At 67.0% G+C, this 57,671-nt stretch carries 44 protein-coding genes and 1 pseudogene (2 of these 45 cut by a window edge); 22 read left to right on the forward strand and 23 right to left on the reverse strand.

Going from position 1 to position 57,671, the window contains the following annotated elements:
* On the reverse strand, positions 1-1,985 hold the 5' portion of the coding sequence (locus AC57BR_RS10810; RefSeq protein ID WP_496360343.1) for a bifunctional acetate--CoA ligase family protein/GNAT family N-acetyltransferase. It extends 706 nt beyond the left edge of the window; 1,985 of the gene's 2,691 nt are visible here — the first part of the coding sequence; the start codon lies at positions 1,983-1,985; the stop codon falls past the left edge of the window.
* A gap of 56 nt (positions 1,986-2,041) precedes the next feature.
* On the opposite strand from AC57BR_RS10810, the gene AC57BR_RS10815 reads away from it, so the two are divergent.
* The gene (locus AC57BR_RS10815) at positions 2,042-4,558 is read left to right on the forward strand and encodes a DNA gyrase/topoisomerase IV subunit A (RefSeq protein WP_496360345.1); all 2,517 of its coding nucleotides are present in this window, start codon (positions 2,042-2,044) and stop codon (positions 4,556-4,558) included.
* Between the two features lie 9 nt (positions 4,559-4,567).
* A complete protein-coding gene (locus AC57BR_RS10820) occupies positions 4,568-5,086 on the forward strand; it encodes a DinB family protein (protein ID WP_496360347.1) in 519 nt (172 codons plus the stop codon).
* 10 nt (positions 5,087-5,096) lie between these two features.
* Here AC57BR_RS10820 and AC57BR_RS10825 read toward each other — a convergent pair whose 3' ends face one another.
* Positions 5,097-6,170 carry a GNAT family N-acetyltransferase gene (locus tag AC57BR_RS10825; RefSeq protein ID WP_496360349.1) on the reverse strand — a complete coding sequence of 358 codons (1,074 nt, stop codon included), beginning with the start codon at positions 6,168-6,170 and terminating at the stop codon, positions 5,097-5,099.
* A 162-nt stretch (positions 6,171-6,332) separates the two neighbouring features.
* Here AC57BR_RS10825 and AC57BR_RS10830 point away from each other — a divergent pair, with 162 nt between their 5' ends.
* Entirely contained in the window at positions 6,333-6,563 is a 231-nt protein-coding gene (locus tag AC57BR_RS10830) for a zinc-ribbon domain-containing protein (protein ID WP_496360351.1), read from the forward strand.
* Here the strand turns inward: AC57BR_RS10830 and cydD are convergent.
* The 3 genes from cydD to AC57BR_RS10845 are packed head-to-tail and all read right to left on the reverse strand — an operon-like array spanning position 6,560 to position 12,793.
* Positions 6,560-10,117 (reverse strand): thiol reductant ABC exporter subunit CydD, encoded by a 3,558-nt coding sequence (gene cydD / locus AC57BR_RS10835; RefSeq protein WP_496360353.1) that lies wholly within the window; start codon positions 10,115-10,117, stop codon positions 6,560-6,562. The two genes, AC57BR_RS10830 and cydD, sit on opposite strands and share 4 nt — an antisense overlap.
* 6 nt (positions 10,118-10,123) lie before the next feature.
* Positions 10,124-11,173 (reverse strand): cytochrome d ubiquinol oxidase subunit II, encoded by a 1,050-nt coding sequence (gene cydB, locus AC57BR_RS10840; protein WP_496360355.1) that lies wholly within the window; start codon positions 11,171-11,173, stop codon positions 10,124-10,126.
* An 18-nt stretch (positions 11,174-11,191) separates the two neighbouring features.
* Positions 11,192-12,793, reverse strand: coding sequence for a cytochrome ubiquinol oxidase subunit I (locus AC57BR_RS10845; RefSeq protein ID WP_496360357.1), 1,602 nt, complete (start codon positions 12,791-12,793; stop codon positions 11,192-11,194).
* A 273-nt stretch (positions 12,794-13,066) separates the two neighbouring features.
* Between AC57BR_RS10845 and AC57BR_RS10850 the strand changes: the two genes are divergently transcribed.
* Together AC57BR_RS10850 and AC57BR_RS10855 are read left to right on the forward strand one after the other, a co-directional pair.
* Positions 13,067-13,453, forward strand: coding sequence for a BlaI/MecI/CopY family transcriptional regulator (locus AC57BR_RS10850; protein ID WP_190603345.1), 387 nt, complete (start codon positions 13,067-13,069; stop codon positions 13,451-13,453).
* Positions 13,454-13,459: 6 nt separating this feature from the next.
* Complete coding sequence (locus AC57BR_RS10855) at positions 13,460-14,446, forward strand: M56 family metallopeptidase (RefSeq protein WP_496360359.1); 987 nt, start codon at positions 13,460-13,462, stop codon at positions 14,444-14,446.
* 113 nt (positions 14,447-14,559) lie between these two features.
* Here the strand turns inward: AC57BR_RS10855 and AC57BR_RS10860 are convergent, their stop codons facing one another.
* On the reverse strand, positions 14,560-16,665 hold the full coding sequence (locus AC57BR_RS10860; protein WP_496360361.1) for a DNA gyrase/topoisomerase IV subunit B: 2,106 nt from the start codon (positions 16,663-16,665) through the stop codon (positions 14,560-14,562).
* Positions 16,666-16,890: 225 nt separating this feature from the next.
* Here AC57BR_RS10860 and AC57BR_RS10865 point away from each other — a divergent pair, with 225 nt between their 5' ends.
* Together AC57BR_RS10865 and AC57BR_RS10870 are read left to right on the forward strand one after the other, a co-directional pair.
* Positions 16,891-17,112: a DUF7455 domain-containing protein gene (locus AC57BR_RS10865; RefSeq protein WP_306922368.1), complete on the forward strand. Its 222-nt coding sequence runs from the start codon at positions 16,891-16,893 to the stop codon at positions 17,110-17,112.
* Between the two features lie 105 nt (positions 17,113-17,217).
* Entirely contained in the window at positions 17,218-18,816 is a 1,599-nt protein-coding gene (locus tag AC57BR_RS10870; RefSeq protein ID WP_496360363.1) for an HNH endonuclease, read from the forward strand.
* Positions 18,817-19,183: 367 nt separating this feature from the next.
* Here AC57BR_RS10870 and AC57BR_RS10875 read toward each other — a convergent pair whose 3' ends face one another.
* From AC57BR_RS10875 to AC57BR_RS10890, 4 genes are all read right to left on the reverse strand, one after another.
* Complete coding sequence (locus AC57BR_RS10875; RefSeq protein ID WP_496360365.1) at positions 19,184-20,455, reverse strand: RNA polymerase sigma factor; 1,272 nt, start codon at positions 20,453-20,455, stop codon at positions 19,184-19,186.
* A 314-nt stretch (positions 20,456-20,769) separates the two neighbouring features.
* Positions 20,770-22,527 carry a DUF4192 family protein gene (locus tag AC57BR_RS10880; protein ID WP_496360367.1) on the reverse strand — a complete coding sequence of 586 codons (1,758 nt, stop codon included), beginning with the start codon at positions 22,525-22,527 and terminating at the stop codon, positions 20,770-20,772.
* A gap of 142 nt (positions 22,528-22,669) precedes the next feature.
* Complete coding sequence (locus tag AC57BR_RS10885) at positions 22,670-24,010, reverse strand: MFS transporter (RefSeq protein ID WP_496360369.1); 1,341 nt, start codon at positions 24,008-24,010, stop codon at positions 22,670-22,672.
* Positions 24,011-24,102: 92 nt separating this feature from the next.
* Positions 24,103-25,041 carry a proteasome assembly chaperone family protein gene (locus AC57BR_RS10890; protein ID WP_496360371.1) on the reverse strand — a complete coding sequence of 313 codons (939 nt, stop codon included), beginning with the start codon at positions 25,039-25,041 and terminating at the stop codon, positions 24,103-24,105.
* 261 nt (positions 25,042-25,302) lie between these two features.
* Between AC57BR_RS10890 and AC57BR_RS10895 the strand changes: the two genes are divergently transcribed.
* From AC57BR_RS10895 to AC57BR_RS10915, 5 genes are all read left to right on the forward strand, one after another.
* Entirely contained in the window at positions 25,303-26,820 is a 1,518-nt protein-coding gene (locus AC57BR_RS10895) for a leucyl aminopeptidase (RefSeq protein ID WP_496360373.1), read from the forward strand.
* Between the two features lie 242 nt (positions 26,821-27,062).
* The gene (gene lpdA / locus AC57BR_RS10900) at positions 27,063-28,445 is read left to right on the forward strand and encodes a dihydrolipoyl dehydrogenase (protein WP_496360375.1); all 1,383 of its coding nucleotides are present in this window, start codon (positions 27,063-27,065) and stop codon (positions 28,443-28,445) included.
* 116 nt (positions 28,446-28,561) lie between these two features.
* Positions 28,562-30,340: a 2-oxoglutarate dehydrogenase, E2 component, dihydrolipoamide succinyltransferase gene (gene sucB / locus AC57BR_RS10905; protein ID WP_496360377.1), complete on the forward strand. Its 1,779-nt coding sequence runs from the start codon at positions 28,562-28,564 to the stop codon at positions 30,338-30,340.
* 185 nt (positions 30,341-30,525) lie between these two features.
* A complete protein-coding gene (locus AC57BR_RS10910; protein WP_496360379.1) occupies positions 30,526-30,879 on the forward strand; it encodes a hypothetical protein in 354 nt (117 codons plus the stop codon).
* Positions 30,880-31,018: 139 nt separating this feature from the next.
* Positions 31,019-31,447: an OsmC family protein gene (locus AC57BR_RS10915; RefSeq protein WP_496360381.1), complete on the forward strand. Its 429-nt coding sequence runs from the start codon at positions 31,019-31,021 to the stop codon at positions 31,445-31,447.
* 134 nt (positions 31,448-31,581) lie between these two features.
* On the opposite strand, the gene AC57BR_RS10920 is transcribed toward AC57BR_RS10915, so the two are convergent.
* Positions 31,582-35,142, reverse strand: a complete 3,561-nt coding sequence (locus AC57BR_RS10920; RefSeq protein WP_496360383.1) for a S41 family peptidase — start codon at positions 35,140-35,142, stop codon at positions 31,582-31,584.
* 73 nt (positions 35,143-35,215) lie between these two features.
* Between AC57BR_RS10920 and AC57BR_RS10925 the strand changes: the two genes are divergently transcribed.
* The gene (locus AC57BR_RS10925) at positions 35,216-36,109 is read left to right on the forward strand and encodes a TIGR01777 family oxidoreductase (RefSeq protein ID WP_496360553.1); all 894 of its coding nucleotides are present in this window, start codon (positions 35,216-35,218) and stop codon (positions 36,107-36,109) included.
* A gap of 4 nt (positions 36,110-36,113) precedes the next feature.
* On the opposite strand, the gene AC57BR_RS10930 is transcribed toward AC57BR_RS10925, so the two are convergent.
* Positions 36,114-37,853: a protein kinase domain-containing protein gene (locus tag AC57BR_RS10930; RefSeq protein WP_496360385.1), complete on the reverse strand. Its 1,740-nt coding sequence runs from the start codon at positions 37,851-37,853 to the stop codon at positions 36,114-36,116.
* A gap of 240 nt (positions 37,854-38,093) precedes the next feature.
* Between AC57BR_RS10930 and lipB the strand changes: the two genes are divergently transcribed.
* The 4 genes and pseudogenes from lipB to AC57BR_RS10950 form a co-directional block, all read left to right on the forward strand.
* Entirely contained in the window at positions 38,094-38,762 is a 669-nt protein-coding gene (gene lipB, locus AC57BR_RS10935; protein WP_496360387.1) for a lipoyl(octanoyl) transferase LipB, read from the forward strand.
* The gene (gene lipA, locus AC57BR_RS10940; protein ID WP_496360389.1) at positions 38,759-39,766 is read left to right on the forward strand and encodes a lipoyl synthase; all 1,008 of its coding nucleotides are present in this window, start codon (positions 38,759-38,761) and stop codon (positions 39,764-39,766) included. Before lipB ends, lipA begins: the two co-directional genes overlap by 4 nt.
* An 88-nt stretch (positions 39,767-39,854) precedes the next feature.
* Positions 39,855-40,607 carry a DUF4191 domain-containing protein gene (locus tag AC57BR_RS10945; protein WP_496360391.1) on the forward strand — a complete coding sequence of 251 codons (753 nt, stop codon included), beginning with the start codon at positions 39,855-39,857 and terminating at the stop codon, positions 40,605-40,607.
* Positions 40,608-40,737: 130 nt separating this feature from the next.
* Positions 40,738-41,049, forward strand: a pseudogene (locus AC57BR_RS10950) (DUF3817 domain-containing protein); the annotation flags it as partial.
* Positions 41,050-41,055: 6 nt separating this feature from the next.
* Here the strand turns inward: AC57BR_RS10950 and AC57BR_RS10955 are convergent.
* Complete coding sequence (locus AC57BR_RS10955) at positions 41,056-41,493, reverse strand: RDD family protein (RefSeq protein WP_496360392.1); 438 nt, start codon at positions 41,491-41,493, stop codon at positions 41,056-41,058.
* Between the two features lie 270 nt (positions 41,494-41,763).
* Between AC57BR_RS10955 and glnA (AC57BR_RS10960) the strand changes: the two genes are divergently transcribed.
* Positions 41,764-43,188 (forward strand): type I glutamate--ammonia ligase, encoded by a 1,425-nt coding sequence (gene glnA / locus AC57BR_RS10960; protein ID WP_496360393.1) that lies wholly within the window; start codon positions 41,764-41,766, stop codon positions 43,186-43,188.
* Positions 43,189-43,553: 365 nt separating this feature from the next.
* On the opposite strand, the gene AC57BR_RS10965 is transcribed toward glnA (AC57BR_RS10960), so the two are convergent.
* The 5 genes from AC57BR_RS10965 to glnA (AC57BR_RS10985) form a co-directional block, all read right to left on the reverse strand.
* Positions 43,554-44,180 (reverse strand): hypothetical protein, encoded by a 627-nt coding sequence (locus AC57BR_RS10965; protein ID WP_496360394.1) that lies wholly within the window; start codon positions 44,178-44,180, stop codon positions 43,554-43,556.
* 103 nt (positions 44,181-44,283) lie between these two features.
* Complete coding sequence (locus AC57BR_RS10970) at positions 44,284-44,799, reverse strand: GNAT family N-acetyltransferase (protein WP_496360395.1); 516 nt, start codon at positions 44,797-44,799, stop codon at positions 44,284-44,286.
* A 6-nt stretch (positions 44,800-44,805) separates the two neighbouring features.
* Positions 44,806-45,231: a VOC family protein gene (locus AC57BR_RS10975; RefSeq protein WP_496360396.1), complete on the reverse strand. Its 426-nt coding sequence runs from the start codon at positions 45,229-45,231 to the stop codon at positions 44,806-44,808.
* Positions 45,232-45,252: 21 nt separating this feature from the next.
* On the reverse strand, positions 45,253-48,264 hold the full coding sequence (locus tag AC57BR_RS10980; protein WP_496360397.1) for a bifunctional [glutamine synthetase] adenylyltransferase/[glutamine synthetase]-adenylyl-L-tyrosine phosphorylase: 3,012 nt from the start codon (positions 48,262-48,264) through the stop codon (positions 45,253-45,255).
* A 9-nt stretch (positions 48,265-48,273) separates the two neighbouring features.
* Complete coding sequence (gene glnA / locus AC57BR_RS10985; protein WP_003801714.1) at positions 48,274-49,614, reverse strand: type I glutamate--ammonia ligase; 1,341 nt, start codon at positions 49,612-49,614, stop codon at positions 48,274-48,276.
* A gap of 243 nt (positions 49,615-49,857) precedes the next feature.
* On the opposite strand from glnA (AC57BR_RS10985), the gene panB reads away from it, so the two are divergent.
* Complete coding sequence (panB, locus tag AC57BR_RS10990) at positions 49,858-50,763, forward strand: 3-methyl-2-oxobutanoate hydroxymethyltransferase (RefSeq protein WP_496360400.1); 906 nt, start codon at positions 49,858-49,860, stop codon at positions 50,761-50,763.
* 48 nt (positions 50,764-50,811) lie between these two features.
* Here panB and AC57BR_RS10995 read toward each other — a convergent pair whose 3' ends face one another.
* Positions 50,812-50,976: an SPOR domain-containing protein gene (locus AC57BR_RS10995; protein WP_190603389.1), complete on the reverse strand. Its 165-nt coding sequence runs from the start codon at positions 50,974-50,976 to the stop codon at positions 50,812-50,814.
* A gap of 124 nt (positions 50,977-51,100) precedes the next feature.
* Here AC57BR_RS10995 and map point away from each other — a divergent pair, with 124 nt between their 5' ends.
* Both map and ppgK read left to right on the forward strand, forming a co-directional pair.
* A complete protein-coding gene (gene map, locus AC57BR_RS11000) occupies positions 51,101-51,979 on the forward strand; it encodes a type I methionyl aminopeptidase (protein WP_496360403.1) in 879 nt (292 codons plus the stop codon).
* An 80-nt stretch (positions 51,980-52,059) separates the two neighbouring features.
* Positions 52,060-52,863, forward strand: coding sequence for a polyphosphate--glucose phosphotransferase (ppgK, locus tag AC57BR_RS11005; RefSeq protein ID WP_496360405.1), 804 nt, complete (start codon positions 52,060-52,062; stop codon positions 52,861-52,863).
* A gap of 124 nt (positions 52,864-52,987) precedes the next feature.
* On the opposite strand, the gene nrdR is transcribed toward ppgK, so the two are convergent.
* The 3 genes from nrdR to AC57BR_RS11020 all read right to left on the reverse strand — a co-directional run bounded on the left by nrdR (position 52,988) and on the right by AC57BR_RS11020 (position 55,674).
* A complete protein-coding gene (nrdR, locus tag AC57BR_RS11010) occupies positions 52,988-53,557 on the reverse strand; it encodes a transcriptional regulator NrdR (protein ID WP_496360407.1) in 570 nt (189 codons plus the stop codon).
* A gap of 119 nt (positions 53,558-53,676) precedes the next feature.
* Entirely contained in the window at positions 53,677-55,035 is a 1,359-nt protein-coding gene (gene hisD / locus AC57BR_RS11015) for a histidinol dehydrogenase (protein ID WP_496360409.1), read from the reverse strand.
* A 54-nt stretch (positions 55,036-55,089) separates the two neighbouring features.
* Positions 55,090-55,674 carry a hypothetical protein gene (locus AC57BR_RS11020; RefSeq protein WP_496360411.1) on the reverse strand — a complete coding sequence of 195 codons (585 nt, stop codon included), beginning with the start codon at positions 55,672-55,674 and terminating at the stop codon, positions 55,090-55,092.
* A 180-nt stretch (positions 55,675-55,854) separates the two neighbouring features.
* On the opposite strand from AC57BR_RS11020, the gene AC57BR_RS11025 reads away from it, so the two are divergent.
* Positions 55,855-56,313: a flavin reductase family protein gene (locus AC57BR_RS11025; RefSeq protein WP_190243070.1), complete on the forward strand. Its 459-nt coding sequence runs from the start codon at positions 55,855-55,857 to the stop codon at positions 56,311-56,313.
* Here AC57BR_RS11025 and dnaE read toward each other — a convergent pair.
* Positions 56,310-57,671, reverse strand: the end of a protein-coding gene (gene dnaE, locus AC57BR_RS11030; protein ID WP_496360413.1) for a DNA polymerase III subunit alpha. The gene runs 2,196 nt beyond the window's last position; 1,362 of the gene's 3,558 nt are visible here — the last part of the coding sequence; its start codon lies beyond the right edge, outside the window; its stop codon occupies positions 56,310-56,312. The two genes, AC57BR_RS11025 and dnaE, sit on opposite strands and share 4 nt — an antisense overlap.

Here is a 57,671-nt window from a genome sequence, read left to right on the forward strand (position 1 = left end):
AGCAGCTGCTCGAGGTCGGCGTGCGCGGCCTCCGGATCGCACCCGTCAGGATCCACAAAGAGGCCCTGGTCCCGTTCCGCCCATTCGGCGTAGCGCACGACGGCGGAGAGGGCTGCCACGGCCGCCCCGGGGTTCGAGTAGCACGGCACCGGTGCTGCGCCGGCGCCCTCCCCCACCATGCCTTCCACGTACACCGATGGATCGAGGATGCCGGTGAAAGCAGCCACTACCGGTTTTCCGGCCTCGGCGGAGGCTTCTGCGAGCGCCCCCGCAATCTTCTCCACGGTCAGCCCGCGCGCCGGAAGGAAGGCAACCACGGCCGCGTGGACCGCCTCCTTGGCCAGCACCACGCGGAGCTCCGCACGCAGGGCCGGCAGGGCACGGGACATGCCGGCGTCCAGGTCCAGCTCCGTCACGAGTTCTTCAACGCCCAGGCCGAGGGACACCGCGCTGTCCGCCACCACTTTCCCCAGCGCCCCGGAGTTGCTGAAAACCGCCACGCCGGCACCCGTGGGGAGCGGCTGGGCGGACACGATCTGTGCCACGTCCATGAGCTGTTCGATGGTCTCCACCCGGATCACGCCGGACTGGCGCATCATCGAATCCAGCGCATCAGCGGGGGCCTGCGTGGTGCGCACCGCATGGCCGGGCGGCAGCTGCAGCCCCATGGACGTGGACTTGGCGACGATCACCGGCTTGGTCCGCGCGAGCCGCCTGGCGATGCGGGAGAATTTGCGCGGGTTGCCGATCGACTCCAAATACAGGCCCACCGCGGTGGTGTCGGCGTCGTCCTCCCAGAACTGCATCATGTCGTTGCCGGACACGTCGGCCCGGTTTCCGGCGGACAGGAAGGTAGAGATGCCGGCGCGGCGCCGGCTGGACGCTGCATAGAGTGCCACCCCGATCGCCGCGGACTGGCTGAACAGCCCCAGGCCGCCGCCGCGGGCCAGGCTTGGTGCCATGGAGGCGTTCAGCGACACCGCGGAGTTGGTATTCACGATGCCGAGCGAGGCCGGTCCGATGACGCGCATCCCGTTGGCCCGCGCCTGCCGCACCAGCTCCCGCTGCCGGGCGAGGCCACGTTCCCCGTCCTCGGTAAATCCCGAGGAGGCCACCAGGACCCCCTTCACGCCGGCCGCCGCGCACTCATCCACCACCTTGGGGACTTCCTCGTAAGGCACCGCTACTATGGCCAACTGCACCGGCCCGGGCACCTCGGAGAGATTGCCGAAGGACAGCATGCCGGCCAGTTCAAAAGCTTCGGGGTTAATGGCGTAGACGGGGCCGGTAAAACCGCCTTCGATGATGTGCTCAAGGAGCTGGTATCCCACCGTCCCCCACCTGCGGCTCGCACCGATCACCGCTACCGATGACGGCGCCAGCAGGTCCTGCACGCTTCTCGCCTCCGCGCGGTGCTCCCGGGCTTCCATCACGGCGCGCGATTTATCGGTGGGGTCGATGTTGAACTCGAGGCTCACCACGCCGTCGTCGAAATGGCGTTTGACGTCGTACCCGGCGTCGGAGAAGACCATAAGCATCTTGCGGTTCTCGGGCAGGACTTCGGCACTGAACCGGCGGATCCCGTTTTCGCGGGCCGCCGCCGCGAGGTGCTCCAGCAGGATCGAGCCGATGCCCCGGCCCTGGTGCGCGTCGGCGATGTTGAAGGCCACCTCGGCCTCTGCGGGGTCGTCCAGCCGGTCGTACCGGCCGATGCCGATGATGTCCCCGCCGATGGTGATCACGAAGGCCACCCGGTCCCGGTAATCCACCTCGGTGAAACGCTTGAGCTCGCGGCTGGAGAGCCGCTCCTTGAAGGCGAAGAACCGCATGTAGATGGAGTTCTGCGACTGCCGTGTGTGGAAGGTCTGCACGGCGTCCGCGTCGGTGGGATGGATGGGGCGCAAATGCGCTGTGCCGCCGTCCCTCAGAACGACATCGGCCTCCCAATATTCTGGATATTCGCCGTCCCCGGGCTGATCCACCATAGGCTTAGCCTAGCTAAACCTCCCGAAGTGCACCCCAAAAAGGATCCACCAGCCCCATGGCACGCCGCCAAACACGCACCCCCGCAGGGGAAACAGTCCAGGACTACACCGAAAACATCGTTGACATCGACGTGACTTCCGAGATGGAAGGCTCCTTCCTGGAGTACGCGTACTCGGTCATCTATTCCCGGGCCCTGCCCGACGCCCGGGACGGCCTTAAACCCGTCCAGCGGCGCATCCTCTACATGATGAGCGACATGGGCCTCCGTCCTGACCGGGGCCATGTCAAGAGCGCCCGCGTCGTGGGTGAGGTCATGGGCAAGCTCCACCCGCACGGCGACACCGCCATCTACGACGCCATGGTGCGCATGGCCCAGGATTTCTCGCTCCGGCTCCCCCTGATCGACGGCCACGGAAACTTCGGCTCGCTCGACGACGGCCCCGCGGCACCGCGGTACACCGAGGCCCGCCTGGCGGCGGCAGCACTCACCATGACGGACCACCTCGACGAAAACGTGGTGGACTTCGTCCCCAACTACGACAACCAGCTCACCCAGCCGGAGGTCCTGCCCGCAGCGTTCCCCAACCTGCTGGTCAACGGCACCACCGGCATCGCCGTCGGCATGGCCACGAACATGGCGCCGCACAACCTCGTGGAGGTCATCTCCGCGGCCCGGCACCTCATCGCCAACCCGGACGCCACGCTGGAAGACATCATGCGGTTCGTCCCCGGCCCCGACCTGCCCACGGGCGGGCGCATCGTGGGCCTGGACGGCATCCGGGACGCCTATGCCACCGGCCGCGGCTCCTTCAAGACCCGCGCCAAGGTGGAGGTCGAGCAACTCTCGGCCCGCCGGACGGGCCTCGTGGTCACTGAACTGCCCTACATGGTGGGTCCGGAAAAGGTGATCGAGAAGATCAAGGACGCTGTCAACGGCAAGAAGCTGACGGGCATCAGCGACGTCGTGGACCTGACCGACCGCAAGCACGGCCTGCGGCTGGTCATCGAGCTGAAGAACGGATTCAACCCCAACGCCGTTCTGCAGCAGCTCTACCGCTACTCGCCGATGGAGGACTCCTTCGGCATCAACAACGTCACCCTCGTGGAGGGGCAGCCGCAGACGCTTGGCCTGCTGCAGCTGCTCACCGTGTACGTGGACCACCGCATCTCGGTGGTGCGGCGCCGGACGGTGTTCCGGCTGGGCAAGAAGAAGGACCGCCTCCACCTGGTGGAGGGCCTGCTCATCGCCATCGTGGACATCGACGAGGTCATCCAGATCATCCGGTCCTCGGACGAGGCCTCCGCGGCCCGCGAACGGCTGATGTCCATCTACGACCTCTCCGAGATCCAGGCCAACTACATCCTTGAGCTCCGGCTCCGCCAGCTGACCAAGTACAGCAGGATCGAACTGGAGAAGGAGCAGGACGAGCTTCGCAAGGAGATCGCCGAACTGGAGGCCATCCTCGAGTCCGACCAGCTGCTGCGTGAACTGGTGTCCGGCGAGCTCGCTGAGATCGCCGAAAAGTACGGAACGCCGCGGCGTACCGTGCTCCTGGAATCCGAGGCCGTGTCCCCCACGGTGGCCAGCGCCGCCGGCGCCGAGGGCAAGGCAGGCGTCAAGGGCAAGCCCGCTCCCCTGGCCCTCGAGATTGCGGACGACCCGTGCTGGGCCATCCTCACGGCCTCCGGCCAGATCGCGCGGACCGCCAACCAGGACAGCCTGGCCGAGACCGGCCCCCGCTCCAGGCACGACGTGTTCCGCTCGGTGATCAAGACGTCGGCCCGGGGCGAGATCGCCGCAATCACCTCCCAGGGGCGCATGCTCCGGATCCAGGTGATGGATATGCCCGTCCTCCCGCCGGTCTCCGGCCTGCCGAACCTGGCCGGCGGCGTTCCGGCCAAGGACTTCATCACCCTCCTGAAGGGTGAGTCACTCGTGGCGTTCGCTCCGCTCGATGAGGTGCTGGCACTCGGCACCGCGCAGGGCATCGTGAAGCGGGTGCAGCCGGATTACCCCCTGAACCGCGAGGACTGGGAAGTAATCACGCTCAAGGACAACGACACCGTGGTGGGCGTGGCACCGGCTGGGTCCGACGACACTGACCTGGTGTTCCTGACGCGGCAGGCACAGCTGCTGCGGTTCAGCGCCTCCGTCGTCCGCCCGCAGGGCAGGACGGCCGGGGGCATGGCCGGCATCAAACTCGCCGCCGGCGACCAGGTGGTGTTCTTCGGTGCGGTCGCCCCCGGCGACGAGGCCGCCGTCGTCGTTACCATTTCCGGCACGGAAGGTGCCCTGCCGGGCACCGCCCCCGGGGCCGCCAAGGTGACGGCCTTTGCCGAATACCCGGCCAAGGGCCGCGCTACCGCCGGCGTCCGGGCGCACCGGTTCCTGAAGGGCGAGGACACGCTGCTGCTGGCGTGGGCCGGCCACGGCCCGGCCAAGGCGTCGTCGTCGGCAGGGGTGGCCCGCTCGCTGCCCCAGGAGCACGGCCGGCGCGACGGTTCGGGCATTCCGCTCTCGCAGGCGGTGGACGTGATCGGCCCGAGCATGGCCTGGCCGGAATCCGCCTAGACTACTGCCATGCCTATCGTCCCGGATGAAAAGGACTGGACCTGGGTCCTGTCCCGCCCCTGCACGCAATGCGGCTTCGATGCGTCCACCGTCACGCCGTCCACGGTTCCCGGCAGCGTCGAAAACATGCTGCCGCGCTGGCGGGCCGTGCTCCGGCGGCCGGACGCCACCGAGCGGCCGGACGACAGCACCTGGTCCGCGCTGGAGTACGCCTGCCATGTCAGGGATGTGTTTAACCTCTTCGACCGCCGCCTCAACCTGATGCTCACCGAGGACAACGCCCGGTTTGCGAACTGGGACCAGGACCAGACGGCGGTGGAGAGCGACTACGCGAACGCCGACCCCGCCGTGGTGAGCGCCGAGCTCACCGCGGAGGGCGAGCAGGTCGCGGCCTCCTTCGCCCGCGTCGAGGAGTCGCAGTGGGGCCGGACCGGCCTGCGCAGCAACGGCTCGGAGTTCACCGTCCTGACGCTCGGGCAGTATTTCCTGCACGACGTCGTCCATCACCTTGCGGACGTGGACGGCTGAGCGGTTTCCGTCAGAGCTGGAGGGCCTTGTCCCAGGCCAGGCTGGTGTTAACCGGGGCATAGCCCATCTTGCGGTACAGCGCCATGGCACCCGTGGGGTTCGCGGAATCCACATCCAGCGACGCCTTGTCCATGCCTGCGGCGGCGAAGCGCCGCATGGCATCGGCCAGGAGTGCCTGTGCGACGCCGCGCCCGCGGAATTCCCGGCGGACACCGAGCAGGTCCGTATAGCCCTCGGTGAATCCGCGCGTCACCGCGGTATCCGGGTCGTGGCTGGCCAGCTGGTACCCGACGACCTCACCCGTGCTGCTCGCCAGGACGACGGCGCTGAGATCGGGGCGGGCCAGGGGGTCGTTGACCACGAAGCCCCATGATTCCTCGTCCCGCGGTTCGCTTCCCCAGTGATCGGCGAAGACCTGGTTGTGCGCCAAGCGCACGGCTTCGCTCAGCCCGGGTTCCATCGGCACCAGCTCCAAGCCGTGGTCCAGTGGCGCTTCGGGCAGCGGAGCCGAGAGCGGACGGTGCATCTCGTTGTAGTAGCGGACCACCCCATACCCGGACTCCGCCAGGAGCGCGCACTGGTGCTGCTGCTTTTGTTCGACGAAAATCCGCAGCCGGGGTACTGGCCCTCCGCTGCCTAACCCTGCGCCGGCATCCGATGGACTGGCATCCCCTGCGCCGGCATCCTCCGCGAACCGCTGCCTGGTCCGCGCTTCCAGCCAGGACAGGAGGGCTGAACCGACGCCGCGGCGCTGCCAGTGCGGATCCACGGCACAAAATCCGTGGGCTTTCGCACCGTCCGTGTTTTTGGTCAGGCGGGCGTAGGCTCTGGGAACACCATCGGAGTCCAGGCCAAGGACCGTGTTTGGCCCCACCGGGTTGTTTTTGGACTCCATGATTTGCTCCAGGTCCGCCCGCCGTTCAAACCACACCGGCTGCTCGGCAGCCGCGGTCCGGGCGATCAGCGCAGCCCACGAGTCCAGATCGGCGGGGCCGGCGCTGCGCCAGTGCAGTTCCGGGAAGTCGACGGCGGGCAGGTCCCCGGAACCGGCAGCGGGCAGGCCGGAGGCGTCGTTGTGCGTCATGGAAAACAGGCTAGCCGCCGGGAACTGGCCGCGCCATCATGCCGAGGCTGCGCTTGCTGTTTCTGGCGCTTCAGTGGTGCTGCGCGGCGGGGCGGCAACCCGTAGGCTGGGGCAATGACCGTGCTGGGGCAATAGCGGCCAGCTTCCCGTGAAAGGCGCAGGATGCTTCTACTCTTCGGATTCAAGACTGTTCAGAAGCTGCTCCCGGGCCGGTCGGCGTCCTGCCAGTACTGCCGCGTGTTCGCCCACCAGCACCTTGAGGAGCGCGCCACCAAGTTCACGCTGTTCTTCATTCCGGTCTTCACGACCTCCCGCTCCTACCGGATCACGTGCTCCAACTGCGGCGCCACCTCGGTGGTCAACGGCCGACAGAAACAGGCGCTGGTGGGCTAACCCCGGCCGGACGCCATCGCGGCGGCGGAGAGCCGGTTTTCGGCGCGAAGGTCCAGGAGCGCGTCGTCGGTGCTGATGTCGGCAGGGTTGTGGGTCACCAGCACCACGGTGCGCGACGCAAGTCCGGCACGAAGGTCCGCGATCAGGGCCCGGCCGGATTCGGCGTCGAGGTGCGCCGTGGGCTCGTCCAAAAGGATCACGTCGGCCTGCGTCATCAGGGTACGCGCCACCGCCAGCCGCTGCCGTTCGCCACCGCTGAGGAACGCTCCGCCCGGGCCGATCCGGGTATCCAGGCCATCGTCCAGGCGCGCCAGCAGGGGCGCCAGTCCAACCGCCGCCAGCGCTTCCCGCATCGCCTGCTCGGTCTCCTCCGCAGACCCCACGCCGGAGTCCTGCCGCGGGCTGCCGAGCATCAGGTTCCCGCGCACGGTGGAGTCGAAGAGGTGCGCCTCCTGCGGGCACCACGCCGCGGTGCCAGTCACTCGGATGCTGCCTGCCCGTGCAGGGAGGAAGCCCAGCATCACCGCCAGCAGCGTGGACTTGCCGGCGCCGGACGGGCCGGTCACCGCCAGCCAGCGGCCGGGCTCGGCCACGGCAGACAGGCCAGTGAAGACAGCACCACCCCCTGGCCACGCGGCCGACAACCGGTCCAGCTCGACGCCTGGCTGCCCGTGCTCGCGGGAAACCGGCTTGGAGGGCTGTCTGGAAGCCGGCCCGGCGTCCTTCCGATTAACGCCGTCGTTGCGATCAACTCTGGGTTCTCCCGGCTGCAGGACGCCCGACCCACCGATGCGGCGCAGCACCGCACGCAGCGCCGGAAACTGCCGGACCGCCGTCGTCATGGCCCCAAACGGTTCGGCGAGCGCCAACTGCAGAAGGACCACGACGCCGACCGTTGTCGCCGCAACGGAACCGGCCAGGACCTGCGGCGCCGCGAGCACGGCGCTGTAGAGGGCCGCCGCGCCGCACGCGGCCACGGTAAGGGCTTGGCCGAGTCCTTCAGCCCATGCCGAACGCCGTGCCGCGCCGGTGGCGTCCCGGTCCAGGGCACGGATGCCGTCCAGAACCGGCTGCTTCGCGCCATTCGCGTGCAGTTCCGCCCTGGCGTCCAGTGCGGCGGCGACCCGCCGGAGGACCCCGGAGCGCAGCCGCTGCTCGGCCCGTGCCGACATCCGGTCGGCGAGCAGCGCCGCGGCGGGCGCGGCCACGAGGCTCACCAGTGCGGCGGCGAGCACTGCCGGCAGGGCCGCCGGAAGCAGCCACGCCACTGTACCGGCTCCAGCTGCCGCCACCGCCACGGCGGTAACCGGCGGCAGCACCACCCGCGGGAGCAGGTCCCGGACGGTGTCGACGTCCTCGATGACAGCACCCAGCACGTTGCCGCCCTGCAGCAGCCGGCGCAGGGACAGTGCCCGCTGGCTGAGCGACGCCCAGAGGCCGCCGCGCAGCTTCGTCAGGGAGGCGAATACGGCTTCGTGCAGGAGGAGCCGCTCGCAGTAGCGCAGAACGGCCCGGCCGATGCCGAAGAAGCGGACACCCACAATGGCGGTCAGGAGGTACATGATGGGCGGCTGCTCACTGGCGCGCAGAATGAGCCATCCGGACAGTCCGGAAAGCGCGACGGCGAAAAGGGCGGCCAGCGCCCCGACAATCCCGGATGCGGCGAACCGTCCACGGACGGGCGCGAGCAGCCGGGCGAGCATGCCGGCGGTGCGGGCGGAACTGACGTGCGCCCCGGTGACTGGGACGCCGGCCGCCGCGCTACCCACCGCAGAGGCTGCGTCCCCGCCATGGACTGCCGACGCGCCGGAAACGGCAGCGCTGGCCGGAACCTGCACAGTGGCCTCAGCCGGAGCCGCGGACGACGTTTCAAAAGTGGCCGCAGCTCCGTGGCCGGACAGCGGAACGATCCGGTCGGCGAGCTCCCTCGTCTGGCGGTCATGGGCAACCAGGATGACGGTGGCTCGGCCGCGCACGGCACGGATAGATTCATGGACCCGGTTCGCCGATTCCCGGTCGAGGTGCGCGGTGGGCTCGTCCAGGAGCAATACCGTGGCGCCTGCTTCGATGCGGGCCAGGCCGCGGGCAAGGGCAACGCGGCGCAGCTCGCCGGGGCTCAGTTCGGCCGGATGCTTGTCCGCCAGGTGGTCCGCCCCGACGGCGGCCAGGCACCGCAGCACTCCCCCGGAGTGTGCGGCGTCGCCGACAGTTGAATCGGTGACGGCTGAAGCGGTGCCAGCTGAAGCGGTGCCAGCCGTCAGGTACAGCAGCACCTCACCGCGCACGGTGTCCGCGACCATCACCGGATGCTGCGGCACCCAGGCTACCCCGCCCGCCGCGAATCCTTTGATGGTTCCGGACACTGCTGTGCCGCCGCCGCTTCCGACCGTGCCGGCCAAAACACCCAGCACGGTGCTCTTGCCCGCACCGCTGGGACCGTCGAGCGCGGTGACCAGTCCGGCAGGCGCCGAAAAACTGAGGGGCCCGACGGCGGGACCCCGCCTTCCCGGATAGCTGACCGTGAGATCCCGGACGGTCAGGCCGCCCGGCCCATCCGCACCGGCGGTCTCCACGCCGGTAGGCTCGCCCGCCACGGCCTGAGCCGGCACGAGCCGCCGGAGCTCCGGGGCCTCAAGCACCGCCGTAGTCTCGGCAAGTGCTGCCCGGCCGTCGTCGCTCGCGTGGTGGGCGGTCCCCAGCTCACGGAGCGGCAGATAGCAGTCGGGGGCGAGGATGAGCGCCAGCAGCCCGGCTTCCAGCGCCATGTCGCCGTGCACCAGCCGGACGCCGATGAACACCGCCACCACCGCTACGGAGATAGTGGCGATCAGTTCGAGGGCGAGCGCTGAGAGGAAGGCAGTCCGCAGGGTGCCCATGGTCCGGGACCGGTAGTCCTCGGAAATGTCCTCCAGGGCGCGGCGCTGGGCGGCGGCCCGGCCGAGCCCCACCAGCACCGGCAGCCCCTTGGCGAGTTCGAGCATGTGCCCGGACAGCCGCGACAGGGCAGCCTGGGCGTCCCGCACCTTCTCCTCGGTGTAGCGGCCAATCAGCACCATGAACACAGGAACCAGGGGCACAGTCAGCACGATCACCACTGCACTGACCCAGTCGGCGAAAAGGATCCGGGCGCCGAGCAGCAGCGGGATGGCGGCGCAGTTCACCAGCGCGGGGAGGTACTGCGTGTAGTAGTTGTCCAGGGCATCCAGGCCGCGCGTCGCAAGCACGGCCAGGCCGCCGTCGGAAGGGCCGGTTACCCGGACTCCGTTGCGCAGTGCCGTCTCCAGGAGTTGCGCCCGCAGCTCCTCCTTGACGCCCAGGGCGGCGCGCCTCGCGGCGACGCCCTGCGCCCAGACCGTGACGGACCGCAGCACCACTCCGGCTGCACCCCAGCCCAGCTGGTCACCCCACAGGGGGTCTTGGGCCATAAGGCCTGCAAGCACGGATGCGACGGCCTGCCCCATCAGCACCAGGGACAGGGCCTTCAGCGCAGCCAGCAGGCCAAGTCCGTAAAGGGCGCGGCGGGTGGAGGGTCCGGACGGGAACTGAGGTTTCAAGGCGGGTCAGTCTTTCCTGATGAGTGCTTTCGCAGCGACCGCGGGCAGGAAGCTGTGCGCCTCCGGGATGTGGGCGGCGCTGACGCGGCGGCGGAACACCCAGTAAGTCCAGGCCTGGTAGGCGATCACCAGCGGCAGTCCGATGCACGCCACGATGCTCATCAGGCCGAGGGTGTAGTCGGAGGATGAGGCGTTGGCGATGGTGAGGTTGTAGGCGGGGTCGATGGTGGACGGCAGGACCACCGGGAAGACTGCGCCGAAGATGGAGGCGGAGCCGCCCAGCAGGAACACGCCGGTTGCCAGGAACGCCCGGCCTTCGTTTCCCTTCCGGGCCTGGGCCCAGGCCACCCCCGCGGCGACCACGGCCACCGCGAGAACAGCCAGCGTCCAGGCTTCACCGCTGAGGACCTGCACACCGATGGCCCAGCCGGCCATTGGGAGGAGCAGGACGGGAAGCAGCCGAACGAACCACTGCCGCGCACCGTGCCGGACGTCGCCGTCGGTCTTCAGTGCCAGGAATGCCAGGGCGTGCAGCAGGGCGAAGCAAACGACCGCCAGGCCTCCCAGCACGGCGTACCAGCTGAACCAGGCGAACGGCCCGCCGTCGCGGTCGCCGTTGGCGTCCAGCGGCAGTCCGGTGGTGGTCAGTCCCAGGGCGGCACCCACCCCGAAGGCGGCCAGGAAGGAGCCGACGGCGATCGCCCAGTCCCAGGTGTTCCGCCAGCGGTCCGTGTCTACCTTGCCGCGGTATTCGAACGCCACTGCCCGGAAGATCAGCGCGACGAGGACCAGCAGCAGCGGCAGGTACAGGGCGGAGAACAGGGAGGCGTACCAGAACGGGAAGGCGGCGAAGGTGGCGCCGGCGGCGGTCAGGAGCCAGACTTCGTTTCCGTCCCAAACCGGCCCGATGGTGTTCAGGAGCACGCGGCGTTCGGTGTTGTTCCGGGCGAAGATCTTCATCAGCATCCCGACACCCAGGTCGAATCCCTCCAGGAAGAGGTAGCCGGTCCACAGGACGGCGATGGCAATGAACCAGATGGTTGGCAGCAGTTCCATGCTTTGTATCCTCGGGTCTTAGTAGGCGAAGGCCAGGACGTCGTCGGATGTTCCGGGCTTGTCCGGTCCGCCGTCGCGGGGTGTGGCGTCCTCGTTCTCGTCGACCGGCACGTGGGCCAGTTCGGGCATGGCCGAGACGACGCCGCCCCGCACGTACTTCACGAGGAGCTTCACTTCCACCACGAGGAGCACTGCGTATATCAGAGTGAGGACAACCAGGGAGGTCAGGATCTCACCGGCGGAGACTCCGGGCGAGACGGCCGCGGCCGTGAACATGAAGACCTGGTCGATGCCGTTGAGGTCCGGGTTGGGGGCCACGACGAACGGCTGCCGGCCCATCTCCGTGAAGATCCAGCCCGCGGCGTTGGCACCGAACGGTGCCAGGATGCCGAACACGGCCAGCCGCATCAGCCAGCGCGACTCGGGCACCGTCCCCTTGCGGGTCAGCCAGAGCGCCACCAGGGCGGCGAGTGCCGCGAGTCCGCCGAATCCGATCATGGCGCGGAAGCCCCAGTAGGTGACCTCCATGACCGGAACGTACTGGATCTCCTGGCCGGCGCGGTCGCCGTAGATGGGGTTGTTCGGGACGTGCGTGCCGTAGTCCGCCTTGTACTGGTCAATCAGGCTGTTGACGCCCTTCACCTCGGTGGTGAAGTCGCCCTTGGCAAGGAAGGAGAGAATGCCGGGCACCTCGATCACGGCCTTGATGTCATCACAGTTGCGCGAGCCGACGTTGCCCACGCTCAGGACAGAGAAGCCCGTTCCGTCGTGGCAGGCGGCCTCGGCGGCAGCCATCTTCATGGGCTGCTGCTGGAACATCAGCTTGCCCTGCAGGTCACCGGTGATCGCGGTTCCGGCGAAAGAGATCATGGCGACGACGGCGCCGATCCGCAGGGATTTGATCCAGACTGAGTAGTCGGTGCGGTCGCGGCCCGGGATCTCGGCTTCCCCGGCAACCACCTTTCCGTCAGCACCGATGGTGTCGATGCCGTCGCGGCGCCTGCGCCAGAGGTGGTACCAGGCGATGCCCAGCAGGAACCCGCCGGCCACGGCAAGGGCGCCGAAGAGCGTGTGCGGCACGGCCACGAGGGCGGTGTTGTTGGTGAAGACGGCCCAGGCATCGGTCATGACCGGGCGCCCGTCAATCATCGTGACGCCGACGGGGTGCTGCATCCAGCTGTTGGCCACGATGATGAAGTACGCGGAGAAGAACGAGCCGACCACGGCGATCCAGAGGCACGCGAGATGCACGCCCCTTTTGAGCTGCTTCCAGCCGAAGATCCACAGTCCCAGGAAGGTTGACTCGACGAAGAACGCCAGCAGTGCCTCGAGGGCCAGCGGAGCGCCGAAAACGTCACCCACGAAGCGGCTGTATTCGCTCCAGGCCATGCCGAACTGGAACTCCTGGACGATGCCGGTGGCCACGCCCATGATGAAGTTGATGAGGAAGAGCTTTCCCCAGAACTTGGTCATCCGCAGATAGGCGGGATTCGCCGTGCGGTACCAGACGGTCTGCATCACCGCGACGACCAGGCCCAGGCCGATTGTCAGCGGAACCATCATGAAGTGGTAGACGGTGGTGATTCCGAATTGCCAGCGTGCGATTTCCAAGGCGTCCAAGGCGGTCCCTACTTACGGTTGGGTCTAGCTCTCCAGCGCTGATTTCTACACAACGTAGAACTTCAACTTCTACAGAGTGTAGAACACAGGTCGAACACTGTAAACACGGTTGCATGCACATCGGAGGAACGCAATCACCCGGCGACGCGCCGAACGTTCTACCTCATGTAGAAACAAGCGGCCAAACGCGATAGATTTGAAGTTGCAGTATTGGAATCACGGCACGGGCCGGGCGATCGGCTCCTGGCAGTGCGTTGTCAAAAGGATGTACAGATGGCAAGTCTTGGGGAACTGGAACGCGCAGTCATGGACCTGCTCTGGGCGGGCCACGAAGCAGCCACGGCCAACACGCTGCGGGACCTGCTCGCGCAGAGCACGGCAGCGCATGGCGGAGCAGCAGGGCATGAGGGCAAGGACCTGGCGGTGACCACCGTCCTGACGGTCCTTTCGCGTCTCGAAAAGAAGGGCCTCGTGGAACGCGAACGCGGCACCCGGCCGCACCGCTACCAGGCTGTATCCAGCCGCGAAGACCACACCGCCGAACTCATGCACGAAGTGCTGGGATCCGCTCCCGACCGCGAGGCTGTGCTGGCCCGGTTCATCGGTTCGGTGACGGAAAGTGAAGCCGAGACGCTGCGCAAACTGCTTGGCCACAGCTAGCACCTGATGTTCTGGACCTCATATTTCCTGGCGGTCCTGGCGATAGTACTGGCCTGGCCGGTACCTATCCTTCTCTCGCGCGCCGACTGGCCGGCCCGCGACCCCTTTACGGCCATGGTGCTGTGGCAGGCGATCGCTCTCGCCGGTGGCCTGTCAATGATCGGCGCCATGCTGGTCTACGGCCTCGAACCCGTCGGCGACAACCTGATAGCCGGCCTGCGTGCGCTTGCCGGAATGGTACTGTTTGCGGCGCCCACAACAGCGCTGGGTTTCTGGCATCTCTTCGCGCTCTCCGCGGCCGCTCTGCTGACAGCGCACCTCGTCTTCACGCTGCTGCTGACCTATTACAGGATTGAGCGCCAGCGCAGGCGCCATCGTGAACTCCTGGCCCTCCTGGCCTCGCCGTCCGACGACGGGCCCGGCACTGTGGTCATCAACCACGATTCGCCGGTGGCGTACTGCCTGCCCGGCGGCGCCCGCTCCGTCACTGTCCTCTCCGACGGCCTCATGGCCGCCCTCGAACCGGCAGAGCTGCGCGCTGTCCTGATTCACGAAAACGCGCACCTCACCCAGCGCCACCACCTGCTGCTGTGGGCCTTCGCCGCCTGGCGCCAGGCACTGCCGTGGCTGCCCACTACTCGCCTGGCCCAGGAGGCCGTGAACTCCCTCATTGAGATGCTGGCGGACGATGTCGCCCTCAAGACGGAGAGCAAGGTAACGCTGATCAAGGCGATAGCCATCGTGGCCAGTGGCTCGGCGGCACCCCAAGGTGCCGCCGTCGTCGAACCGGCAGGCCTGGCCGGAGCTGGGCTGCAGCTGCCGGACGGTGCCGGCGGCGCCGGTCCGGCGAGCACGACGGCGTCACGCGTCAGCCGCCTTCTCTCACCCCGGCCACCACTCGCCAGCGGCCTCCGGGCAGCCGTCCTCGCCGTGTGCACGCTGCTGCTGGCGATGCCTACTGCGCTGCTGATCGTTCCCGGACTGCTGGGCTGAGCCGGGCCGCCGGCTGAGGCCGGCTCCCAGGCGTCGATGCGTTCGGCGTCGGCCCTTAGGCGTCGATGCGTTCGGCGTCGGCCCTTAGGCGTCGATGCGTTCGGCGTCGGCCCTTAGGCGTCGATGCGTTCGCGGTCCAGGCTGGAGGCACCGGCGATGATGAAGTCCTTGCGCGGCGCGACGTCCGATCCCATCAGCAGGTCGAACGTGGCTTCCGCCTGCTGGGCGTTCTCGATGTTCACCTTGCGGAGCATGCGGTGCCGGGGGTCCATGGTGGTCTCGGCCAGCTGCTCAGCGTCCATCTCACCCAGGCCCTTGTAGCGCTGAATGGGTTCCTTGTACTTCCTGCCTTCGGCTGCGAGCTTCGCCAGCAGGGCGTGCAGCTCGGCCTCGGAGTACGTGTAGATCATCTCGTTGGCCTTCTGGCCGGGGTTGATGACTTCCACCCGGTGCAGCGGCGGCACGGCAGCGAAGACCCGGCCTTCCTCCACCATCGGCCGCATGTAGCGGAAGAAGAGGGTGAGCAGCAGCGTACGGATGTGGGCGCCGTCGACGTCGGCGTCGGTCATGAGGATGACCTTCCCGTAGCGGGCGGCCTCGATCGCGAAGCTGCGTCCGGAGCCGGCGCCGACCACCTGGATGAGGGCCGCGCACTCGGCGTTCGAGAGCATGTCGCCCACGGAGGCCTTCTGGACGTTGAGAATCTTGCCGCGGATCGGCAGCAAAGCCTGGAAGTCGGAGGAGCGCGCCAGCTTCGCCGTGCCGAGGGCCGAGTCGCCCTCCACGATGAACAGTTCGGAGCGGGCGACGTCGTCGGTGCGGCAGTCAGCGAGCTTGGTGGGCATGGAGGACGACTCGAGCGCGGTCTTGCGGCGCTGCGTCTCCTTGTGGACGCGCGCCGAGATGCGCGACTTCATCTCGCTGACGATTTTTTCCAGCAGCAACGCAGACTGTGCCTTGTCATTGCGGTTGGAGGAGTTGAGCTTTGCCGCTATCTCCTTCTCCACCACCCGGGCCACGATGGCCTTGACGGCTGAGGTGCCGAGGATTTCCTTCGTCTGGCCCTCGAACTGCGGTTCGGCGAGGCGCACTGTCAGGACGGCGGTGAGCCCGGCGAAGATGTCGTCTTTCTCGATCTTGTCGTTGCCGGCCTTGAGCTTCCGGGCGTTGGCTTCCACGGTCTTCCGGAACGTCTTCACCAGGGCTTGCTCGAAACCGGCCTGGTGGGTGCCGCCCTTCGGGGTGGCGATTATGTTCACGAAGCTGCGGACAGTGGTGTCGTAGCCGATCCCCCAGCGCAGTGCGACGTCCACTTCGCAGTCGCGTTCCACTTCGGCCATCTTGCTGTGACCCTTGTCATCCAGCACAGGGACGGTTTCCTTGAACTTCCCGGCGCCGTGCAGGCGCCAGACATCCGTGACCCCGGAATCTGCGGCGAGGAAATCCACGAACTCCGAGATCCCGCCGTCGTGGTGGAACACTTCCTCGTGCGCCCCCAGCTCACCGGGCGTGCCGGGGAGCTTGCGCTCATCGCGGACGGTGATTTTCAGGCCAGGGACCAGGAAGGACGTCTGACGGGCCCGTGCGGTGAGTTCCTCATAGGAGAACCGGGCATCCGGCGTAAAGATCTGGGTGTCTGCCCAGTAGCGGATGCGTGTTCCGGTGACGCCGCGTTTGGCCTTGCCGACGACGTCGAGGACGGAGTCCTCGACGAACGGCGCGAATGTGGCGGTCGGGTTGGGGCGGCCGTTGTCGTTGAAGCGGCCGGGCTCGCCCCGCCGGAAGGACATCCTGTATGTCTTGCCGCCCCGGTCAACCTCGGCGTCGAGCCGTGCCGAGAGCGCGTTGACCACGGACGCGCCGACGCCGTGCAGGCCGCCGGAGGCGGTGTAGGAGCCGCCGCCAAACTTGCCGCCCGCGTGCAGCTTGGTGAAGACCACCTCGACGCCGGTGAGTCCAGTCTTTGGTTCCACGTCGACGGGAATGCCGCGGCCGTCGTCGTGGATCTCCACGGAGTTGTCCGCGTGCAGGATGATCTTGATGTCGTGGCCAAAGCCAGCCAGCGCCTCGTCGACGGAGTTGTCGATGATTTCCCAGAGGCAGTGCATAAGGCCGCGGGAGTCCGTGGATCCGATGTACATGCCGGGGCGTTTGCGCACGGCCTCCAGCCCCTCCAGCACCGAAAGGTGGCGGGCGGTGTAATCAGAACTCGGTGCCACAGGTAGTGAACTCCTTTGAGGAACAGGCCGGATCGGCGTTAAAAGGCTCCCCCTAGCCTAGTCCCGCCGCCGCCAAATGCCTGACTGCCACTCCCGACACGGGCCCCCGCTCACGGCGTTCGTTACCCACACGTGATACGCGGACAGCGAAAGTGACCCATCCTTGCCATGGTTTGCCAGCGAATGCTGGTTATATAGATGTACAGATCTACTAAGGAGGCCGACATGACAACAGCAGTTGCCGACCGCACACTCACCGCAGCTGACCGGTGTGACCGTTGTGGAGCGCAGGCATACGTCCGGGTTGTACTCGAGTCCTCCGGTGGTGAGCTGCTCTTCTGCGCCCACCATTCACGCGCCGTCGAAGCGACCCTCAGGCCGCTTAGCTCCGATTGGCACGATGAGACGAACCGGCTGCACGAAAAGGCACCGGTTCCGGTCGACTAGACAACCAGACTCAAAGCCAGGATCCCCGCGCGGGGGTCCTGGCTTTTTCTTTCCCGCCTGTTCCCGCGGCGCTAAATTGTCAGTCCCCCTTGCCAGACTGTGTCTATGGATGGAGTTAGGGAATCGGAGCTGGCTTTGGTGGCGGCGCCGCGCGCCGGCGTTCTGCACGCTGCCGGGGTTCCTGACAGGTTTCCGGATGCCGATGACCCCAACTTCGTGGACGCCGACGACGTCTTGCCGGACGCCCCTTTCCCCGACGCCCTGCTTACCGACGATGAGTTCCCGGAGGACCCGTTTCCCGAGGCCCTGTTTGCCGACGTCCTGTTCGCCGACGCCGCCGCCACGAGCACTGAGGCGCGCGGGCACGGTACGACGCGGCCGGCTTTGGAGGACCGGGTCGCGGCGGCAACCGCCCTTCTGACGGCCGACCTCAGCGCCGACGATGCCGGACTGATCGACCAGACGCACGCCTTCGAGAACGTCAAAAACATGCTGGCCGGGCAGCAGGCCAGGCTTGCCGTCACCTTCGAGGCACGGCACCGCCAGGACCACGACAACCGGGCAACCCTCACCGCAGAGAACCTCGGCAAAGACCGGACCAAGGAGCACAGCCTGGGCGTGGCCGAGCAGATCGCCCTGGCCCGGGGCGAGTCCCCCAACCGCGGCGGCCGGCTGCTCGGCACAGCGAAAGCCCTGGTGCAGATGCCCCACACCCTGGCCGCCCTGGACACCGGACAGCTCAACGAAGAGCGCGCCACGCACATCGTGAAAGAGACCGCCTGCCTGAGTCCGGCCGACCGGACCGCGGTAGATGAGGAACTCGCCGCCGACACCGGAACCTTCACCGGCGCCGGGACCCGGAGCGTGATCGCCGCAGCCCGGGCCGCCGCAACCCGCAGGGACCCACGCTCCGTGACCCAGCGGGCGAGCCACGCCGCGTCCGAACGGACCGTCAGCCTGCGCCCGGCCCCGGACTGCATGACCTACCTGACGGCGCTGCTGCCCGTCCAACAGGGCGTTGCCGTTTACGCGGCCCTGACCCGGCAGGCCGATACCCTCCACGGCGCCGGAGACCCGCGCTCCCGCGACCAGATCAAGGCCGACACCCTCGTCGAATGGACCACCGGCACACCCGGCGGCATCACCGGCATCGAGATCAACCTCGTCATGACCGACCACACCCTCCTCCAAGGCGACACCGAACCCGCCCGGATCCCCGGCTACGGCACCGTCCCCGCAGACTATGCCCGGAACCTGCTAACGCAGGGGCAGGTAGAAGGAGGCCAGGGGCTCAAAATCTGGTTCCGGCGGCTCTACACCGCCCCCGGAACCGGCGACCTCGTCGCCATGGACTCCCGACGGCGCCTCTTCCCCGCACCACTGCGCCGCTTCATCCAAATCCGCGACGACACCTGCCGCACCCCCTACTGCGACGCCCCCATCCGCCACCACGACCACATCACCCCCTGGCACAACGCCGGAACCACCTCCTTGAGCAACGGCGCCGGCCTCTGCGAAGCATGCAACCACACCAAAGAACTCCCCGGCTGGAAAGCAAAGCCCAGACCCGGCCCCAGGCACACCATCGAGCTCACCACCCCAACAGGCCACACCTACCGATCCACTGCGCCTCCACCGCCAGGAACCGCTCTATCGGGGGCAGGGAGCCGTGGAATCAGTCACCCTGGATCCAGCGATCCTTGAAACCGTCTCACCGGAACGGCCCGCGCATGTCGCCCGAGCCGAGTGATCCCTGGCGGGGGCCTTAGCGGGTGTTGCGGAAAGCCGACTTAGGCCATGGCTTGCGTCTCGGGTACGGATGCCCGCCCGTGCCCGATAGGCACATGCCTGCGGGCAGCTTCGCCGCGTCCGTGTCCAGCCGTGACGGGCCTGCGGTGTCCGCGGCGGAAATCTTCGGATGCCGCCACGCAGTGTGGGCATCCAAACGTCCACGCGCACTTGGTTTGATGTCGTAGCGGTACGACAAAGGCCAGGCCTTCCGCCGATTTCCGGCGGAAGGCCTGGCCTTTGTTCGCGTCTACCAGTCCAGTAGTTACTGGTCCGGTGTTTCCTAGTCCAGGTAGTCCCGCAGCACCTGTGACCGGGACGGGTGGCGGAGCTTGGACATGGTCTTGGATTCAATCTGACGGATGCGCTCACGGGTAACGCCGTAGACCTTGCCGATTTCGTCTAAAGTCTTCGGCTGGCCATCCGTGAGGCCGAACCGCATGGCAACGACGCCCGCTTCGCGCTCGGACAGGGTGTCCAGCACGGAGTGCAGCTGTTCCTGCAGCAGGGTGAAGCTCACAGCATCGGCCGGAACGACCGCTTCGGAGTCCTCGATGAGGTCACCGAATTCGGAGTCGCCGTCCTCGCCAAGCGGTGTGTGGAGCGAAATGGGCTCGCGACCGTACTTCTGGACTTCGACGACCTTCTCGGGGGTCATGTCGAGCTCAAGCGCCAGCTCTTCGGGCGTGGGTTCGCGGCCCAGGTCCTGCAGCATCTGGCGCTGGACACGGGCCAGCTTGTTGATGACTTCCACCATGTGCACCGGGATACGGATGGTGCGGGCCTGGTCCGCCATTGCACGCGTGATGGCCTGGCGGATCCACCAGGTGGCGTACGTGGAGAACTTGAAGCCCTTCGTGTAGTCGAACTTCTCGACGGCACGGATGAGGCCGAGGTTGCCTTCCTGGATGAGGTCCAGGAACAGCATGCCGCGACCGGTGTAGCGCTTGGCCAGCGACACCACGAGGCGGAGGTTGGCCTCGAGCAGGTGGTTCTTGGCGCGCTTGCCGTCATGGATGATGAACTCAAGCTCGCGCTTGTACTTCGGATCCATGGAGCCGTCGTCGGCGGCGATCTTCTCTTCCGCGAACAGGCCGGCCTCGATGCGGAGCGCGAGGTCAACTTCCTGTTCGGCGTTGAGGAGGGCTACCTTGCCGATCTGCTTCAGGTAGTCCTTGACGGGGTCGGCGGTAGCGCCGGCAGACATGACCTGCTGAACAGGTGCGTCGTCGTCGTCGGCGTCAGAGTAAACGAAGCCCGAACCGGTAGGAGCTGCGGCTTCCTTGCCGGCCTCGTCGGGTTCATCGACCAGATCTGCGGTGTCGGGCTGCGCGTCGTCGAGGTCCTCCTCGACTTCCACGTCGGCGTCATCGGTTGAGCGGCTTCCGGCAGCTTCGGCTGCAGCCTTTGCTCCGGGTTTGGGTCCGCGCTTCTTGGGCTCGGGCTTCCCAGCGGCACGGGTGGCGGCACGCTTGGCGCTGGATGCCGCCGGCTTCTCCTCGGCAGTTTCAACGGCCAGGGCGGCGGGTTCCTTCTTCGCGGAAGACGGGGTCACAGAAAACCTTTCTAGCGGCGGTCTGTGGAGTCACCTTCGGGCAACACCACTATGACCCTGTCAAGTCCGTGATTGACATCAGATGCAACCGACCGACAGGGCCACTAAGTAGAACTGCCGGGGCGGCCGCAATGTTCCCGAATGGGAACACTGCAAGCATTGATTCACGGACCCAACCGGGTCTCGGCCTCCATTGTCTCATGATTTTCCACGCCAGGGGCCGACCGGACCGTAATATGCTCCAGCCTGGTATCCGGACTCAGCCCGGCCCGTGCCCCAGGCGGGGTCATCCCAGGCGGCGTCTGACCCGAACTCTAGGCGGCGTCTGATCCGAATTTCTGCCAAGCGGCCTCCCGTCGCCCTGCCCAGCCGCAGATTGTTCCGCGCCGGACCACCTCGGACAGCAGCTCGGCCAGCCGGTATCCCGGGCTGACCTCCAGGGCCCGGCTCAATGATGCGTGCGCGAAGGAACCCCTCCCCCGGCACCACTCGATCCAGCCGGTGGCCGTTAGCGCCGCAGCCTTCGCCTCACCCCCGCCACACGACGACAACTCCGCCATCAGGCCCTCCAGGCGTTTCATAGCGTCCCAGTCCGGCACCGGCGGACTCAGGCCCAACAGGACTTCGCCATAGCCGGGCAGGGCATCCGGGCCACAGCTGGAAGCGGGCGGCTGGACAGGACGGCCCGTGGCCATTCCCCGGTCTGGACGTTCTGATCCGGGCGCCTGCTCTGATCGGGGCGTTGGCTCTGATCCCGGCGCCTGTTCTGATCCGTGCGCCTGCTCTGATCCGTGCGCCTGCTCTGATCCGTGCGCCTGCTCTGATCCGTGCGCCTGCTCTGATCCGTGCGCCTGCTCTGATCCGTGCGCCTGCTCTGATCCGTGCGCCTGCTCTGATCCGTGCGCCTGCTCTGATCCCGGCGCCTGCTCTGATCCGTGCGCCTGCTCTGATCCGTGCGCCTGCTCTGATCCCGGCGCCTGCTCTGATCCCGGCGCCTGCTCTGATCCCGGCGCCTGCTCTGATCCCGGCGCCTGTTCTGTTCCGGAGACCGGGTCGGTTCCGGGTACCGAGGATGCCACCCGGCCGTCGGTTGCCGGGCTAGGCAACCCGCTCCGGGACAGCCGCGCCGCCGGCAGCGGCGGGCAGGACACGCGGAGTCCGGTCCCTGCAGAGAAGATGCCGAAGGCTTCGGCTCCGGACGCCGCCGCGGCGCGTCCCGCGGCGGCCATGACCAGGACCGCGTCGCGCCAGGCCGGAACATGCAGGGACGCGCGCAGGAACCCGGCGAGTTGCGGTTCAAGCCTGCTTCCCCGGCAGGCTGCACGTGGACCGGGCGCACGTTGACCGGCTCGCGACGGAACGGCCTCAGAACCAACGGCTTCAGGCGAAACGGCTTCCAGCGCAGCTGCCCAGGCATCGAGGACCGCATCGAACTGCGCCCGATGAGTACGCTTGCCCGCCAAGGCCAGACTCCACGCGCGTTCGGCTGCCATGACGGCGGCATCGGCCGCCACCGGTGTTTCTGAGTTACCGGCAGAAGGAGCCCCGGGAGGCGCACCAACGCTGCTGCCCAGATACACCATCTCCGCATTGAGCCGGCTGTCCCGGATCTCGGCGACGGGGCGGCCCGGCGCCGGGCAGCAACTGCTGTCAGTGCAGTACAGGTTGCGCCAGTACTCGTCGCCGACGCGCCAGGCATCCCGCACCGGCATGCCAGCCAGTCCGAGCGCACATTCCAGATCGGCGAGTAAGGGCCGAAGAGACAACCCCGCTTTCCCTGTCCTGGCGCCGTCGGTAGTACCGGCGTCATTAAGACCGCCATCGGCAAAGAAGACCAGCAGCGTTCCGTCGGCTTCCTTGTCCGCCAGGAGGTACTCCGCCACCGTCCTCGCGAACGCCTCCCGGCTGCGGCGGCCACCGCCCTCCGGGAGGTCGACCCTAAGAGTCGCTCCGAGGCGCTTGCCCTGCATGGTCATGGCCACGAGGCTCTGCGACGGCCAATAGCCCAGGCTGTGCGGAACGTAGCCAAGAATGTCTTCGGGACCGCTGATAGTGAGATGCTCCGGTGTCATGGAAACAGCTTCCGACGGCCGTCACCGCCGGCGCGACAGGCAGCCTGAGCTATGTGGACAAGCCCGGCCCGGAACAGATCTGTGGAGGAACAGTGCGGAACAGGGGAACCGCCGCGGCAACACCCGCCAGCGGGTATGAAACCTAGTCGCGGGACAGGGTCTTGCGGCGGGCAATCCGTTCGCGGCGCTGCTGGGCCATTGCCTGCAGCAGCGGCGGCACCACCACTCCCTGGGCAGCCATCTGCCGGCGGACCTTGCGCCGGACCACCAGCATGGCGACGGACCCGACGCCGAGGAGCAGGAAGTGCACGCAGAGCGCGATGCGGAAGGGCTCCAGCCCATAGAGCTCCCCGCGGGAAAAGCCCGTGGAGTTGAGGATGTCCAGTACGGCACCGATGAGGTAGATGGCCATGAGCGCCGCGAAGAAGCCGCCCACGTTGACGATGCCCGTGGCGGTCCCGATCCGGTGGGCCGGGTTGAAGGTGCGGGCGAAGTCGAAGCCGATCATGGAGCCCGGGCCTCCGATGGCCAACACCACGATGAGAACCGCCAGCAGCCACAGAGGTGAGCGGCCGGGGTACAGCAGCACGGCCGCCCAGGCTGCCGCGGTGGCACCGACAAGGAGGAGGACCATGGTGGAGCGCCGGAGGGGGTGCCGTGCAACAAAGCGCCCGATCAGCGGCCCGGCTCCGATGGCACCGGCCACGTACAGGGACATGAGCGACGCGACGGTGCCGGCATTGAGACCCTGCGCCGAAATCAGGAACGGGTAGCCCCAGGTCATTGCGAACACCGTGCCGCTGAACTGGATGGTGAAGTGGCTCCACATCCCCAGCCGCGTCCCCGGCTGCTTCCACGCGCGCGACAGGGACACACCGGTAGCGCGCAGCCCCTTGGCCGCCTCCTGCCTGGGCGTGCCGGGCGGCACGTCCTGCAGCATCAGGACCACCAGCACGACGGCGACTCCGGAGAATCCGGCCAACGCAAGGAACGCCGGGGTCCAGCCCGCGGCGTGCAGGATGAAGGCGAACGGCACCACGCTCAGCAACTGTCCGAGCTGTCCGGACATGCCTGTGAGCTGGGTCAGCAGCGGAACCCGGGCGGGCGCAAACCACAGTGGAATCAGCCGGATGACGGAGATGAAGGTCATGGCATCGCCGGCCCCCACGAGCACGCGGCCCAGCACTCCGGCCGGGACGCTGTCCGCAAATGCCAGCTGCAGCTGGCCCAGCCCCATCAGCAGGGCGCCCCCGGCGATCATGGCCCTGGAACCGAACCTGTCCACCAGCACGCCCACCGGAATCTGAAGTCCCGCGTACACGAGCAGCTGCAGCACAGTGAAAAAGGAAATGGCCGAGGCGCTGGCGTGGAACCTCTCGGTGGCCTCGAGGCCGACCACACCGAACGACGTACGCTGCGTCACAGCCACGAGGTACGAGAAGATGCCAATGGACCAAATGAGCCAGGCGCGGGGTGCAGTCACCCTTTTATTATCCTCCGCGGGGGCAAAAATACTATTTATTTGCCTGGTTTTGGCCTTTCAGTGACGAGTCTTACGCCGCCCCGTGACGGGGCTTACGGGGTGGGGTTCTCCCGCGCCAGGTAGGCCTCCACAGCGGCGCCCAGCGCGTCGCCGTCGGGCAGTTCATCGTTTTCGTTGGCCAGCAGGGACCGGCGCACCGTGCCCTCCGCCTTTTCGTCATAGCGGGCCTCGAGCCGAGCCACCACCTGCTGGACTTCCTCCGACGCCTCGATCTGCTCGGCAATCTGCCGGCCAACTTCACGGCCGGACTCGCGCAGCCGGTCGGTCGGCAGCATCAGCGAGGTGGCGGCCCCCAAGTACTCCAGGCCGGCAACAGCAGCCGTGGGGTACTCCGCCTCTGCGAGGTAGTGCGGCACATGGATCACGTACCCGGCAACGTTGCGGCCGGCGTCGGTCAGGCGGAGTTCCAGGACATGCCCGACGGCGGCCGGCACTTCCACGGTCGGCTTCCAGGAGGAGATGCCTTCAATGAGCTCCGGCCGGTTGCCGTGCACGGTCACCCCGACCGGCCGGGTGTGGGGCACGGGCATGGGAATCGAGTGGATCCAGGTCACCAGGTTGACGTCCAGGGCTTCGACGATCTGCACTACGGCACGGGCGAAGCGCTCCCACTGCAGGTCCGGTTCGAAGCCGGCGAGGAACAGGAATGGCTTGCCCAGCCCGTCAACGAGCCTGTACAGGGCCAGGGTGGGCGGCTGGTAGTCCTGCAGATGGTCCTCAACAAAGGTCACATGCGGGCGCCGGGAGCGGTAGTCCATCAGCTGGTCGGCGTCGAACACGGCCACGCGTTCGGAGTCGAGTGTGTCCAGCAGCTCGTCGGTGATCTGCCGGACCACGTGGCCGGCATCGGCGAAACCGGTAAAGCCCATCACCAGGTTCAGTCCGCGGAGCTCAGGGTTATGGAACAGCCCAATGTTCTTGGCATAGAGCGCGTCGGGGTCCAGCAGCGAGCCGGAAATCCTTTCAAACACGGCGAGTTCCTTTCGTGGTCGGGGTTAATCTTCATAACACCCGGAAGAGCGGCGTCATTCCTCGGGGCGCTGTGGCACGGCTCTCAACCGGCCCGTTTCCCCTGCGCTCCCCCGCAGTTGCGGACCGAGAGACTACGATCGGAATTGGCTTCCTTGGAAGCTGGCGCCGCTGCCCTGCGTGGACGGCGGCCGGCACCCGCGAGAGGGCGCCTTGCTGCGCTCCCTGCCCGAACAATCACAGAGAATTGAGGACCGATCCTCGTGGTCAAGAATACTGAAACCAACCTTAGTGCCATTGCAAGGGACCTGAAGAAGGCGGCAAGTGACGCAGTGGTCATCGGCGTCGGACAGGGCACGGACGGCCCGTTCCTGCTGGATAACCCATTGACCGCGAAATCCGTCGAGGCCCTGACCGACTCCCTGAAGGTCCTCGGCATCACCGGCGCGCCGGACCAGGCGGTCCGCCTTCCCGGGCTTCCGGAAACGGGCTCCGGAATCCTCGTGCTGGCCGGCGTAGGCAAGGTTGACGCCGGGGGAAGGGTTTCCGGCGAGGCGCTGCGCCGCGCTGCCGGCTCCGCGGTCCGCCAGCTTGCCGGTCTGTCTTCCGTCACGCTGGCCTTCCCGACGGCGAATGTCGCCGATGTTGCCGCCATCGCCGAGGGTGCCGCGCTGGGAGCGTACTCGTTCACGGAGTTCCGTTCGTCCAAGGACGGCCTCAAGGATCCCGTGGCCGACGTCGCGATCTTCACCGAACTGGCCGGCGACAAGGACGTGGACACCGCGCTCGACCGTGCGCGCCTGCTGGCCAAGGCTGTCAACGCCACACGCTCGCTCGTGAACCAGCCGCCGAGCCACCTCTACCCCGAGTCGTTCGCCGATGCCGCAAAGGAACTGTCCAAGGGGCTGCCCGTCAAAGTCACCGTGTGGGACGAAAAGCGCCTGGAAAAGGAAGGCTTCGGCGGCATCATGGGCGTCGGCAAGGGCTCCGCCCGGCAGCCGCGCCTCGTCAAGGTGGAGTACTCCCCCGCCAAGGCCACGAGGAAAATTGCACTGGTCGGCAAGGGCATCACCTTCGACACCGGCGGCATCTCCATTAAGCCGGCACTGGGCATGGGCGACATGAAGAGCGACATGGCGGGCGCCGCCGTCGTGCTTAATACGGTGCTGGCCATCGCGGGCCTGGGACTTCCCGTCAAGGCCACCGCCTGGCTGTGCATCGCCGAGAACATGCCGTCCGGGGCCGCGTCGCGGCCCGCCGACGTGCTGACCATGTTCGGCGGCAAGACGGTTGAAGTGCTGAACACCGACGCCGAAGGCCGGCTGGTCATGGCCGACGGCATCGTCGCGGCAAGCCAGGAGTACCCGGACGCCATCATCGACGTTGCCACACTGACCGGGGCCCAGCTGATCGCCCTTGGCAACCGGACCGCCGGCATCATGGGCGCGGACAGCGTGACCGGCCCGCTGAAGGCGGCCGCAGACCGGGCCGGCGAGCTCGTGTGGCCGATGCCCCTGCCGGAAGAGCTGCGGCCCAGCCTCGACTCGCAGGTGGCGGACATCGCCAACATCGGCGAGCGTCACGGCGGCATGATGACGGCGGCCGTGTTCCTTCGCGAGTTCGTGGGCAAGGACAAGGGCGGCCAGACCATCCCGTGGGCGCACATCGACATCGCCGGCCCGTCCTTCAACAACGGAGCACCCTACGGCTACACGCCAAAGCAGGGCACCGGCTGCACGGTGCGCACGCTGGTGGCCTACGTCGAGGATCTCCTGGCCTAGACCCGCGTGCCGCGCGGCTGTGTGGCGAGCCTGATCCGCTCGCCACACAGCCGCGTGACACTCGACACAAGCGCTCCACAAAAGTACCGGCAAGGTGGAGCATGGATAAGTGGTTCGCTAAGGTGAACCACGGTAGTCACAAATGAAAGGGAAAAGGCCTGCTGGCATAATCACGGCAGAGCAATTTCCAAGACCAGATGATGCGTACTCTCGTGTCATCGTTCACGCGAGGGAGCGTCTAAGTGGCCGATCAGGCAACTGCGCAAGAATTCGACATCCTGGTACTCGGTGGTGGCAGCGGCGGGTACGCCACGGCTCTCCGGGCCGTTCAGCTTGGCTTCACCGTTGGCCTCGTGGAGAAGGGCAAGCTCGGCGGCACCTGCCTGCACAACGGCTGCATCCCCACCAAGGCGCTGCTGCACTCGGCCGAACTGGCAGACCACGCCCGTGACTCCGCCAAGTACGGCGTGAACGTGACGCTTGACAGCATCGACATCACCGCTGTCAACGCCTACAAGGACGGCATCATTGCCGGCAAGTTCAAGGGCCTGCAGGGCCTGATCAAGTCCAAGGGCATCACCGTCATCGAGGGTGAAGGCAAGCTCCAGGGCACCGACACCGTCGTCGTGAACGGCACCGCCTACAAGGGCAAGAACATCGTGCTTGCGACCGGGTCCTACTCCCGCACGCTGCCGGGCCTGGAAATCGGCGGCAAGGTCATCACGTCCGATGAAGCCCTCACCATGGACTACATCCCCAAGAGCGCGATCATCCTGGGCGGCGGCGTGATCGGCGTCGAGTTCGCTTCCGTCTGGAAGTCCTTCGGTGTTGACGTCACGATCGTTGAAGGTCTGCCCTCCCTCGTCCCGAACGAGGATGCGACGATCGTCAAGAACTTTGAGCGCGCCTTCAAGAAGCGCGGCATCAAGTTCTCCACCGGCGTCTTCTTCCAGGGCGTCGAGCAGAACGACGACGGAGTCAAGGTCACCCTTGTCGACGGCAAGACCTTCGAAGCCGACCTCCTCCTCGTGGCCGTCGGCCGCGGCCCCGTCACGGCCAACCTCGGCTACGAAGAGGCCGGCGTCACCATCGACCGCGGCTTCGTCATCACCAACGAGCGTCTGCACACCGGCGTGGGCAACATCTACGCGGTCGGCGACATCGTCCCCGGCGTGCAGCTGGCGCACCGCGGCTATCAGCAGGGCATCTTCGTCGCCGAAGAAATTGCCGGCCTCAAGCCCGTAATCGTCGAAGACGTCAACATCCCCAAGGTCACTTACTCCGAGCCGGAAATTGCGACGGTCGGCTACACCGAAAAGGGCGCCAAGGCCAAGTTCGGCGACGACCAGGTCGAGACCCAGGAATACAACCTCGCCGGCAACGGCAAGAGCTCCATCCTGGGCACCAGCGGCATCGTCAAGCTGGTCCGCCAGAAGGACGGCCCCGTCGTCGGCGTCCACATGATCGGCGCCCGTATGGGTGAGCAGATCGGCGAAGCCCAGCTGATCGTGAACTGGGAAGCATACCCCGAGGACGTGGCCCAGCTGGTCCACGCCCACCCGACCCAGAACGAATCCCTGGGCGAGGCGCATCTGGCGCTGGCGGGCAAGCCCCTCCACGGCTAATTCGTTCCGCAGGACAACAAGGGCCTGGTGCACCGGCTCGAACAGCAGGGTGCACCAGGCTCGAACAATGCAGCAATTCATCCGCACTTTAGATCAATAAGGAGAACGGGGACGACATGTCTGAATCCGTTAACTTGCCCGCCCTCGGTGAGAGCGTCACCGAAGGAACTGTCACCCGCTGGCTCAAGCAGGTAGGTGACCGGGTAGAGGTGGACGAACCGCTGCTCGAGGTTTCCACCGACAAAGTAGACACCGAAATCCCCTCTCCGATTGCCGGCGTCATCGAGGAAATCCTCGTCGCCGAAGACGAGACCGCTGAAGTTGGCGCCCCCCTGGTGCGCATCGGTGACGGTTCCGGCGGCGGCGCTGCCGAAGCCCCCGCAGCGGCTCCTGCCGAAGATGCACCGGCTGCAGCGCCCGCTGAAGAGGCACCCGCAGCACCTGCCGAAGAGGCACCGGCCCAGGAAGCACCTGCTGCCCAGGCAGCACCCGCTTCCTCCGGCGAAGGCCACGAGGTCACCCTGCCGGCCCTTGGCGAGAGCGTCACCGAAGGCACCGTCACCCGCTGGCTCAAGGCTGTTGGCGACTCCGTGGAAGTTGACGAGCCGCTGCTCGAGGTTTCCACCGACAAGGTCGACACCGAAATCCCGTCCCCCGTGGCCGGCACGCTGCAGGAAATCCGCGTCAACGAGGACGAGACCGCCGAGGTTGGCTCCGTCCTCGCCGTCATTGGCTCCGGGGCCGCTGCTCCTGCTGCTGCTCCCGAGCAGCCCGCCGCCCCCGCTGCGGAACAGCCCGCACCGGCAGCCGAGAAGCCCGCCCCCGCCCAGGAAGCGGCCCCCGCGCCTGCTCCCCAGGCAGCGCCGGCTCCGCAGGCTGCACCGGCACCGCAGGCCGCACCGGCACCGCAGGCCGCTCCCGCACCGCAGGCCGCCCCGGCGCCTCAGGCTGCACCCGCCGCAGGCGCCGAGTCCGGCTACGTCACGCCCCTGGTCCGCAAGCTCGCCAACCAGCACGGCGTGGACATCGCTTCCGTGTCCGGCACGGGCGTTGGCGGCCGCATCCGCAAGCAGGACGTCCTGGCGGCTGCCGAATCCAAGGCCGCTCCGGCAGCCGCAGCACAGGCAGCCCCCGCCGCCGCTTCCGCGGCCCCGTCTGCAGCAGCATCATCACTGCGCGGCACCGTGCAGAAGGCACCGCGCATCCGCCAGGTCATCGCCCGCCGCATGCGCGAATCCCTCGAGGTCTCCACCCAGCTCACGCAGGTGCACGAGGTCGACATGACCAAGATCGCCAAGCTGCGCCTCAAGGCCAAGAATTCCTTCCAGGCCCAGAACAGCGTCAAGCTGACGTTCCTGCCGTTCATTGCCAAGGCCGTGGCCGAGGCCCTCAAGCAGCACCCCAAGCTCAACGCTGCATACGACGAGGACAAGCAGGAAATCACATACCACAACGCCGAGCACCTGGCGATCGCCGTCGACACTGACAAGGGCCTGCTGGTTCCGGTCATCTCCGACGCCGGCAACCTGAACCTCGCCGGTCTGGCGGGCAAGATCGCCGACGTCGCGGGCCGCACCCGCGACGGCAAGATCGGCCCGGACGAGCTGTCCGGCGGCACGTTCAGCATTACCAACATCGGATCGGTCGGTGCCCTGTTCGACACCCCGATCATCAACCAGCCGCAGGTCGGCATCCTCGGCACCGGTGCGATCGTCAAGCGCCCCGTGGTGGTGCAGGACGAGAACGGTGACGACTCGATCGCCATCCGCTCCATGATGTACCTGTCCCTCACCTACGACCACCGTCTGGTGGACGGTGCGGACGCGGGACGCTTCCTGCAGACGCTGAAGGCCCGCCTCGAAGAAGGCGCGTTCGAAGCGGACCTGGGGCTGTAACCAGCAGTCGATAACCACGGCGGTGCGGACACCGGTGGCTTGCCACCGGAAGGCTGCACCGCCGTCGTTATTTAAGCCGTCGATATTTATGCCGTTCGCGTTGCCGCCGACGTAGGGCACGGTGTTTACCGGGGGCGCGCGTGGATTTGCTACATGACGTAGAACAGACTGGCTAAGCTGGAGCCATGACTATTCTCTTCAGCATTCTGGTGTTCCTGCACGTTGTCGGAGCCGCCATGATCGTGGGCTACTGGATCGCCACGATGAAGCAGCCCACCGTGCACCCGCGCCAGCGCGACGGAGCCTTCCTGCAGCTGCTCACTGGCATCGCCATGATGGGCCTCCTTCCGCTTCTGCCCGACGCCAACCCGAACTATGCCAAGCTGGGCATCAAGTTCGTCATCGCCGTCGTCGTTGCCGTCCTGGCCGTTATCGGAACGCGCAAGGTCAAGAATGGGCAGCCCGTCTCAACAGGCCTCGCACACGGCGTTGGCGGGCTGGCACTGATCAACATCGCCATCGCCACTCTGTGGAACTAATCCGGGAAACCGGCAGTCCGGTCATAATCCTCTGACAGCGGACAACCCGTGCACCGGAGGCACCGAATCCATAGGATTGGTAGCGGCGGGGCCCCGGCAGGTGCCGGGTCCCCGGATCGAATCAACGTTGAGGAGTGACATGGCTACAACACGCACCGCGCACACTGTATGGACCGGCAGCCTGACGGAGGGCTCAGGCAACGCGACCCTGGACAGCTCGGGCCTCGGCACGTTCGACGTCACCTGGAAGGCCCGCACCGAAGCGGCAGAAGGCAAGACCAGCCCCGAGGAACTCATCGCCGCGGCACACTCCGCCTGCTTCTCCATGGCGTTCAGCCACGAGCTGAGCCAGGCAGGTTTCACCCCCGAGGAGGTCAACACCAAGGCGGAGGTTGGCTTCCAGCCCGGCACCGGCATCACCGGCAGCCACCTGACCCTGAACGCCCGCATCCCCGGCATCTCCGAGGAGGATTTCCAGCGCATCGCGGAATCCGCCAAGAAGGGCTGCCCGGTATCCCAGGCCCTGACCGGCATCGAGATCACCCTGGACGCCACGCTGGCTTCCTGACCTTAAAGGCCCGAAGGCCCTGTTCCCCTGGTGATCCAGTCGGGAACAGGGCCTTCGGGCTTTCCGGAATGCCGCCGGCCTACGCCGGCGGCACGTCGGTGTTTACACGGCACGTCGGCGTTTACACGGGCGCCCTACGCCTGGCTGTGGCGGCGGGCCGGCAGCGGCTCGGGGCGCAGCCGGCGGTAGCCCTCGCGGGCCGGCGGGCGGTCCGTGGGGAGCTCCTGCACCATCTCCTTCAGCGCCGTTATACCGGACTCCAGCTGCGGGTCCCGCCGGGCAGCGTAGGCGTGCGGCGGGAACGTCACCTCAATGTCCGGAGCCACTCCATAGTTTTCGACGCTCCAGCCCACGCCGCCGCCAAACCAGGTGGCGTAGCGGGGCTGGGTAACGCCTGTTCCGTCGGCCAGCGTGAAGCGGTTGTCGATGCCGACGACGCCGCCCCAGGTGCGCGTGCCGATCACCGGGCCGATGCCACGCAGCTTCGAGACCTGCGTGATGATGTCGCCGTCGGAACCGGCAAATTCATCTGCGAGGATGATGACCGGACCGCGCGGCGCGTGGTGCGGATACGTCCGCGGCTTTTCGCCCCGGGGCATGCTCCAGCCCGTCACCTTCCGCCCGATCAGTTCGGCAACTAGTTGGGAGGTGTGTCCGCCGCGGTTGCGGCGCACGTCCACGATCAGGCCATCGAGCGCCGTCTCGGTGTCCAGGTCGCGGTGGAGCTGGGCCCAGCCGTTGGCCAGCATGTCCGGAATATGCAGGTAACCGAACTTGCCGTCCGATGCCTCGCGTACAGTGCGGCGGTTGGCATTCACCCAGTCCTGGTACCGCAGCCGTTCCTCATCCCTGATGGGGATGACGGCGATCCGGCGCTGGACTCCGACTGCCGGTCCGTGGCCGGCGCCGTTGCGGATGGTCAGTTCCACCGCCCGGCCGGCGGCGCCCACCAGCTGCATCGCCGGCGTCAGCGACTCCGTCAGGCGCACGCCATCAATGGCCAGCAGCACGTCCCCGGCCTTGGCGTCGGCGCCCGGCCGCGTCAGCGGCGAGGTGGCCAGCGGATCCGACGATTCGCCTGCCAGGATGCGCTCGATTTCCCAGCCCTCGCCGGTGAAGGCGAGGTCGGCACCCAGCCGGCCCTGGCCGTTGCTGCCGTTTTCCGTGGCCGCCGCCGGACGCACATATGCGTGCGATGTGCCCAGCTCGCCGTGCAGCTCCCACAGCAGGTCCACCAGGTCGTCATGGGATCCGAGCCGCCCCACGAGCGGACGGTAGCGGGCGTGGATGGAGTCCCAGTCCTGGCCGGCCATGTCCTCGGTCCAGAAGAAGTCGCGCTGCAGCCGCCACGCCTCGTCGAACGCCTGGCCCCACACGCTCAGCGGATCCATCAGGACGCGGATGCGTGTGAGGTCCACCTTGACCAGCTGGCCGGAATCCTCATCGGCCTTGGCGTCTGAAGGCACCACGCGGACCTGCTTGTCGTGGACCAGGACCACCTTCCGGCCATCACCGGACAGACGGTAGCTGTCCAGGGCGTCCACGAGGGTGATGCTCTTGCGCTTGGCCAGGTCGAAGCGGACCAAGCTCGGCGCCGCGTTCTTGTCCTCCAGGCTTGCCCTGCCCTCCCCCGTGACGCCGGCGAGGGCGCTGTCGAGCCACAGCAGGGCGCCGTCGGCGGCGGTCAGGTCCGAGTAGTTGCCCTGCGGAACCGGGACGCTGATGACCCGGTGAGCGAGGCCTTCGGCGTCCACCCGGACGGCGGCCGGTGCGGTTTGGCCCTCGGCGGACGCGTCGGACTTGGCTGCGGTGCCGTCCTGTTCGTTGGATCCGTCTGCCAGGGCCACGCTGGGGCCGAACGGTGAAGCGGTGTCCGCCGCCAGTGCCACGAGGTAGGGCTTGATCGGGCTGGGGAAGGAGAGGTCAAAGGAATGGCCGTCGTAGACCGGATCGAAACTGCGGTTGGAAAGGAAGGCAAGGAACTTGCCGTCCGGGGAGAACGACGGCGATTCGTCCCGGAAGCGCCCGTCCGTCACCTCCACGATGGCCGGTTTTTCCGGGACGCCGGCGCGGACCAGCCGCAGCCGGCTGCGGGAGCCAAAGGATGTCACCGGCTCAGACCAGGCGAGCCATGCGGAGTCCGGCGACCAGGCGAGGTCCTCAATGCTGCCCTCGCCGATGCTGGTTACCGCCGTCAGCGCGCCGTCCTGCGTGTCGGCAATGTACAGGTCGCCGAAGGCGGTTCCGATGGCGATCCAGCGTCCGTCGGGGCTGGCTTCAATGGCGCTGGCGCGTGAAGGCTTGGGGAACCGGACCGTGAGCGGGCTTGATTCGGCGGCGACAGTTCGGGTTGCCTGGCCAGCCGTTGTTCCGGTTGCTGCCTCCGCAGGGGCGAGGTCGGCCGCAGCGTCGTCGGCCACCGGGTGCGTGGCGCGGGGCCCGGTTACCCCGGCGGCAGAAACAGGCTTGGGCAGGGGCGCGGCCGGAGGGGCAGCTTCCTGCTGATCCGAGCCGGATGCGGTGTCCGGGGCAACGCTGGCAGCGCCGTTGCCCTTGGCTGTAGTCGCCGCCTTTGCTGCCCGGACTGCCCCGTCGTCTGCCGGGACCTCCGGGGCGATTTCCCTGATGAACAGGGCTTCGTCGCCGCCGTGATCTGCCACGTAGGCGATGCGGCCGTCGGGAAGAGGACGCGGCAGGCGGGCGCGGACGCCGGCCGTTGCCTCCACAACGCGGGACGGCCCGTCCTTGTGCCTTAGCCAGTGGACTGTTCCGTGGGCCTCCACGGCGCTTGCTTCCCCAGTGGTGTCCGGCCGGACGTCGCCCAGGTGCTTGCCGACCTTGAGGAGCGAGGGCCGGCGGCCCTGGGACGCCGATCCGAGCGTTATCTCCAGCCGGACAGCCTCGGAGCCAAGGTCATGCAGGAGCCAGAGCTCACCGGCCGATTCGAAGACCACGCGCTTACCGTCGGTGGAGGCGTGGCGGACGTAGAAGTCCTCGTGGTCGGTGTGGCGCCGCAGGTCCCCGCCGCCGGGCAGGACAGAGTACAGGTTGCCGTAGCCTTCGTGGTCTGAGAGGAAGGCGATGCGCCCGTCCACCCACATGGGATCGGCGAGGTTGCCGTCCAGCTCAGGCAGGAGCCGCTCAAACTCGCCGTTTCCGTCGCTGTCGATCCAGAGCTTCCCGGCCGTGCCGCCACGGTAGCGCTTCCACCAGGCCGGCTCGCGGGACAGCACGCTGCCCACCACCACCGGCTTTTCGTCCCCGAGTTCCGGGCCGAAGGCCACAGACTCGACGGGCCCGAGCGGGAGCTCCTCGGCCCAGCCGCCCTCGGTGGACAGCCGGTAGGCGTGCGTATGGCGGCTCTCGGCCTGGCGGAACGCGCTGGTGACCACGATGTCCCCGGCAGGCGTAAAGCCTTTGACCCGCGTGGTGCTGTGTCCGAAGAACGTCAGCTGGCGGTATCCCCCGCCATCGACGTCAGCGATGACCACCTCGGGAGCCGTCCCCTGCACGACCGTCCAGACCAGCTTCTTTCCGTCCGGCGTAAAGCGCGGGTTGCGTGCCGGCAGTTGGAGCGAGGAAACACGCCAGGCGCGGCCGCCGCTGAGGGGGGCAATCCAGACGTCGTCCTCGGCCACAAACGTGACCAGATCGCCGTGAACATGAGGGAACCGGAGGTAACTCGAAGAGGTCATCGTTCGATCATAGTCAACGTGACATGAGCCATCGGGGAGGTGCCCTGCCGTGCCGGGCATGGTGAGATGGATCATGCGCATCGTCATGGCCGGCGCCTCCGGGCTCATCGGAACCGCACTCTCCTCCCGCCTCACCTCCAACGGGCACGACGTCGTCAGGCTGGTGAGGCGGCCGCCGTCGTCGCCGTCGGAGATCCCCTGGGATCCCGCCAGCGGGACCCTGCACCCGGGTAGCCTCGAGGGCGCCGACGCCGTCATCAACCTTTCCGGCGCCAACATTGGCGCCAGGCCATGGACACCGCACCGGATCGACGAGCTGTTCCGGTCCCGCCTTGACCCCACGCGGACGCTGACATCGGCGATGCGCCACCTCGATTCCCCGCCCCGAACCTTCATCAGCCAGTCCGGGGCCGGCTACTACGGCGACGCCGGGCACGCCCTGCTGACCGAGGAATCCCCGGCCGGACAGGGCATCATGGCGCGCATCTGCGTCGAGTGGGAAGCGGCAGCGCATGGGGCCCCCGCCGGAGTCCGGGTTGTGACCCCGCGGACCGCGGTGGTCCTGAGCAGGTCAGGCGGGGCCATGGGCCGGCTGCTGCCCCTGCTGCGGGCAGGCATTGGCGGTCCGCTGGGCAACGGCCGGCAGTACTGGCCATGGATCACGCTCCCCGACCTCACCTCCGCCTTTGGGTTCCTCCTCACATCAGGGAATTCGGGCCCGGTGAATGTTGCGGCGCCGGAAGCCGCCGATGTCAACACCCTCGTGGCCGCGCTGGCAAGGGCCCTTCACCGCCCCGCTCTGCTGCGCGCGCCGGCACCGGCGCTTCGCCTCGTCATGGGCAAGCTGGCCGACGAACTCCTGCTCGCCAGCCAGCGGATCGAGCCGACACTGCTCAGGGACAGCGGATTCACCTGGCAGCACCCCTCGGTGGCGCTTGCCGCCGCATGGGTCGCCGGCGATAAGTAGGTGTTCAGCCCGCCGGCAGGATGTCCGCGATGCGCCAACGTCCCTCAGCCCGGACCAGGACAAGCCGCAGCCTAATGTCCTGCTGCCGCGCTCCGGTGGCCACGACGGCGCCGCCAGCCGATCGCTCCTCATAAGCCGAGGTGGATGACGTCACCGCCACCACTGCCCGCGCCGGCGTGCCTCCGGGCAGCCGGCGCACGCCGGAGAGGCTTGTGGTGAACCCGGCCAGCACTGTTCCGGATTTCTCCAGTCTGGCTCGGATCCGCCTGTCTGCGGCACGAGCCGGGGTGTTCGGAGCATTTACACCGTCGAGCAAGTCCAGCCTGCCCTCCCGCAGTGCCAGTGAACGCACCTGCGCCAGTCCGAGGACCGCCTCCACAGGATCCTTCGCCGCGAGCCGCCGCCTGACGTCATCGGGAAGGCCATCTTCCGGCAGGCCATTTTCAGGGAGGACTTCGCCTGGCAGCTCGGCACCTTGAGTGGATCCGGCGCTGCCGGCGGGAAGGACCGCTTCCGGCGCCGACTGGCCAGACTCCCGCGCCGCCCCGGGCAACCCCAGCAGCACGGCGCCGGCAACCACCGCTGCCGTGAGAACACCGCCGGCCACTGCCATTTGCCTGTCTGCGGTTCGTCTCTCCGCCCTGTGCCTTACCACGTGGGGTGTGTCCGCGGAGTGCTGCCCGCCCGCGAAGGGCCTGGGCGTCTGACTGATCGCGGTTTGCCGGCCCAAGGCCCTGACCCATCCGGTGGTCTTCAGCCGCCTTCCGCAGGCGAGCAGGCGCGTCCTCAGCCGCCTGCCCGACGGCGGGACGGGCCTGCGGGTCAGCAACTCGGGCAGGACCGTGTCATGCACAGAGCGGGACAGATCCACAGGGACTGCGGCCGCGCTGCGGTACACGGCCGTGGCAAACTCGGCGGCGGCGGGACGCTGCCGCCGGTCATCGCTGAGCCCCGCCTCCAGCGCCGCTGCCAGCTCGGCCGGCACGTCCGGAACGAGCAGGGAGAGCGGTGGCCTGGCCGCGGACGGCGGAGGGGCCTGTCCGGTGAGGCAGTACCAGCCCAAGGCGGCAGCAGCATAGACGTCACGTTCCGGCTGGAGTCCGGCCCGGACTGCATCCACCGGAGCCGGATCCGCAAAGCCGTCGGTGTACAGGTCAGGAACGCCGGACGCGTCCCCCACCAACCGGGCCAGGCCGAGGTCGGCCAGCAGCGGCTTTCCATGGGCGGTGAAGAGTATGTTGCCGGGTGCGACGTCGGAGTGGGTGAAGCCCTTGCCGTGCAGGTAGCCCAGGACCTGCGCAATCGGGGTCAGGACCGTGACCGTCTCGCCGACGCCCAGGGTGCCCCTCGCCGTAACCAGCTGCTGGAGCGACCCCCCGGCCGCGTAGTCCATCAGCAGACCAAACCTGCCCGCTCCAGCCTCATCCGTCCTGCCAGGTTCATCCAACCGGATCACGCCGTACGCCTTCACCAGGTGCTCGTGGTCCAGCGCTGACATGACCAGGAGTTCACGGCGGACATCCTCCTCCCGCGCCACGGCGAGGTGCGTATCCGCAACGCCCGGCTCAGGACTGCTTGATTCACCGCTGCCCCGCTTCCGGCCGAAGCACTTCAGGGCAAGCTTCACGCCCGTGGAGTCCTGCGAAACCAGCCACACTTCGGCACTGCCACCCCGGCCCAGGCGGCGGCACACCGAGTAGCCCGCGATGGCAGGCGCTCCCCCGGCGGAACCGTGCGTATTCACGCTGCGGTTCCCTCCGGGGCTGTGCAATCCCAAGCTTTGCGATTCCACGTTGTGGTTTTCCAAGCTGTGCCGGTCCATGGCTTAAGGAGTACCGGAAACCGGGAATCCCTGCAGAAGTTATCCACAGGCAGGCCCGTGCGCTCCGCCGTCATCGGAAACGGCGCAGAATGTGACCGGGGAGGCATGAGAGCTTGGGCACACTATCCGGCAGGACGCCGGCTGAGGTCTAAGCTGGAACGCATGACTCTTGAGTTCACAAAGCTCGGTCTTGCCCCGGATTTCGTTGATTACACCCACGCCTGGGACATCCAGCGCGAAATCCATGAAAATGTCCTGGCCGGCAAGGCCCCCAGCACGGTACTCCTCCTCGAACATGCCGCCGTCTACACGGCCGGAAAGCTGGCAGAGGATCACGAGCGGCCCTTCGACGGCACCCCCGTGGTTCCCGTGGACCGCGGCGGCAAGCTCACCTGGCACGGGCCGGGCCAGCTCATCGGATACCCGATTATCAAGCTTAAAAACAAGGCCGGCATCCGGGACTACGTTGAGCGTCTGGAGGCCGTGATCATCGCGGTGCTCGCGGATTATGGCATCAATGCGGTCCGGATAAAGGGCCGCGCAGGCGTCTGGATCGAGGAGGATGCCAAGGGCCCCGCCCGCAAGATCGCCGCTATCGGCATCAGGGTCAGCCAGGGCGTCACCATGCACGGCTTCGCCATCAACTGCAACAACGACCTCGCACCATATGGCCAGATCATCGCCTGCGGGATCACCGATGCCGGGGTGACCACCATCGCCCGGGAAACCGGCCGCGATGTTTCTCCGGCCGATCTCGTTTCGCGGATCACCGAGGAACTGCGCAACAATGAAGACGCCCTAGTTGCAACCCCCGAAGGAGCTCTCCTGTGACACTGGCACCAGAAGGCCGGAAAATGCTGCGGATCGAGCAGCGCAATGCGGCCACCCCGGTGGAACGCAAACCGGACTGGATCAAGGCCAAGGTCCAGATGGGCCCGGAATTCGTCGGCCTGAAGAACCTGGTCAAGAAGGAAGGCCTGCACACCGTCTGCGAAGAGGCCGGCTGCCCCAACATCTTCGAATGCTGGGAAGACAAGGAAGCCACCTTCCTGATCGGCGGCTCCGAATGCACCCGCCGCTGTGACTTCTGCCAGATCGACACCGGCAAACCCTCCCCCGTGGACAGGTTCGAACCCACCAAGGTGGCCCGCTCCGTCCAGGCCATGCAGCTGCGCTACGCCACCGTCACCGGCGTCGCCCGCGACGACCTCGAAGACGAAGGCGTCTGGCTCTACGCCGAAACGGTCCGCAAGATCCACGAACTGAACCCCGGCACCGGCGTCGAACTCCTGATCCCGGACTTCTCCGGCAAACCCGAACACATCGCCGCGATCTGCGACTCCAAACCAGAAGTGTTCGCCCACAACGTCGAAACCGTGCCAAGGATCTTCAAGCGCATCCGCCCCGCGTTCCGCTACGAACGCTCCCTGGACGTCATCACCCAGGGCCGGAACCTGGGCATGGTCACCAAGTCCAACCTGATCCTGGGCATGGGCGAAACCCGCGAGGAAATCTCCGAAGCCCTGAAGGACCTGCACCAGGCCGGCTGCGACCTGATCACTATCACCCAGTACCTGCGCCCCTCCGAACGCCACCTCCCCGTGGACCGCTGGGTCAAGCCGCAGGAATTCGTGGACCTCGCCACCGAAGCCGAGGAAATCGGCTTCCTCGGCGTCATGTCCGGCCCCCTGGTCCGCTCCTCCTACCGTGCCGGCCGGCTCTGGGCCACCGCGATGCGCAAAAAGGGCTGGGAAATCCCCGCCGAACTCGCCCACATCGAATCCTCCGGCACCACCCGCCAGGAAGCCAGCTCCCTGCTCGCAGCACACCACTAGCACCAGACATTTCCCACGGCCAAGGGCCGGACACCGGAACTTTCCGGCGTCCGGCCCTTTGTCGTGAATCACGTAGAATTAAGGCACTATGGCGAAATCCCCTGACTCCAGCAACAACACTCCTGCGGCCGCTGATGGCTCCAAGCGCGGTCTCTTTGGGCGCAAACCCAAAGCCGCGAAGGAAAAGAAGCCAAGCCGGCTCAAGCAGATCCGCGAGGTCTTCAATATGACCCGCCGCCACGACCCCATGGTTCCGTGGCTCATGTTGCTGGCGTTCCTCGGCGTCGTGGCCGTCAGCCTCGTGGTTGGCCTGTTGCTGAACAACTGGATCACAGGCCTGATCATCGGCATTCCGCTGGGTTTCCTTGCGGCAACGTTCATCCTTTCGCGCCGCGCCGAGGGGGCTGCCTTTGCCCAGATCGAAAACCAGCCGGGAGCGTCCGGGGCCGCCCTCAGCACGCTGAAGCGTGGCTGGATCACCGAGGAGCAGCCCGTGGCTGTGAACCCGCGGACCCAGGACGCCGTTTTCCGCGCTGTCGGGCGTCCCGGCGTCGTGCTTGTTGCTGAAGGGCCCGCGCACCGCGTGCGCCCGCTGATCGAAGGCGAACGGAAGAAGCTGGCGCGCATCCTTCCCAACGTCACCATCCACGTCATCGAAACCGGGCGCGGCGAGGGTCAGGTGCCCATCAGCCAGGTGGCGAAGAAGATGAACAAGCTGGGCAACGAGCTCACCAAGACCGAGGTCAGCGCCGTGTCCAAGCGCATCTCATCGCTGGGTACCCGCCTCCCGATCCCGAAGGGCGTGGACCCCTACAAGGCCCGCCCCCAGCGCGGACGCTAATACGCCTGAAATGCCCCGGTGGCCGCCGCACCTGCGCCGGCCCCGGGGCGTTTTCGTTTGAGCGGCACATCCCGTTTGAACAGTACATAAACCAGCCAGACCTTTGCGCCTACAGAAGCCGGAGCTTCCCGTGAAATTCCCGTCCGCGTCCGCCGTCGTCCGCGCCTTCCGCCTGCTGGCGGTGGCCGAAGCCTTCAGCTGGGCCGCGCTCCTGGCTGGCATGTATTTCAAGTGGATCGCCGGGACCACCGAACTCGGCGTGGAGATTGCCGGACCGGTGCACGGCGCGCTGTTCATCGGCTACGGAGTGGCTGCCCTGGTCCTGTGGCGGCTGCAGCGCTGGCCGTTGAAGGTGGCGCTGTTCGCTGGCCTCTCAGCGGTTTTCCCTTTTGCCACCGTCCTGTTTGAGCGGTGGGCGCTCCGCCGGGGGTACCTCTCGGCCGGGCGGCTACCGTCGGACGAGGACCGTGTTCATGGCCTTGTCATGGAGCCCGCGCTGGTCGGGGTCGAAGATGACCGCCGGGATCACCAGGCACAGCAGGACAGTGCGGACCAGGGCGGCCAGCGGACCGGCCGCTGAGCCGTCCGGCTTCACCACGTGGATGCCCATCACCCGGTGGCCGATGCTGTAGCCCAGGGTCCCGACCAGCAGGATCTGCTCGACGGCAAAGACCGCGAGCGTGGCCATGGAATTGCCGGCGAGGAACACGTTGCTGATCAGCAGCGCGATAGTCCAGTCGATGGTGATCGCCAGGATCCGCCGGCCGGCGCGGGCCATGGATCCGGAGCCCGACTCGGGAAAGCCCAGGCGTTCCCCCGGGTACTTGGAAATGCCGGAAGTGTCCGGCCCGCTGAGCCACGAACCAATGTCTTTGCGATCTACCACCTACCAAGTTTACCGAGCCGCGGGCAGCATCCGGACGTTCACACTCTGGATAGGCATGGACCACAGTGTGGACACCGTATAGCGTTTACATATCAGTAGGTTCTGTAACCTGCCGGAAACAAAGCGGACACGGACGGGAAATCCCGAATCCCTAGGGTGGTAACAGTTGCTAGCGAGCCTGGAGCGGGGCACTTTTGTGTTTCCGCTCATTGGATTGCGCTGGACCACTTGGCTTTAGAGCCAGTTATTACATATGCGTAAGGAGCATAGATGTTCAAGACTGCGGACGAAGTCCTCAAGTTCATCAAAGATGAAGACATTCGGTTTATCGATATCCGCTTCACCGACCTCCCCGGCGTTCAGCAGCACTTCAACGTGCCCGCCAAGAGCGTGGACGCCGACTTCTTCGTCAACGGCCAGCTTTTCGATGGTTCTTCCATCCGCGGCTTCCAGGGCATCGCCGAGTCTGACATGCAGCTCATTCCGGACGTCACCACCGCGTTCCTGGACACGTTCCGCATGGAGAAGACCCTTGCGCTGAACTTCTCCATCGTGAACCCCCGCACGGGCGACCCGTACCACCGCGACCCCCGTGGCGTGGCCGAGAAGGCCGAGGCCTACCTCGCCTCCACCGGCATCGCAGACACCGCGTTCTTCGCTCCCGAAGCAGAGTTCTTCGTGTTCGACAACGTCCAGTACCAGTCCTCCCCCGAGGGCAGCTTCTACAAGATCGACTCCGAAGAAGCGCACTGGAACACCGGGCGTGAAGAAGAGGGCGGAAACCTCGGTTACAAGACCCCCGTCAAGGGCGGTTACTTCCCGGTTTCCCCGACCGACAAGCAGGCCGACCTGCGCGACGCCATGTGTGTTGCCCTGGACGAGGCCGGCCTTGAGGTCGAGCGCAGCCACCACGAAGTTGGCTCCGCCGGCCAGGCCGAGATCAACTACAAGTTCACCACGCTGACCCACGCGGCTGATGACCTGCAGAAGTTCAAGTACGTCATCAAGAACACCGCCGACGCCTGGGGCAAGTCCGTCACCTTCATGCCGAAGCCGGTCTTCGGTGACAACGGCTCGGGCATGCACTGCCACCAGTCGCTGTGGAGCAACGGCGAGCCGCTGTTCTACGACGAGAAGGGCTACGCCGGCCTGTCCGACACCGCCCGCTGGTACATCGGCGGCCTGCTGAAGCACGCCGACGCCGTCCTCGCGTTCACCAACCCGACGGTCAACTCCTACCGCCGCCTGGTCAAGGGCTTCGAAGCCCCCGTCAACATGGTCTACTCGCAGGGCAACCGCTCCGCCGGTATCCGTATCCCGATCACGGGGTCCAACCCCAAGGCCAAGCGCATCGAGTTCCGCGCTCCGGACCCCTCCTCCAACCCGTACCTGGCCTTCGCTGCCCAGCTGATGGCCGGCATCGACGGCATCCGCAACCGCATCGAGCCGCCGGCTCCGATCGACAAGGACCTCTACGAGCTCCCCGCCGAGGAAGCCAAGGACATCCCCAAGGCTCCGGGCACCCTCGAGGAAGCACTGCAGGCACTGGCTGAGGACAACGAGTTCCTGCAGGCCGGCGGCGTGTTCACCCAGGACCTGATCGACACCTGGATCGAGTACAAGTACGAGTACGAGATCCGCCCGCTGTCCCTGCGCCCGAACCCCTACGAGTTCGAGCTCTACTACGGCGTCTAGCCGGATCAAGGGCTAAACCGTGTTTAGCCCTTGAGAATCCCGTTACAGCGAAGGCCGGCCCCAGGTTTCATCACCTGGAGCCGGCCTTTCGTCGTCTGCGGTTCCGGCCAGTCACTGCTCTTGCGACACCCACTTGGCCGCGGCCTCAGTCGGGTCGGGTTCCTGACTCGCGTGTCTGAAGGTCAAGTCATACCTGCCCCCAGGAAGTTCAATCGGGAACTCCGATAATTCTCGAAGCTCAGACTTACTGTCCTTGTCTCCACCTTGGTAGGTCACGTGCAGCCTCATAGCCGCAACCGTAGAACATCTGCTGGTTCTTAGAAAGACCCCTGGCCGAGGGATTGCGCACGGGAACGGGTGCCGTCTCACGTTCCCCGGCAGGGTTCCTCCGCGTACCGCCCCCAGAGGGAGTCTGCACCGGTGCCGCCAAAGGCCTCCTGGTCACCCTGCAGTGCGCGGCACAAAATGAGGGAGTCCGCGAAACTCCGCCGCATGTAGGCCTCCCAGTCAGCGCGTTCGGAAGTGAACGCCTGCGTTCCCATCTGGTACTTGAGGTGGGCGAAGTGATCCAGGATGCGGTGTGCCGTCGCTTCGGCCCGGGCAGCCAGCTGCTGTGCCTCCAGCTTCGACGCAGGATCCCGGATCGCCGATGCATCGGGCAGTTCCTGACGGTGCCAGAAGTAGGGCTGCAGGTCGACGTTGTCCACGAAGATCCTGTCGATCTCCTGCTGCTGGGCATACAGGGAGGAAGCGGTGCTGCTTTCCAGGGTGCTCCTGATCCCGGCGTACTGGTAGGCCGCCGCGATGAGCGTGGCGGCAACACCCGCCCCGATGAGCAGCAGCTCGGCCCTCCTGAGCCTCCTGGCGCGGCTGCCCTTCGCCTTCGCGAGGGCATGGTCCGCGGCCTGGCGTGCCGGAAGCTGGCTCCAGGCGTGCTGAGACCGGGAGCCAGCCTGTTCCGGCGAGTGCCTCCGAGACGAAGACCTTTTCAAGCCTTCCCCCCAACAAGGTTTGAAGTGCACTGCCAAGACACAGCGTAGGCACGCCTCCGTGCCGGCGCAACGGTCCGGCGGTGTTCCCGTGCCGGATGAGCGTTCAGAAGGCGGCGTACATGGTCCGCTGCGGACCGGCCTCGCCGCCCAGATAGACGCCTTTGTCCGCAAAACCCGCCTTCAGGTAGGCTCCCTGCCCGGCGGGGTTGCGCTCGTTGACTGAAAGCACGACGCCGGCCTGGCCGCCTCCCAGCCGTGCCGTCAGTCTGGCGGCCGCCGCAACTGCGGCAGAGGCTGCCGCCTGGCCCAGGCCCTGGCCCTGCCGCCGCCTGTCGATCAGGAACCCGCGAAGCAGCCAGGCGGAGTCGTCGTCGGGCCAACCGGCCAACCGGGCTGCCCCCGACTGCAGCGTCAGGACCCCGGCAGCCCTGCCGCCCGCCTCGACGACATAGGGCCTGCGGGACCCGTCCTCGAGCCCCGCCAGCATCATGCGCAGCGGGTCGCCCACAAACTCCTGCTGGCCAGGTGCGAGTTCCAGTTCCGCCACCGCACCCAGCTGGATGGCGCGGGCATCGGCATCCAGGTCCCGCAACGGAATGAGCCATACGTCCGGATTCATATTCCGTCAGGAAGCAGGCGCCGCCCCGTCGGCGGGCGGACCCGCCGGATCCATCCATATGACCTCCCACAGGTGCCCGTCCGGATCCTGGAAGCTGTGGCTGTACATGAAGCCGTAATCCTGCACCGGCTGCGATTCGGTCCCGCCGGCGGCCAGGGCCTTGCCCACCATCTGGTCCACGGCCTCCCGGCTGTCCACCGAGAAGGCCATGATGGCCTCGGTGGCCGAGGTGGCGTCCACGATCTCCTTGGCGGTGAACGTCTTGAAGAACTTCTCCACGAGGAGCATCACGAAGGCGTCATCGTTGATCACCATGCAGGTGGCGTTCTCATCCGTGTAGTCCTGGTTGAACGTGAAGCCCAGCGCTGTGAAGAACTGCACGGATCTGTCCAGGTCCCGGACGGGAAGGTTCATGAAGATTTGGGTAGCCATGCGCCCAAACCTAGCACCGGTTCAGTGGCCGTAGAAGACCTTCTCGAACACCGCACGGGCCCGTCTGCTCACCCTCAGATAGTCCTCCTCGAACGCCGTGGCCATCCCTTCCTCATAGCCGCACCATCTGGCCACGGCCTCCAGGTCGCGCCGGGACGAGGGCAGCAGGTCCGAAGCGCGGCCCGTCCAGATCACGTTTGCGGAACGGATCCGGCTGGCGAGCCGCCAGGCGTCGGCCAGCAGGCGGGCGTCGTCGTCTTCCAGCAGCCCCAGCGAGGCCGCCGCGTGGAGAGCCTTCAGGGTGGAGGTGGTGCGCAGTTCCGGGTGGCTACCGGCGTGCTGGAGCTGCAGCAGCTGCACGAGCCATTCCACGTCGCTCAGGCCGCCGCGTCCCAGCTTGAGATGCCTGGCAGGATCGGCGCCGCGGGGCAGCCGCTCGGACTCCACCCGCGCCTTGATGCGGCGTATCTCCCGGACGTCCGCGTCGGAGACGGCGGCCGGGTAGCGGATGGGATCGATGAGCTTCACGAAGTCGGCCGCAAGCCCGTCGTCACCCGCGATCGGCCGGGCACGGAGCAGTGCCTGCGCCTCCCAGATGAGCGACCAGCGGCGGTAGTACTCGCCGTAGGACTCCAGCGACCGCACCATCGCCCCGTTCTTGCCCTCCGGGCGAAGGTCAGCGTCCACGGCAAGAACCCGTTCGGCCATGATCGCCGGCTTGAGCGGCTGGGTCAGAAGGGTTGACAGATGGCCCACGATCTTCGCGGCCTGCTGCTGGGCTTCACCGTCCGAGGCCCCGGGCAGCGCACGGTGGACGTACAGGACGTCGGCGTCGGACCCGTAGCCGATCTCCAGCCCGCCCTGCCGGCCCATGGCCACCACCAGCACCGATGTCGTCAGCGGGCCGGCGGCGGAGACAATGTTTTCCGCCACCCGCAGGGCGCCAAGGATGGCGGCGCGGTCCGTCTCGGCCAGCGCCTCCCCCACCTGGTCCTGGCGGAGCAGGCCGGCGCTGTCCGCGATGGCGATCCGAAGGATTTCACGGCGACGGATGAGCCGGATGAGGCGCATGGCGCTTTCCGGGTCCGAGTGCCGGGACATCTTGGAGGTGATCTCCTGCCATTGCGCCTCAAAGCTGAGCGGCGCCAGTTCCTTGTCCGTCCCCAGCCAGGACACCGATTCCGGTGACACCTCGAGGAGGTCGGCGATGAGGCGGGAGTTGGACAGCATGTGGCACAGCCGCTCGGCCGCTGCAGCGGAATCGCGCAGCATGCCGAGGTACCAGTGCGTGGTGCCAAGGCCCTCGCTGATCCTGCGGAAGGCGAGCAGCCCGGCGTCGGGGTCCACGCCCTCAGCCAGCCAGCCCAGGAGGATGGGCAGCAGCTGCCGCTGCAGGGCCGCACGCCGGCTGACCCCCGCGGTCAGCGCCTCGATGTGGCGGAGTGCGCCCTGCGGGTCCCGGTAACCGAGTGCCGCGAGCCGGCCCTGCGCGGCTTCCGGAGTCAGCCGCGCGTCCTCGCTGCTCAGCTTGGCGGCCGTGTTCAGGAGCGGACGGTAGAAGATCCGGTCGTGCAGCTCGCGGACGGAGCGTTTTGTCCGCTGCCACGCCGCCAGCAGGGCGTCTGGGTGCGGCCGGTCTGTTGAGAAGGGTCCCAGCACTGCCTTGGCCAGGGTGCGGAGGGGCTCCTCCTTGACCGGCATCAGGTGCGTCCGGCGCAGCTGGAACAGCTGGATGCGGTGCTCGAGCAGCCGCAGGTAGCGGTAGGCGTGGTCGAACGCGGCCGCGTCTGCCCGGCCGATGTAGCCGCCGGTAGACAGTGCTGCTATGGCCGACGTCGTGTCGCGGCGGCGGAGGGATTCGTCCGATTTGCCGTGCACGAGCTGGAGGAGCTGGACGGTGAATTCGACGTCGCGCAGCCCGCCCCGGCCCAGCTTGATCTGCCGCTGCTCCTCGGCCGGCGGGATGTGTTCGGTCACCCGGCGGCGCATGGCCTGCACGGACTCAACGAATCCGTCCCGGTTTGCCGAGGTCCACACGAGCGGCGAGACGGCCTCCTCGTAGCGCGCGCCGAGCTCTGCGTCGCCCGCAATGGTCCGCGCCTTCAGGAGCGCCTGGAACTCCCAGCTTTCCGCCCACCGGGCGTAGTAGCTCTGGTGCGAAGCCAGTGTCCGGACCAGCGGGCCGGACTTTCCCTCCGGACGGAGGTTGGCGTCAACCTCCCACAGGCCGGGCTCGCGGGCCGGGGACGAAATGGCGCGCGAGATGCCGGACGCCAGCGCGGTGCCGATGGTGTTGGCCCGGGCGTCGTCCAGCTCGCCTGCCTCCACCACGTAGATGACATCGACGTCGGAAATGTAGTTCAGTTCGCGGGCTCCGCACTTGCCCATCCCGATTACCGACAGGGCGACGTCGGCGACCTCCCCGGCGTCGAACTTCACCGCGGCTTCGGCGCGGGAGACAGCGAGGGCCGCCTCGATGGCCGCCCCGGCCAGGTCCGCGAGTTCGGCGCCGACGGCGGGCATGAAGTCCAGCGGGTCAGCGGCGCAGAGGTCCTTGACGGCGAGGTCCACCACGCCCCTGCGGTAGGCGGTGCGGAGCGCCTCGTAGGCCTCCGGGCCCGACATGCCCGCCACCGGCCGGGCTGCGGTGGGGTCTGCGCGCACCGACCTGAGCAGCTGGGCACGCAGCTCGGCAGGATCGGCCTGGAGCGGTTCCGGGCTGGCGGTGACATTGAAGGCGTCGAGGTGCTCCGGGTGCCGGATCAGGAATTCACCCAGTGCCTCGCTGGCGCCCAGGACCCGGTAGAGCGGTTCGCTCACCTCGGTGTCCGCCGCTGCCAGCTTCCGCAGGTCCGGGTGCTTCTCGATCAGCCGGACCAGGGACTGCAGCGCGGCGTCCGGGTTCGCCGCCAGCTGCAGTCCGGCAAACAGGATGTCCTGGTCAATGCCCTCCAGTTCGGGGGCAGCAAGGAAGCGTTCGCCCTTCTCGAGGTCACTGAAGCCGGCGGTAATGAGCCGGCGGGCCAAGCTCATGGCAGCCGCCTACAGGATGGCGAGGTTGCGCTGCAGCTCATAGGGGGTCACCTGCAGGCGGTAGTCCTGCCACTCCGCCCGCTTGTTGCGCAGGAAGTGCTCGAAGACCTGCTCGCCCAGGATCTGCGGCATAAGTTCCGAGTCCTCCATGGCCCGGATCGCGTCATGCAGGCTGGCGGGAAGGGGGTCGTGGCCCATCGCCCGGCGCTCCGCGGAGCTCAACGACCAGATGTCGTCCTCCGCCGCTGCGGGCAGCTCGTAGCCCTCCTCGATTCCCTTCAGCCCGGCGCCCAGGAGCACGGCGTAGGCAAGGTAGGGGTTGGCGGCCGAGTCGATGCCGCGGTATTCGATCCGGGCTGACTGCCCCTTGCCCGGCTTGTACAGCGGGACACGGACGAGCGCGGAGCGGTTGTTGTGCCCCCAGCTCAGGTAGCTGGGCGCCTCTCCCCCGCCCCAGAGGCGCTTGTAGGAGTTGACGAACTGGTTGGTGACCGCGGTGAATTCGGGGGCGTGCTTGAGGATGCCGGCAATGAACTGGCGCGCCGTCTTGGAGAGCTGGAATTCCGCACCTGCCTCGAAGAAGGCGTTGGTGTCCCCTTCGAAGAGCGAGAAGTGCGTGTGCATGCCCGAACCCGGGTGGGCCGTGAAGGGCTTGGGCATGAAGGTGGCGTACGTGCCCTGCTGCAGTGCCACTTCCTTGATGACCGTCCGGAAGGTCATGATGTTGTCCGCTGTCTGCAGGGCGTCCGCGTAGCGCAGGTCGATTTCGTTCTGGCCCGGGCCGGCCTCGTGGTGGCTGAACTCCACGGAGATACCCACGGATTCAAGCATGGTCACGGCGGTGCGGCGGAAGTCCTGGGCCACGCCGCCGGGGACGTGGTCAAAGTAGCCGCCCTCGTCCACGGGAATGGGCGAACCGTCGGGGCCGGGCTCCTGCGACTTGAGCAGGTAGAACTCAATCTCGGGGTGGGTGTAGCACGTGAACCCCATATCGGCGGCCTTGGCCAGGGTGCGCTTGAGGACGTTGCGCGGATCCGCTGCCGAGGGCTCGCCGTCGGGAGTCAGGATGTCGCAGAACATGCGGGAAGTCTGCTCGGTCTCGCCGCGCCACGGAAGGATCTGGAAGGTGGACGGGTCCGGCTGGGCCAGCATGTCCGACTCGAAGACACGCGCAAGGCCTTCGATGGCCGAGCCGTCGAAGCCGAGGCCCTCCTCGAAGGCGCCTTCGACCTCCGCGGGTGCCAGCGCCACCGACTTGAGCGAGCCCACGACGTCGGTGAACCACAGGCGCACAAAACGTACGTCGCGCTCTTCGATCGTGCGCAGGACAAACTCTTGCTGGCGGTCCATGAAGGCCTCTTCTCCGGTCTACGTTCATGCCCCGGTCCGTCGACGACGGAGCAGCGGCAGCTCACGGATCACTTTACTAAGCATTTACGCGTGATGCTGGCGCGGCTGCGGCGCGTAACACAGCGTTAACACTTAACCGGAGGGCGGGCAGCCCCGCCGGGGCAATCCGGCTATGACGCGAATCACGCGGCATCCCATGGCGGCCGGTGGCTAGCACGGCGGGTCCCGGACTACGCTCTTGCCATGGCCTCAAGCAGCAGTCCCGATCCAAGCACGTCCGCTGAAGTACCTGCACCCTACGGGAACGGCCCCACGGCAGCAGCAGCGCCGCCGTCGGACTCCGCACGGAAGCCGCTCCCCCGGATCCGCACGCACCACCTGCAGCAGGCCAAGACCAGCGGCGAACGCTTCGCCATGCTCACGGCGTATGACCAGTACACGGCCGAGATCTTCGACCAGGCAGGCATCGAGGTCCTGCTGGTGGGCGACTCCGCCTCCAACAATGTCTTTGGCAACGAAACCAGCCTTCCCGTCACCGTCGATGAGCTGCTGCCGCTGTGCCGGGCGGTCGCACGCTCGGCGAAACGCGCCCTCGTGGTGGCGGATCTCCCCTTCGGCAGCTACGAGGTTTCGCCGCAGCAGGCGGTGGCCACCGGCGTGCGTTTCCTCAAGGAGGGCCTGGCGCACGCGGTGAAGCTTGAGGGCGGCAAGTTCTACGCCGACACAGTCAGGGCGATGGTCCAGGCCGGCATTCCGGTCATGGGTCACATCGGCTTCACGCCCCAGAGTGAGCATTCCCTGGGCGGCTACCGGGTGCAGGGCCGGGGTGAGGACGCCGCGCGGCTCGTGGAGGACGCCGCGGCGCTGGCCGACGCCGGCGCGTTCTGCGTGCTTATGGAAATGGTTCCCGCGGAGACGGCAAAGTCCGTGGACGCTGCCGTTTCAGTGCCCACCATCGGCATCGGCGCGGGCAATGCCACCACGGGGCAGGTTCTGGTCTGGCAGGACATGGCCGGCCTCCGCGGCGGTAGGATGGCCAAGTTCGTCAAGCAGTACGCGGACCTCCGGACCGCCCTGAGCGACGCGGCCAAGGCCTATGGCGACGACGTCCGGTCGGGACAGTTCCCCGGGCCGGAGCATTCGTTCTGACCCGGAGCGTTCTTTCCGGAAGCGCTACCTGACCGTGCAGCGGAAGGGTCAGTCGTCGTCGCCCTTTTCCCAGCTTTCGTTGCGGGCCTTGACCTTCTCGAGCGCGTGTTCCGCCTCTTCCCGGGTCTTGTAGGGACCGATCAGCTGGGTCCAGTCCGACATCGCGTCTTCCTCCACCATGTGGGTCTTGACGTTGTACCAGTACTCGGGCATCGGTCTTCCTCGCTTTCCGGTCATCGGCACACTCCCGCCGTGATCCACGTAACGTAACCCGCAACGGTAGCCGGCGGGCGCATTAATTTACATGGCGTTCTGTGCTGCCTTATATGATCAATCTATGCCTTCCTTAGCCTCGACCGCACCCACCGGCACGCTTACCCCGGGAACCGTCAGCCCGCAGCGGCCCGTTCCGGCGTCGATTCCGCGGCCGGAGTATGTCGGCAAGCCAGGTCCGGCCAAGTTCACCGGGTCAGAGGTCAAGTCAACGGAAACCATCGAGAAGATCCGGGTTGCCAGCAGGATCGCCGCACAGGCCATCGTGGAGGTGGGCCAGCACATCCGGCCGGGCATCACCACCGACGAGCTGGACCGCATCGGCCACGAGTTCCTGCTGGACCACAGCGCCTACCCGTCCACGCTGGGGTACCGCGGCTTCCCCAAGTCCCTGTGCTCGTCGCTGAATGAGGTCATTTGCCACGGCATCCCGGACAGCACGGTGGTGCAGGACGGCGACATCCTCAACATCGACATCACCGCCTTCATCGGCGGGGTCCACGGTGACACCAATTACACCTTCCTGGTGGGCGACGTGGACGAGGAGTCGCGGCTGCTGGTTGAGCGGACCCGGGAGTCCCTCAACCGCGCCATCAAGGCCGTCGCCCCCGGACGCCAAATCAACGTGATCGGCCGCGCCATCGAGTCCTACGCCAGGCGCTTCGGCTACGGCGTGGTCCGCGACTTCACCGGACACGGTGTGGGCGAGGCGTTCCACACCGGGCTGATCATCCCGCACTATGACGCCGCGCCGGCCTACAACACCGTGATCGAACCGGGCATGGTGTTCACTATCGAGCCCATGCTGACCCTCGGCGCCATCGAGTGGGACATGTGGGCCGACGACTGGACCGTGGTCACCAGGGACCGCAAGCGCACCGCGCAGTTCGAACACACGCTCCTCGTCACCGAATCCGGCGCCGAGATCCTCACCCTTCCCTGACGCCAGGCAACCACCCGCGTCATTCGGGCAAGTCCGCCTTGCCCAGCCCGAGCCCCTACCCTGCCACGAACGGAATCCCATTGGCCAAGAAGGACGAAAAGACCCGCAAGAACGCCCCGCTGATCGGCATCGACATCGGCGGCACCGGAATCAAGGGCGGCATCGTCGACCTGAAGAAGGGCAAACTGATCGGCGATCGCTTCCGCCTGGCGACGCCGCAGCCGGCCACGCCGGAAGCGGTGGTCGAGGTGGTGGCCAAAGTCGTTGAGGAACTGTCGGCACGTCCCGACGCACCCGAGGCTGACAGCCCCATCGGCGTGACGTTCCCCGGCATCATCCAGCATGGCGTGGTCCACTCTGCCGCCAACGTGGACAAGAGCTGGCTCAACACGGACATTGATGCGCTGCTTACGGCCCGCCTGGGCCGCCCCGTGGAGGTCATCAACGACGCCGACGCGGCCGGGCTGGCCGAAGCCCGGTACGGTGCGGGCGCCGGAATCGGCGGCACCGTCCTGGTCATCACCCTCGGCACCGGCATCGGGTCCGCGTTCATCTTCAACGGCCACCTGGTGCCCAACGCCGAACTCGGCCACCTGGAGATCGACGGCTTCGACGCCGAAAGCAAAGCGTCCGCGGTGGCCCGTGAACGGGACGGCCTCAGCTGGGAGGAGTACAGCGTCCTGCTGCAGCGTTACTTCTCCCACGTCGAGTTCCTGTTCTCCCCCGAGCTCTTCATCGTCGGCGGCGGCATTTCCAAGCGCGCCGACGAGTACCTGCCGCACATGAAGCTGCGCACCCCGATCGTTCCCGCTGAGCTGAAGAACGAGGCCGGCATCGTGGGCGCTGCCCTGGAGATCGCCGTCAAGCACGAACTGGCCAAGTAGTCCCGGGCGGGCCGCGGCCCGCAGAAACGCCGAAGGCGGCAGACACCGGGTCTGCCGCCTTCGGCGTTTTGCACTGGAGCCGGCGGCGGCTGCGGCTTCCCCTCCGCAGCCGCCGCCGGAGACTTTAGAGCGTGCTCTTCGCCGTGTTCTTTTCTACCGTGTTCTTTTCCGGGCTCTTGCCCTCAGAACCCTTACCGTCCGAGCCCTTACCCTCTGTTCTGGGGGTCGCCGCCTCTTTGGCCTCGACGTCGGACTCGTGCCGGAGCAGCGCAATGGCGGATTCGAAATCCTCGAGTGATTCAAAGGCCTGGTAGACGCTGGCGAACCGCAGGTACGCCACCTTGTCCAGCTTCTGCAGCGGGCCAAGGATGATCAGGCCAACCTCGTGGGCGTCGATTTCCGCAGCACCGGAGGCCCGGATGTTCTCCTCGACTTCCTGTGCCAGCATCGCGAGGTCGTCCTCGCTGACGGGCCGGCCCTGGCAGGCCTTGCGGACGCCGTTGATGACCTTGCTGCGGCTGAAGGGTTCACCCACGCCAGAGCGTTTGATCACGGACAGGCTGGTGGTTTCCACAGTGGTGAAGCGGCGGCCGCACTCAGGGCACTGCCGGCGGCGGCGGATGGCGGAGCCGTCGTCGGCCATCCGGCTGTCCACCACGCGTGAATCAGGGTTCCGGCAAAACGGACAGTACACGTTTTTCCTACCCTTCCGTTCTCGGCCGAAGCTTCTTTCGGGTCCAGTTTACGGCCACATGTAGCCGAATAACAAGCCTGTAATTACTACATGTAGTGGACGGGTACTACATGTAGTGGTCAGCGGCCCGGCTGGAACCGGACCGTGACCGCGTCGCCGTGCGCCGGGAGGTCCTCCGCTCCGGACAGGCTGACGATGTGGCCGCTGACCTGCTCCAGTGCCACCTCCGAGTAGTTGATCACCTGGATGGCGCGCAGGAACGTCGTCACGTTCAGTCCGGACGAAAACGCCGCCGTGCCGCTCGTGGGAAGCACGTGGTTGGAACCGGCGCAGTAGTCGCCGAGGCTTACGGGGCTGTAGTCGCCGACGAAAATAGCGCCCGCGTTCCGGATCCGCGCTGCCACGGCAGGGGCGTCCGCGGTCATGATTTCCAGGTGTTCGGCCGCGTAGGCGTCGCACGCCGCGATGCCCTGGTGGAGGTCGTCAACGAGCACCACGCCGGACTGCGGACCGGACAGTGCCTCGCGGACCCGCTGGCTGTGCTTGGTGGATGCAGCCTGCAGTTCCAGTTCCTCACGGACGTCCGCGGCGAGCTGGACGGAATCCGTGATCAGGACAGAGGCGGCCTTCGGATCGTGTTCGGCCTGGCTGATCAGGTCGGCGGCAACGAAGGCCGGGCGGGCAGTGGAGTCCGCGAGGATGGCAATCTCCGTGGTACCCGCCTCGGAGTCGATCCCCACCACGCCCTTGACGAGGCGCTTGGCCGTGGCCACGAAGATGTTCCCGGGGCCGGTGACGACGTCGACGGGTTCCAGTGCGGGAGTCCCTGCTTCGCCGGGCACGCCGTAGGCGAAGGCGGCGATGGCCTGGGCTCCGCCGATGGCATACACCTCGTCAATGCCCAGGAGCGCCGCGGCGGCCAGGATGGTGGGGTGCGGGAGGCCGCCAAAGTCCTTCTGCGGCGGCGAGGCGAGTGCGATCGACTCCACGCCTGCGGCCAGCGCCGGAACCACGTTCATAATCACCGACGACGGGTAGACCGCCAGGCCGCCCGGGACGTACAGGCCCACGCGTGCCACGGGCACCCACTTCTGGCTCACCACTGCGCCGTCGCCCAGGGAGATGTCGACGTCGGCCGGGCGCTGCCCGTCGGCAAACCGGCGCGCACGGCTGATGGACTCTTCAAGCGCAGAGCGCACGGCAGGATCCAGTCCGTCCAGCGCTGACTGCAGCGCCTCGGACGGAACGCGCGGATGCGTCTGCTCCACGCCGTCGAACGTCCGGGCGAAGTCCGCAAGGGCGGCAAAGCCGCGCCGGCGGACGGCCGTGATGATGTCGGCGACCTTCTGCTCGGCGTCCGCGACTGTCTGCTGCCGTGCCCGCGGCACCGCCTGACGGAGTTCGGCCAGGCTGAGGCTGCGGCCGCGCAGGTCAACGGTGCGGAAGTCGACGGCGGGGGTGTTCGGAGAAGTGGTCACCCGTACATTTTACGCGCCGCGGCAGCGCGCCCCGACGTCCGTTACCGCCGCTGCCTACTGCCACGTGCGGCCGTCACGGCTGTTACCTTCCGGTTCCTGGTCCTCATCCTGGTCCACGGAGGCACGCAGGAGGCCGATGATGCGCAGGACGAAGAAGCCGGCAGCCGCAGCGGCGGGCCACAGGATAAGGACCGTCAGGGACCGCAGCGAGAAGGCCACGCTCGCGTTCGCCGACGTGTCCTGGGGACCGCCGAGCCAGAGGCCTGCCAGCACGCCGGTCTGCCATGCCAGGACAGCCGCCGCTGCGCTTGCGGCGACAGACAGCAGCAGCATCCGGCGCGTCCCGCCGTTCCGGCGGCCGGACAAGAGCACAGCCACCAGGCAGCCCGCAAAGACAAAAAGTCCCGCCAGCACCAGGTCCCGGGGCAGCCAGCCCTCGCTGTTTGTCCCGGAGGAGAGCGCGGAGTTTCCGGAAATGAGGTTTTGCCCGCCGGGGGCCAGGAGCCACCACAGGAGCCCGGCCGGGATGCCGGCGGCGATGATTCCGGCCGCCCACGCCCAGCCCTTGCCGGGCCGCCGCCGGGCGCCGTGGGCCTCGTCAGAGGAGCGGACCGGAGGGAGGGGTGCAGGCTGGGTCATGAAGAAACGTTAACAAATGTTGGCCGGCATTCCGCGCCGCGTGCCTGCGCGCCAGGTGAATGTTCCATCCGCCCGGAAGCCCCATAGTCTTGTACTAGAGACTCAATCGGTACGAATGCAGTAGGGAGATCAATTCCAGTGACCTCAGATGATGTCGCCTTCGAGGGCACGTTCAAAGAGATGTTCCGCCGGCACGCAGCGGGCGTGGCCATCATCACTGTGAACTACGAGGGGGTCCCCTACGGCTTCACGGCAACCTCCGTTGCCTCGCTTTCCGCCAAACCCCCGCGTTTCACCTTCAACATGGCACGCAGTTCCAGCTCGTGGCCTGCGGTGGCCAACACCACGTACATCGGCGTGCACATGCTCGGACTGGAGAACCAGGAGCTGGCCGACCGGTTCGCGCGCACCAAGGAACGCTTCGCCGGCGACCACTGGGCCCACGGACCCCACGACGTGCCGGTGCTCAAGGACGTTGCCGGTTGGCTGATCGGCAAGATCCAGATGCGCCTGTCGTTTGAGAACAACGCCGTCGTGGTGGTCGAAGTGGTGGAGGGGCAGGTGGGCGAGGACGGCTCGCCACTGCTGTACCACTCCGGAACCTACGGGCAGCCCGTTCCGCTCGACTACGAAATCTAGGCGTCCAGGCAGGCCGGGCCCAGCAACACCTTCAGGTCCCCGAACAGTGACGGGTTCGGATTCACCCGCAGGTGCACGGGCAGCGCCATGACCTCGATGCGGCTGTCGCCCTGCAGGTTCACCCGGACCTCGGAGTTGCCCCGGTGGTTGCGCAGCACGTCCCCCAGTTCCGTGACCACGGCCTCGGTGGCCTTGTGCGTGGGCATGGTGATCACCAGCGGTCCGTTCGTGCCCTGGCTGAGGTCCGGAACGGAGAGCTCCATGCAGTTCAGGGTCACGGCACCGTCGTCGCGCCGCTGCAGCCGGCCCTTGACCACCACGATCAGGTCCTCGGCGAGGACCGAGGCAATCGGCCCGTAGACCTGGCCGAAGAACATGACCTCCATGGAACCGCCGAGGTCCTCGATCTCCGCCCGGGCATAGGCGTTGCCGCTGGCCTTCGCGATCCTGCGGCTCAGCGAGGTGATCATGCCCGCGATCGTGATGATGGCGCCGTCGTGCGGCCCGTCCTCCGCGATGATCGAGGTGATGGACTGGTCGGCGTGCTGGCTCAGGACGCCTTCCAGGCCCTGCAGCGGGTGGTCTGAGACGTACAGGCCCAGCATGTCCCGCTCGAACGCGAGCTTGTCCTTCTTCTCCCATTCCGGCAGGTCAGGGATCTCGATGCTGAGCGACGACTCGGATTCGGCCTCGTCGAAGCCGGCAAAGAGATCGAACTGGCCAATGGCCTCGTTGCGCTTGAGGGTGATGACGGAGTCGATGGCTTCTTCGTGGACCATGGCCAGCGCACGGCGGTGGTGGCCCAGTGAGTCAAATGCTCCGGCCTTGATCAGCGATTCGATGGTGCGCTTGTTGCACACCACTGCCGGCACCTTCATGAGGTAGTCCTTGAAGGAACTGTAGGCGCCTTCTTTTTCGCGGGCGGCCACCATGGCCTCGACCACGTTGACGCCGACATTGCGGATGGCGCCCATGCCGAAGCGGATGTCCTCCCCCACCGGGGTGAAGTTCAGGGCGGATTCATTGACATCCGGCGGCAGCACCGTGATGCCCATGCGACGGCATTCGTTGAGGTAGATCGCGGACTTGTCCTTGTCGTCGCCAACCGAGGTCAGCAGCGCGGCCATGTACTCCGGCGCGTAGTGCGCCTTCAGGTACGCCGTCCAGTAGGAGATCACGCCGTACGCGGCCGAGTGCGCCTTATTGAAGGCGTAGTCGGAGAAGGGCAGCAGGATGTCCCACAGAGTCTTGACGGCCTCCATGGAGTAGCCATTGTCCTGCATGCCCTGCGAGAAGCCGGCAAACTGCTTGTCCAGCTCGGACTTCTTCTTCTTACCCATGGCGCGGCGCAGAATGTC

The organism is Arthrobacter sp. BGA-UO-ETr-C19 (assembly GCF_059568005.1).

Bases quoted from the DNA above. Each gene is read 5' to 3' on its own strand.
- AC57BR_RS10865 (WP_306922368.1), top strand. From the start codon at position 16,891: ATGACAACAGCAGTTGCCGACCGCACACTCACCGCAGCTGACCGGTGT.
- map (WP_496360403.1), top strand. From the start codon at position 51,101: ATGCCTTCCTTAGCCTCGACCGCACCCACCGGCACGCTTACCCCGGGA.
- AC57BR_RS10825 (WP_496360349.1), bottom strand. From the start codon at position 6,170: ATGACGCACAACGACGCCTCCGGCCTGCCCGCTGCCGGTTCCGGGGAC.
- AC57BR_RS10910 (WP_496360379.1), top strand. From the start codon at position 30,526: ATGACTATTCTCTTCAGCATTCTGGTGTTCCTGCACGTTGTCGGAGCC.
- glnA (WP_003801714.1), bottom strand. From the start codon at position 49,614: ATGGACCGCCAGCAAGAGTTTGTCCTGCGCACGATCGAAGAGCGCGAC.
- cydB (WP_496360355.1), bottom strand. From the start codon at position 11,173: ATGGAACTGCTGCCAACCATCTGGTTCATTGCCATCGCCGTCCTGTGG.
- AC57BR_RS10850 (WP_190603345.1), top strand. From the start codon at position 13,067: ATGGCAAGTCTTGGGGAACTGGAACGCGCAGTCATGGACCTGCTCTGG.
- AC57BR_RS10925 (WP_496360553.1), top strand. From the start codon at position 35,216: ATGCGCATCGTCATGGCCGGCGCCTCCGGGCTCATCGGAACCGCACTC.
- panB (WP_496360400.1), top strand. From the start codon at position 49,858: ATGGCCTCAAGCAGCAGTCCCGATCCAAGCACGTCCGCTGAAGTACCT.
- AC57BR_RS11020 (WP_496360411.1), bottom strand. From the start codon at position 55,674: ATGACCCAGCCTGCACCCCTCCCTCCGGTCCGCTCCTCTGACGAGGCC.
- AC57BR_RS10815 (WP_496360345.1), top strand. From the start codon at position 2,042: ATGGCACGCCGCCAAACACGCACCCCCGCAGGGGAAACAGTCCAGGAC.
- glnA (WP_496360393.1), top strand. From the start codon at position 41,764: ATGTTCAAGACTGCGGACGAAGTCCTCAAGTTCATCAAAGATGAAGAC.
- AC57BR_RS10920 (WP_496360383.1), bottom strand. From the start codon at position 35,142: ATGACCTCTTCGAGTTACCTCCGGTTCCCTCATGTTCACGGCGATCTG.
- AC57BR_RS10995 (WP_190603389.1), bottom strand. From the start codon at position 50,976: ATGCCCGAGTACTGGTACAACGTCAAGACCCACATGGTGGAGGAAGAC.
- AC57BR_RS10830 (WP_496360351.1), top strand. From the start codon at position 6,333: ATGCTTCTACTCTTCGGATTCAAGACTGTTCAGAAGCTGCTCCCGGGC.
- AC57BR_RS10945 (WP_496360391.1), top strand. From the start codon at position 39,855: ATGGCGAAATCCCCTGACTCCAGCAACAACACTCCTGCGGCCGCTGAT.
- AC57BR_RS10870 (WP_496360363.1), top strand. From the start codon at position 17,218: ATGGATGGAGTTAGGGAATCGGAGCTGGCTTTGGTGGCGGCGCCGCGC.
- AC57BR_RS10980 (WP_496360397.1), bottom strand. From the start codon at position 48,264: ATGAGCTTGGCCCGCCGGCTCATTACCGCCGGCTTCAGTGACCTCGAG.
- AC57BR_RS10970 (WP_496360395.1), bottom strand. From the start codon at position 44,799: ATGAATCCGGACGTATGGCTCATTCCGTTGCGGGACCTGGATGCCGAT.
- AC57BR_RS10855 (WP_496360359.1), top strand. From the start codon at position 13,460: ATGTTCTGGACCTCATATTTCCTGGCGGTCCTGGCGATAGTACTGGCC.
- AC57BR_RS10820 (WP_496360347.1), top strand. From the start codon at position 4,568: ATGCCTATCGTCCCGGATGAAAAGGACTGGACCTGGGTCCTGTCCCGC.
- AC57BR_RS11025 (WP_190243070.1), top strand. From the start codon at position 55,855: ATGTTCCGCCGGCACGCAGCGGGCGTGGCCATCATCACTGTGAACTAC.
- sucB (WP_496360377.1), top strand. From the start codon at position 28,562: ATGTCTGAATCCGTTAACTTGCCCGCCCTCGGTGAGAGCGTCACCGAA.
- AC57BR_RS10975 (WP_496360396.1), bottom strand. From the start codon at position 45,231: ATGGCTACCCAAATCTTCATGAACCTTCCCGTCCGGGACCTGGACAGA.
- lipB (WP_496360387.1), top strand. From the start codon at position 38,094: ATGACTCTTGAGTTCACAAAGCTCGGTCTTGCCCCGGATTTCGTTGAT.
- AC57BR_RS10880 (WP_496360367.1), bottom strand. From the start codon at position 22,527: ATGACACCGGAGCATCTCACTATCAGCGGTCCCGAAGACATTCTTGGC.
- AC57BR_RS10915 (WP_496360381.1), top strand. From the start codon at position 31,019: ATGGCTACAACACGCACCGCGCACACTGTATGGACCGGCAGCCTGACG.